A 55550-nucleotide genomic window follows, 5' to 3' on the forward strand; every position below is an offset into this window, starting at 1 on the left:
CCCTTACTGGCTTATTCCCCTACTCCCTTAAAGAGCAGGCAACCGCCCGAGCGGAATAAATCCGGCGCTGACTTTACCTTTGCGAACGGCGATCTCCATAACGGGATTGCCGTTTTCGTCTTTCGGCATAGCGGAAAGAGCAAACAGAACGGTGGCGATATTGCCGCCCTGCTCGGGGAATACGGTCTGTCCTGCCTGTGCCAGCGACTGCGGATTGACGAGCGTCAGTTTCACATCAGCATTGATGAGCCCGTCGGCATCGACCGAAAACGGCCCTGCAACAGAAACCATGGCTCCATTGGGCATGGACAGGAAAGCCTGATTGACCGTACCAGAATGTCCGCGCAGACGTTGATGGAAAGGCGTTTCGCTCCTTGCAAGCAGTGTCGCAGCATCTGCCACATCAATATCCGCCACACCGTCGATTTCAGGGCTAGTGGCACTACCGATCACTGCCTTGGCAAGCTTCAATCCAGCAAAGCGGCCATTGATCTTCAAAGTTCCGTCCACTTGGCTCATGCGGAAATCCATCTGCTCGAGCGTGCTGAGCGGCTCCGTCTTCGTCGTTTCGGTGCGAAGGCCAACCGCGACCTCACGTGCAGCCAGTTCGATTTCGGTCGGGAACGGACGCGCCAGCCGGGTATTGGAGGTAAACTTGCTCCAGTTGACTTCCAGCGGCTCCAGTCCCGGAAACTCGATGAAGGCCGGACCTGTCAGATCGTTCGAGAGCGAACGTGGCGCATAGACCGGCGATCCCGAAGTGAAACGCCCGGCGCGGAACGACATACCCTCGGAAGGACGTTGCCAGGAAATGCTGTCGCAGACAACATTGACGCGCAGCGGATAGCCGCCCATGCGCAGGTCTTCGCATTTCACACCAACACCCTGGGCAGCAAGCTTGGCCATATCAGCCTTGGCTCGCGCCTCCAGCCTGTTTGCAACGTAGAACCAGCCCGCCGTATAGCCAGCGATCAAGACAACAAGAATGACGACGAGCGTTATCGGACGCTTTCTGGCTTTCGGTGCGTTCATTCCAGGGTGCGCCATTTCAAAAGCCTTACATGAATCAGACGGTTGTTTCGAAGAGCCTCACTCCGGGTTCAGACCGAATATCCAACCCCGATATGTTTTGCTCCCCCCGACTGTTGGCCATATTATGGCAGGAATGTGCCTTGTGAAGCGAACGAGAAGAAAAATAGAGGGATATCCGTTGAATACCGGTGGAAATCGACGTTCACTAAATCAATATGGACACTCTCATGACCACACTCCCTGATGATAGGCGAATGAACGATTTCTGGGTTTTCGGTTACGGCTCGCTGATGTGGCGGCCGGGTTTTGCGCATGTGGAGACCATGCGTGCACGCCTTTACGGCTACAGGCGCAGCCTGTGCATCTACTCGCATGTCCACCGAGGGACACCGGACCATCCGGGTCTGGTACTGGGCCTGGATGCTGGTGGCTCGTGTCTCGGTATTGCTTTTCGTGTGCCCGGAGACATGACCGGCGAAGTGATGACCTATCTGCGCGAACGTGAAATGTCGAACCAAGTCTATCATGAAAAGCATCTTCGCCTGCGCCTTGCCGATGGCCGCGATGTCGACGCCGTCACCTACGTGGCCGACCGCCGCCACCTGCAATATGCAGGCTCGCTGAAAGCCGAGGAAGCCGCGGCCATTGTCGGATCCGCCCGCGGCGATTCCGGCACCAATGTGGATTATGTTGCCAACACGCTCCAGCATTTGCGTAATATGCGCGTCCGTGATCACTGGCTGGAGCACGTCAACGATCTCATTCACCACAATTCTCAACGACAGTTCAACGGTTCGGGCGGCTGAAAACACTTGCTGCGCTTCTCAAAAATTCCAGCGCTCAAGCCCTCAGCCCTTGTTCTCGCCCGATGCAACCGCTACATCTCGGCCAATCGCCAAGGAGGCCTCCATGATCGCATTGTTCCGCACCATTGATTTGGCGCTCGATATTTACACCTATATTATTATTGCGAGTGCCATTTTCTCGTGGCTCTATGCGTTCAATGTCGTCAATTCCGGCAACCGCTTCGTGGCATCGATCGGTGAGTTTCTCTACAAGGTAACAGAGCCCGTTCTTCGCCCGATCCGCAATATTTTGCCCAATCTCGGCGGCATCGATATTTCGCCTATCATCCTGTTGCTGATTATCTTCTTCATCCGCCAGTTCATGTGGACGACGCTGCTGCCGCTTTTCCTTTAAGCGCATTTCGATCTGATTGGGTCGGATCGGCGCTCTAAGTTATTATATTTCAAGCATAATTTTATCGATCCTCGTTTCACTCCGGTCGGATTATGCTCTAAGCGCATCACTCGCAAGCCTGAAAACAAAAGCGCCCGGACATTGCCGGGCGCTTTTGTTTTAGACGGATCGAAAAGCTGTCGCTTACTTGCCCTTGGCGCGTTCGATAGCTTCCACGATGAACTTGCGTGCGTAATCCTCGTCGCCCCAGTCACCGATCTTGACCCACTTGCCGGGTTCCAGATCCTTATAGTGCTCGAAGAAGTGCGCGATCTGCTTCAGAGTGATCTCCGGCATATCGGTATAGTCGTGGATCTTCTCGTAGCGGCGCGTCAGGTGCGGCGACGGAACGGCAATGATCTTTTCATCCTTGCCGGAATTGTCTTCCATGACCAGAACGCCGATCGGGCGAACGTTGATCACGCAGCCGGGAACCAGCGGACGGGTGTTGCAGACGAGAACGTCAATCGGGTCGCCATCTTCCGAAAGCGTATGCGGCACGAAGCCGTAATTGCCCGGATAGGTCATTGGCGTGTAGAGGAAGCGGTCGACGATGAGGGCGCCGGCCTTCTTGTCCATCTCGTACTTGATCGGCTGGCCGCCGACAGGCACTTCAATGATGACGTTGACGTCTTCAGGAGGATTGGAGCCGATGGAGATGGCATCAATATTCATGATGTGTCCTTTCGTGTCGGGCTCTGATAACGGGTTTCATGGTTGCACGCAAGAAAAACGAAAGTTCTAGAAAACGCGGCGAATTGTCGTTCTCGCAACGCAATTGAACGTGATCAGGCCGATAACATGCTGTGAGGGTTAGGCGCCGAGCTCGTTCAGTCTTTGAACGGCGGTCGGTGGCATGGGTGGTGGATTAGGATCGCGGCTGGCGGCGACCAGAAATTCGTCACAGGCCGTTTCGGTGGATTCGATAAGTCGCTTCAGGAATTCTTCCTTCGGAAGCCCCGCCGGAATTGGCGGCAGAATACGGGCGCGAATGGTTCCAGGATAGCGGAGGAATTTGCGGCGCGGCCAGTAGAGGCCTGCATTGTGCGCAATCGGCAATACCGGAAGATTGAGCGCCTCATAGAGATGAACGATTCCATATTTATAGTGCGGCGGAGCTCCCGGCGCCCGGCGCGTTCCTTCCGGATAGATCAGAATCTGGCGGCCTTCCGCAATCGCCTTTTCCGCTCCCTTGGTGATCGAATGCAGCGCTTTGACGCGGGAACCGCGGTCCACCGGGATCATCTGCATCTTGGCGATATACCAGCCGAAAAGCGGAATGCGCATCAATTCTCGCTTCAGGATCAGCACGGGATCGTCAAGATAGGGAAGGAAAGCATAGGTATCCCAGGCAGACTGGTGCTTTGGCGCGCAGATATAGGCGCCTTCGGGAATGTTCTCCAATCCTTCGACCACATAGTCTGTCCCGGCGATATGCTTCTGGAGCCAGAGATTGACCCTTGCCCACAGCTTCGGCACGATCCATGCCTTCTTGCGGGGCAACAGGAAATAAAAGGGCGTATAGACGATCATCTGAACAAGTGTGCAGATATAGAACGCCGCATTGAACAAGATTGAGCGCAGATAGAGAAGCATCAGTCGGTGGAGACCCTGGCTAAAGCATTTTCGCTCCCGGCTGGCGGTAAACGATCACGCGCGAATTCTGGACTTTCTGCAGAAAGTGACGGCACCGATATATCAGGAAGATCGGCCATTTCCATCAGGAAATCGCAATCCTGCAGCCAGATCAGCTCTCAGTCATTGCATTTTGCACTGACTGCGTTCCAAACAGTTCGGTCGCACCCACACGGACAGCAGCGCCCAGATATTTCACATATTCGATGAAGAGCACGCGCAATGTGTCGCCTTCGGCAACCCAGCTATGTTCGCGTCGCTCCCCATTCACGACCGGATAGGGAATGAATTCCACATCCTTCATGCGATAGGACATTTCAAGGGTACTGCGCGGAATATGGTAGTTATTGGTGACCAGGATCACGCGGCGATAATTGTTGCTACGAATCCAGCGTTCGCTTTCGGTCGCATTGCCGATGGTGTTGAGCGCAGACCGGTCGAGATCGACACAGCAATCGAAGAGGCTCTGATCCGCATGGGTCGCACGCTGCAGCGCCTTTTCATTGGTCGCCGGATGAACACCGCTGATCAGAAGCCGCTTCCCTCGCTTGTCCTTCAAAAGATCGACGGCCGCCTGGATTCTTGACTGTCCACCAGTCAGAACGATGATTGCATCAGCAGGCTCCTCGATAGCCGGAGGCTGCATGCTGGTGACTTTTTCACCAAACGCGACGAAGCCGACGAGAAACGCCAGAAGAACAACAAACAGAACGATGGAAACAGGTTGGAAACGTCTGAACATGCGCATCATGACAGACCATAAGAAATTACCGGACGCAACTGTAAAGGACTGCAGGGAAACGCCGCTCCGATTGCGGCGCCAGACCACATCCCCCGTAGAAAGCCCGTTTGCTGTCTGCCTCTGTGCCACTGCATCGTCACTCGACCGGTGCCCGCCCGATAGCGCTTGCGGGATTCGCGTACCATCTCTTCTTCCATCATAGCCAGCATTGCGGCGAGAAGTCGGAGAAGTGGACGAAAATCTTGTCCTGAAAGCGCCAGTATCGGAAAAGGCCTTCATTCGGAGCGCACTCCCGGACCATCCATGGTTGCAAGCTGGCGTATCACCGTCAGGCGGCTGGTCAGCATGGTGAGGAAACTGACCAGAATAATGATGACGGCAGCGCCGATGTAGCCGCTACGCCCGATGGCGAAATTACCGAACATGGCAGCAGCCTGGTCACCTTCGGGGGTCGCCATATGGCTCGATGCCCACCACGAGAAGATCAGAAATACGAACATTGCCGCCGCTCCGCCGCATAGCGCTCCCTTCAAGGCGGTGCGGAAGAAATGCCATTCGAACTCACGCGCCACAAATTTCGATTCAGCGCCGATAAAATGCAGCACTTCGATAATATGGCCGTTGCCTGACATTGCGCCGCGTGTGGCGAAGATCACGGTCAAAACGGTGGCAGCAATCACGAGCGAGAGAACGGCGGTTCCAACCAGCACCGTCGTGTGCGCCATGGAGACAAGCCTGTCGACCCAGGTGCGATGATCGTCAAAGCTAGCCGCCGGGATGGCGCGTGTAATTTCAGCACGCATTGTTTCAAAGTCAGGCGGTGCGTTCTCGTCGATCGTGACAACGACAAGACGCGGTACGGGCAGTTCATCAATATTGAGGCCACTGCCCAGCCATGGTTCGAGCAGGCGCGCTGTCGCATCCTTGTCGATGATGCTGGTGCCTTTGACACCGGCAAAGCCGCGCGCGATCTCGCTCGCCTGAGCCAGAGCCTTTTCCATGTCCTGCCCGTCAACCGGTCGGATCTGGATCGTGGCTTCGCGTGCGATCTGGCTCTGCCAGGCAGCAGCCGAGGCGCGAACAAGCGTCACGCCGCCCATCGTCAGACAGGCCAGAAACGTCATGATGGCGATCACGATGACGAGTGCGGTGCCCGTCACGCTGCCATCGGGCACGATAGGACTTGGCCCCTGACGCTTCCGGCGTTTGCCGATACGAACGAGCAGCATGTCCTTGAGATCTTCGAAACGAACCCGGATGTCATCCAATGTACGTCGCCAGGCGTTCTTTGCATCAATCATAAATGTCGAGCCGCCCATGTTCGAGGATCATGCGTCGCGCATCGACCTGCTCCATCAGGGAAAGGTCGTGGGTCGCGATAATCACAGCCGTACCTGAACGGTTCAGCTCGGTGAAAAGGCGCAGGAGACGCTTTGCAAGCGGCGGATCGACATTGCCGGTCGGTTCGTCAGCCAGAAGCAGTTCCGGCTGATCGATGAGTGCGCGGGCAATGGCTGCGCGCTGCTTCTCACCGCCCGAAAGAACCGGCGGCAGCACATTCATTCGGTCGCCGAGCCCAACCCAATGCAGAAGCTCCTCCACTTCGTGACGGTAGGTTGCCTCTTCCTTTCCGCGCACACGCAGCGGCAGCGCCACATTCTCATAGGTGGTCATATGGTCGAGCAGGCGAAAATCCTGAAACACGATGCCGATGCGGCGGCGCAGAAGCGGAATTTCCGCATGATTGAGCCGCGCAACATCCTTGCCAAAAATATTGATAAGGCCGCGTGTCGGCTTCAGCGCCATGAAGAGAAGGCGCATGAGCGAGGTTTTCCCTGCCCCAGACGGGCCGGTCAGAAACTGGAATGAACGCGGCGGAATATGGAAACTGACATCGCGCAGGATCTCAGGACCCATTCCATATCGCAGGCCGACATTCTCGAAACGTATCACCGGGCTGTTTCTCTTCAATTGTCCGCGCACTGAGGGGCGCACGGATGACATCGATATCAGATCGACCTTTATCCTCTATGATTAATGTTGCGTTAATTCAGCCCGTGCGAGCCTTAAAAAATGCGTGACCGTGGCTGCGGCCATGAAGCATTAACCATTATGAGCCAGTGTGTGGCACCAGTCGAAGGGCGAAAAACGCAAAGGAAGATGACGGCATGATGGCGAAACAACCATCGACAGCGCAGATGTCGCGCGTGCCTTTGTGCGAAAACCATCGCGCAACATGGTTTACTTCCGATGCCGGACCGGTCGAGGATGCTGAATTCGAAACCATTATCCCGGCCTCGCCACGCCCGAAATCCTTCTCATACAGCATTCCGCAGAAGCCGTTCGCGTCAAGCAAGCTTATGTCCGAAACAAGTCTCCCCGGCGGATGGCCCGGATTCGGCTATTGGGTTTTCGTCGCTCTTTGTGCGACAACCGCCTTCTGGATAGCGGGCGGATATACACTGCTTGCCGACAAACCTCTTTCCGGCATGCAGCCAACCCTGCCACTCATTTCGGCACTTCAGCTAACCGATCTCAAAACCAGCGTTGGAGTGCACGATAAAGGCGATGTTCTCAGTATTGGCGGTCGCATCCGCAACACCACATCCGAAGAACGCACCACGCCGCCGCTGATCGTCATGATTACCTATAGCGACGGCAGCAAACGCGAACGCCGTCTGGCTCCAGGAGAAGCAATGCTGAAACCAGGTGCCTATATCGACTTTGAGACAATGCTTCCTGCGTTGCGTGGCACCATAGAGAAAGTCGATGTGCGACTGGCCACTCAAGCCTGAAGCGGTCCGGCTACTGCCAGCAACCGAGGTTGCGACCCTTGAGATTGTGCGAATCGATTTGGACCACAAGGCGCGGGTCCTCGCGCAAAAGGACCAATGTCGTGCGCTGCTTGAGATCGATCTTCTCCCAGCCCGCGCATTCCGTCGGCATTGGCGTGCTGTCGATCTTCACCTTTTCGGTCCATGCAGTCGCCGTGCAACCGGACAGGGCTGCAACAATCGGAACGACTTTGACGGCCTCCAAAACGAGCCTTTGCATTTTCGTCCCACGATGAGTGTTCAAGGCTGACAACTCCAATCTGCCCCGCGAAATCCCGGCCAAACAATCTTGTATCGGCCAGCGTCGCCCGTTCGACATCTGCGCTTATAACGTGCCGCCGCCCTGCTCCGCAATATAGCTGAGCGGTATCGACAGCTTTAAAAAAAGCCTAGCCGACCAACTCTTACTGTCCGCCGGAACCCAATTTGGAAGAGATATAAAAGCAAACTCGAATATATGAAGAATAGCTTTTCCATTTACTGAAACGACAGGGAAATCCACAGAGAACAAAAGCCGCCAATAAAGTTAAACGTGATTGTCCAAAGAAAAAGACGATTATATGCTTCTTGCTAAATGATTCGCATATGACATTTTCACTACACCAACCCTGGGGACTTCCATGCTGAACAAATTGTCGGCTGAATTTTTCGGAACATTCTGGCTTGTTTTCGGTGGTTGCGGCAGCGCAATCCTCGCCGCAGCCTTCCCTGAACTGGGCATCGGCTTTCTCGGCGTCGCCCTCGCCTTCGGTTTGACTGTCCTTACCATGGCCTATGCTGTAGGCGGCATTTCCGGCGGTCATTTCAACCCCGCCGTTTCCTTGGGCCTCATGGTGGCTGGTCGTCTTCCAGCCAAGGACCTGATCCCATACTGGGTTGCACAGGTTCTGGGCGCTATTGCAGCTGCAGCCGTACTCTTCCTCATCGCTTCAGGCAAGGAAGGCTTCTCCGCCGGTGGCCTCGCTTCGAACGGCTATGGCGAACTTTCGCCAGGTGGCTACAGCATGATGGCAGGCCTGCTCATCGAAGTAATCCTGACGGCCTTCTTCCTCATCATCATTCTGGGCTCCACCTCGTCGCTGGCTCCGGCTGGTTTTGCCCCGATTGCCATCGGTCTCGGCCTGACCCTGATCCATCTGATTTCGATCCCGGTCACCAATACATCGGTCAACCCGGCCCGTTCGACCGGCGTCGCTCTCTTCGCCGAAACGGCAGCACTCAGCCAACTCTGGTTGTTCTGGGTTGCACCGCTTGTCGGCGCGGCGATCGGCGCGATCATCTGGAAAGGCCTGCTCGGCAAAGACTGATCCAGAACGACAGCAATGAAGGGCCGGTTCAAACCGGCCTTTTTTGTTTGTGAAGCTGCACTGTCACTGTCAGATACAGCACTTCACAAAACCGTTCACAAAAAGTGGTTCCGATCATGGGAAGGATGCTGTAAGTAACATCTATCTTCTTGTTGTTGCGCATTATCCCAAGCAAAGCCGCTTCGCACTTTTGCTGGAAATGCTTTAGATGTTATGAGCAATGTCCCCCTCCACTGATGCTTCTTCTGCGGATCGTTACGCAGCATTCCGGCACTCTGCCTTCAAAAAATACTGGGGCGCCCGTTTCCTGAGCGCATTTGCGGTGCAAATCGTGAGTGTATCGGTGGGCTGGCAGATCTATGATCTCACCCGTGACGCCTTCAATCTGGGCATGGTCGGACTGGTACAATTCCTGCCGGCCCTGTTGCTGGTTCTGGTAACCGGCGCTGCTGCCGACCGTTTCGGCAGACGCTTCATCATGGGCCTGTCGCTCATTCTGGAAAGCGTTGTGACGGCGTTGTTGCTCTGCCTGACCCTTGCAGGTCTGTTCGAGCCCTTGACCGTCTTTGCAGCGCTGACCCTTTTTGGTGTCGCCCGCGCGTTTCTCGGCCCATCTTCCGCATCCCTGGTCGTCAATCTTGTACCGACGGAGGATTTCGCGAACGCCGTTTCATGGAATTCATCGGCATGGCAGGTGGCGACAATCGTGGGACCGGTTGCAGGTGGCCTGCTCTATGGCATTTCTCCGGTCGCAGCCTATTCCATCGCAACGCTGTTCCTGCTGATTGGCTCCTTCCTGATCTTCTCCATTCCAAAGCCCAAACAGCACACGCTTACCGAGCAGCGCTCGCTGACGAGCATGCTGGCTGGCTTCCGCTACATCTGGAAGGAAAAGATTGTCCTTGGCGCGATTTCGCTCGACCTTTTCGCCGTGCTCCTTGGCGGAACGGTGGCTCTGCTGCCAATCTATGCGCGAGATATCCTCGATCTCGGCCCTTGGGGGCTTGGCCTGTTGCGCTCAGCTCCGGGCATCGGGGCTGTCCTGACTGCCGTCTGGCTTGCTGGACATCCGATCCGCGACCATGCGGGCCGCGTGATGTTCATCTTCGTTGGCCTCTTCGGCTTCTTCAATATCATCTTCGGCGTCTCGACACTGACATGGCTGTCCGTTGTTGCCCTGGCATTTGCGGGTGCGGCTGACATGATCAGCGTCTATATCCGCGAAACGCTGATGCAGCTTTGGACGCCCGATCACGTGCGCGGTCGCGTCAATGCCGTCAACATGGTCTTTGTCGGAGCATCAAACGAGCTTGGCGAATTCCGTGCCGGTCTGATGGCCGCAGCCATCGGTGCTGTTCCGGCTGTCGTCATTGGCGGGTTGGGATCAATCGCCGTCGCGGTCGCTTGGTCAGCAATGTTCCCGCAATTGCGCAAGGCCCGTCACCTGCAAGGACGGGTCTGATCGTTCGAGCTATAAAAGGTCTTCAGGAAGCGGACGTGCTGCGGCTCACCTTGTCCATGCGCTCCTGAATGGCATTCCGGTCATCCTGCCGGATGCCGACGAGCTCGGCCACCCGCCACATCACGTCGGCCTCGACTTCGCTCACCTTGCCGTCAGCATAGACCATTTCCCACATCAGGCCGATGAGGTCGAGACGTGCCTGATAATCAAGCTGTCGCTTCAGAACCGATGTGAAATCCGATAAATCTATCGCTTCCTGATCGGCTTTTTCCGCTGCAAGGATCAGCCGTTTCAGGCTATCGCCCTTCAGCCCATATTTCTGCGACAGCATTGAAGAGAGCTTTTTACGCTCGCTTTCACGCGTTTCACCATCGGCATCCATGATGTGATAAAGCAGTGCAGCGGCAGCCAGTCGCGGATCGTCATTGGAGAATTTTTCATTCCGGTCCCGAAAACCGCTGGCCGGGAGTTCTTTTAAAAAATCCAGAAGACGATCGAACATTCACCCTCGCTGCCACATTCACTGCTTGCCGTCCGTAAACGCGATTCCGGCGTATTTAGTTAGCAATATCGAAGGTAACGGGCTGAATGCGCCACGCAAGGCGGTAAACTGTCTTACACAGCCGTTTACCGCCCAAGAGATGCGCTGCGTTGTTTTTCGGCAACGATTCGCGGAAAGCCTGATCAGAAAAGCTTCAATCCACTCTGCGCCTTCTGAGAAGATTTGCTTTCGTCGACACCCGGATCGTCCACCACGAGATGCGCACGACGGGGTTCCTCGTTCGCATCGTCGTCCATCACAACAACATCGGCCGCTGGCGGGTTCACTTCTTCCGCCTTCTTTATCGGAGCTGCTGGCGACGCTTTGATGGGCTCAGCAGCAGGAACAATGACCTCAGCCTCCTCGATATCGCGAATGACCGGCTTGCTCTCGGCTCCCGCGGAAACATCCGCCTTTTCGGCCTTGTCCCGAGGCTCTGCCAGAACAATCTGATTGGCCGGCTTCGTCTCGACCGGGCCTTTGATTTCAGGCTTTTCCGCTTCAATCGCAGGAGCGAGCGCCACGACGGGAACTTTCCACTCGAAACTGTTGAGGCGTCCCGTAACCGGAGATACAGGCGACCATTGTTCGGAAACATAGCCATCGGCAGTCCATGCAGGATCGCGCGGCGCCTTGACCGCACGCGCCAGCCATTCGCGAACCTTGCCCTGATCGCCCGTTTCAGCCTCTTCAATATCGGCAAGCAGCAGATAGGCGCTTTCGCGCGGCGAAGCACGCAGAACCTGCTCGGCGTTGTCGCGAGCAAGGCGATAATCGCCCGTCTCATAGGCAGCGCGCGCCAGTGCAAGACTGCCTTCGGCATTATTGGATCGCAGCGATACGAGATGCTTTGCACGCTTCAATCGATCCTGTGCCGTATCGCCGGATCGTGCATAGACATAGGTTGAGGCAATGTCCGGATGCGGAAACCGCTTCCAGGCCGCTTCCAAAATTTTCGAGCCTTTCCGCACGTCGCCATCGGCGAAAAGAGCACGCGCAGCAACCACGGCGGCGGGCACCAGATCGGGCGCGAGCTTGTTTGCCTCCAGTGCCAGCGCCTTTGCCTGCGCATGATCGACATCGACGACTGCCATCGCCTTGGCAGTCAACAATGCAGCGCGTTCCTTCTTCACCACATCCTTGCTGTGGGCGAGAGCCTGCTTGCGCGCATCGACAAGCTTCAGCGCTCCATCCCAATCGCCCTCGGCACAGAGCTGGCCCATCATGGCCGAAGAGGCCCATTCAAGCTGCGGTGCCTGCTGGGCGGCTTCGGCAGCGTAATGGCGGGCAGCATCGCGAGCGCCAACACGCTGGGCTTCGATGTAAAGCCCACGCAAGCCGAGCAACCGCGTCTCGGGATCCTCCACCATTGCCTCGAAGCCCTTGCGGGCATCTTCCGTGCGGCCTTCCAGCATCGCGGTCTGCGCTTCGAGAAGCTTTATCAGCGGCTCCTGATCGGAACTCAGCAATTTTCCTGCCTGCTTCGTCATGCGGCGCGCCGCTTCCGCATCGCCTGCACCGGCGGCAATCAACCCGGTCGAAAGCGACTGATAGCCACGATCACGCTTGCGCGCACGAAAATGCCTGCGCAGCGTGTAAGGTGACTGGATAATGCTCTTGATGAGCCACCACAGGATGAGAATGGCCGCGACAATGGCAACGATCCCCGCAACAGCGGTTATCAGAGGCACATTGTAGTGGTTGCCCGCGAAGGTGACATCGAGTTCGCCCGGACGGTCCGCAAGCCAGGCAAAGCCGAAACCAAGCGCAGCAACGATGGCGAGATAGAATAGGACACGCAGCATCGGCCTGCCTCCTATTGACCGGAAGAGGCCGGAGCCCCACCGGTTTCATCCGCCGAAACCTTCGGTTTCAGGCTGTCCGCAACGAGGCGCTGCACAAGCGCATCAGCATCCCGTCGCGCCCGCACCTGATCGGCAAATTCCTGTGAGGTGGCCTTGGCATCGGCAGACAACTGCTCCCATTCGCTGAGCGCACGCTCGAGATCGCCGGATTGAAGGGCAGCTTCCATACGCGCCGTGATAGGTCCGGCACCAGTACCGCTGACATTGCCAGCAACCGGGCGCACGCTTACCAATCCCCTGGCGCTGGCGACAAGCTGATCCCAAATTCCGGCATCGGCAGGCAGTTTGTTCTCCGTCGCGACGATCCTGTTCGCAACGGCACCGAACCACGCATTCAGGTCGGCAACAGTCGGAACGCCCTTGTCGGCATGAGCACGCAACTGTTCGATAGACGCCTCGTCCGGTGCAACCGAAGCGTAAGTGTCCAGTTCCGCCTTGAACGAACCGCCGCGATCAATTGCGGTTTTCAGCGCATTTGCCGCTATAAGCGCCGTTGCATCGGGCTGGCGTGAAGTCTGGGTGACCTTTTCCTGCAAGGAGGTCAGTTTCGATTCGAGGGATGAAATCGTGCCGCTGTTTCCCGAAACTCCGGCTGTCGCCTCATCCGCCCGGTTCTGCGCCGCTGAAAGCTTGCTTTCCAGCGCATCCAGCCGCTCTGTCAGAGCGGTGGTATCCGCTGCCGCATCCTGACCCGCCTCTTTCGACAAGGCAGCGAATTGCTGCTGAAGATCGGCGAAGGAACCTGCAACCGCTTCTGCCTTGATCTCGGCAGCCTGAACATTCTTTTCCAGAGCCGCAAGCTGCGCGCGGCTTGCATCGTCAAGCGGTGCCGGTGTCGGGTTGCTGCGCAGATCGGCGATCTGCTGTTCCATATGCGCGAGCTGTTCCGCTGTCACTCTTGCGCCTGGAGAGGGGATGACATTGCCCCATTGCAACGCCAGCAAACCGCCGAGGCCGATAACGCCACCAGCAATACCGGCCAGAAGATGCGACGCCCCCGCCCCGCTCTTTTGCGCAGGCTGCTGGATTTCCGGTTTTACGCCCGAGGTAAAGGGCGGCTTGGCATAGCTCGAACTTTCCGGCCTCTCCGTCTTCACGGTCTTTTCAGCAGTCGTCGCTTCTGGTTTGGGTGATGCGGGCTTCGGGGTTTCCGACTTTGGGTTTTCAGATTTTGAGAAACTTCCCACCGGCTCCGCATCTGGCGTCGCCTTCGCCGGTTCGTCAACCCGCTTCACATCCGATGGATCGAGATTGATCGTCACGGGATTGCGGGCCGATTTGGAATGTCGCGGAGTGCCGGGTTTCGCCATGGATCCTCTCGTAAACGCCGATTGGTTGCCTCAGACTCTAACAGATAAAATCGCCAGATGAAGGAAGGTTGCGCCGAAATGAGTCAAAGTTTGGCAAATAGCCGGAAAAGTCCGCCTTCATCCGGGTGGTCTGCAACAAGGGCATTTGCCCGCCAGAGCGGCGGCAACTGATCGGCCACACGGTCAGAAATGCACAAAAACCGCGTTTTCTCGTCAAAAGGCAGCGTGATTTCACGCATCGCTTCAACGAAGCTCGTCGCAGCAACGCCGGAATAAAGCATGACCGCGACAAAAGGCGCGCCATGAAGCACGTCCAGAAGTGCTGGCGCAGAATAAGGTATCATCTCCGTGTCATAGACATCGGCGACGTGCATATCGAGCCTCGCAGCCCGCATCTCGTCTTCGAACACCGGCTGGCGCACGCGCCCAGCGAGATAAAGAACACGGGATTGTTGGGGAAGATCGCGCCGCATCGTCGCCGCAAGACGAACCGCATCGCCACCGCCATCGATCACCTGACCGAACCCGGCCTTCCGCGCCGCCTGCGCTGTTCCCTGACCCACGGCAAAAAGCGGTAAATCAAGAAACGGCTTCAGCCGTTCCGTGTTTATGTGGTGAAACGCATTGGCGCTCGTCACCGTCAAAGCCGAAAACGGGCCATCGGGCAGAGCAAAGGAAAGCGCAACGGTTCGGCTTAGCGGAAGCAGAACCGGTTCATAGCCCATCGACGCCAGTTTTGCGGCGGTCCTGGAGCCAGCCGGCTGTGGCCGCGTCACCAGAACGCGACCAAGCGATGCAATTTGCGCTGGCCCTGCCAAATCTACTCCCAGCCCTCGAAGAATTGGGGACCGGCCTTCGCGCGCAGATGTTCTGCAGCTTCCGTACCAAGTGCCGCGGCATTCGATGCCGGACCTTTCGTCCTTATCTCGTGCGCTTCAGACCCGTCCGGCTTCAATATCATGCCGTGGAAGGAAACTGTGTCACCGTTCACGGTTGCAAGACCGGCGATCGGCGTGCGGCAGGAGCCGTCTAGCGCGGCCAGAAATGCCCGTTCACAAGCAAGAGCGATACCTGTTTCGCGATGCGCAAGGGGCGCGAGCAGCGCATCGATGCGTGTATCGCCGATACGCGTTTCAATCCCGATGGCGCCCTGCCCCGGCGCAGGCGGAAAGCTTTCCGGATCGGCCAGGTCGGTAATGACATCGCCAAGCCCCAGACGTCGCAATCCCGCACAGGCGAGAAACGTCCCGTCGACTTCTCCGGCTTCCAGCTTGCGCAGGCGGGTATCGACATTGCCGCGAAAAATCACCACTTGAATGTCGGGGCGAAGGCGGCGGATCAAAGCCTGACGGCGCAATGATGACGAACCGACCGTCGCGCCCTGTGGCAGATCGACAAGGCGCGAAGCCGTACGACCGATAAAGGCATCACGCGGATCTTCGCGCTCAAGAAAAATGGAAAGATGAAGACCATCGGGCAAAACCGTCGGCATATCCTTGGTGGAATGGACCGCGAGATCGATTCGTCCCTCCGTCAATGCCTGTTCGATCTCTTCGGTAAAAAGCCCCTTGCCGCCAATCTCGGAAAGTGCGCGATCCTGAATGCGGTCGCCCGCCGTCGACATGGGAATGATTTCGATGGCTTCTTCCGGCAGACCATGCGCCTCCATCAGGCGGCGACGCGTCTCGTAAGCCTGGGCGAGAGCAAGCTTGCTGCCCCGCGTGCCTATCTTCAACGTGCCATTCTTCAAGGATGCTGTTTGCATATTGCGCTGTCCATGGTACCGGATTTTTCAATGAATTATGAGACAGGCAGGGTCTAACCGCAAATGCGCATTCTTGGAATAGAAACAAGTTGCGACGAAACAGCCGCCGCAATCGTCGAACGTGACGGGAAGGGCGAAGGACGGATTCTGTCCAATGTGGTTTTAAGCCAGATCGCCGAGCACGAACCCTATGGCGGTGTGGTGCCGGAGATCGCCGCACGCGCCCATGTCGAAGCGCTGGACCGGCTGGTTGCCCGCGCACTGGACGATGCTGACATGAAGCTTGCCGATGTCGATGCAGTGGCAGCCACGGCAGGACCAGGACTGATCGGCGGACTGATCGTCGGGCTGATGACTGCCAAAGCGCTGGCGATGGCTGCACAGAAGCCATTTTATGCTGTCAATCATCTGGAAGGCCACGCATTGACAGCACGTCTCACAGACGGCCTGCCATTTCCCTATCTGTTGCTGCTCGTTTCCGGTGGTCATACGCAGATGGTGCTGGTACGCGGTATTGGCGATTACGAACGCCTTGGCACCACAATTGATGATGCGCTCGGCGAAGCCTTCGACAAGACGGCAAAGCTTCTCGGTCTGCCTTATCCGGGTGGTCCGGCGGTTGAACGCATGGCGCTTCAGGGCGATCCCAAGCGATTCGCACTGCCAAGGCCGTTGAAAGGCGAAGCACGGCTCGATTTTTCCTTTTCCGGCCTCAAGACGGCAGTGCGCCAGACCGCAACAGAACTGGTTCCATTGTCGGATCAGGACGTGGCCGATATCTGCGCCTCTTTCCAGGCCGCAGTCGCCGACACGCTGTCCGATCGGGTGGGCCGGTCACTTGAGCGTTTCAGAAACGAATTTCCCGATTGCGAAACACCGGCGCTTGTTGTTGCTGGCGGGGTCGCGGCCAACAAGACCTTGCGCGCAGCACTCGAAACCCTTTGCGCCCGACACGGTTTCAGCTTCATCGCTCCGCCGCTCGATCTGTGCACCGACAATGCCGCGATGATTGCCTGGGCCGGTGCCGAACGTGCGGCGACCGAAGCTCCCGATAGGCTTGATCTTGCACCACGCTCGCGCTGGCCGCTCGACGAAAAGTCGGCTCCGCTGATCGGCACCGGACGACGTGGAGCCAAGGCATGAACGGTCGGGGCATGAGCGGAAAAGCTAGCAAGATCGCCATTCTGGGTGGCGGCGCCTGGGGCACGGCCCTTGCAGCCATGGCATGCAGCAGCGGCCACGATACGTGGCTATATGCCCGCGACGAGGCGATGGTCGAAGCCATCAATCGGACACACCGCAATCCGCGCTATCTGGGAGAAATCGAGCTTCCCCCCGCCATTAATGCAAGCACAGACGCGGTCGCCGTAGTCGAGCGTGCGGATGCCGTTCTGGCCGTCATTCCCGCACAGGCAATGCGCGCCGGGCTTTCGCAACTGAGCAGCCTTATTCCGCAAACCGCACCTGTCGTACTCTGCGCGAAAGGGATCGAACGCAGCACCGGACGATTGATGTCGGAAGTCGTAGCCGAGGTTCTGCCGAACCACCGGATCGCTGCACTATCCGGTCCAAGCTTTGCAACGGATGTTGCCCGAGGGCTTCCAACCGCCGTGACTATTGCCTGCGAGGACGCTGTAACCGCCGATCAGCTCGCAGCACTTCTGTCCGGCCCAGCCTTCCGCTGCTATTCGACAACCGACCTTAAAGGCGTCGAAATCGGCGGTGCCTTGAAAAATGTTCTCGCCATTGCCGCCGGTGCTGCCGTCGGGCGTGGTTTCGGCGCAAGCGCGCAGGCTGCTCTCGTCACGCGCGGGTTTGCGGAACTGCGCCGCATCGGACAGGCCATGGGGGCGAGACCCGAAACCATCATGGGTCTTTCCGGCCTCGGCGATCTGATGCTGACCTGCTCTTCGTCGCAGTCGCGCAATTACTCCTACGGGCTGGCACTCGGACGCGGTGAGGATCTGACCAATCGCCCGCTGGCCGAAGGTGTGGCGACCGCGCCGATTGCCGCCGAATTATGCCGCCAACACGCCATCTCCGCACCCATCATCGATGCGACGGGTGCGCTGCTTGACGGCACCATCACCATTGACGAAGCCGTGACGGCTCTGCTCAACCGACCACTCAAGACCGAGGACTAGAGCGTGATCCCGAAAAGTGGGAACCGGTTTTCGGACAAGATCATGCTCGAACGGAAAGGATAATTGACAATGCTTTTTGCTCTTCTGTGCAACGACAAGCAGGACCATCTGCAAGTGCGCCTCGATACGCGCCCTGCACATCTCGACTATCTCGAGGGTCTTGGTGAAGGGCTGAAGTTTGCGGGCCCTTTCCTCGGTGAAGATGGCAAGCCGAACGGCAGTCTGGTCGTTGTGGAAGCTGCCGACAAGGCCGCAGCGGAAAAGATCGCGGCCAATGATCCCTATGCATTGGCAGGCCTGTTCGAGAGCGTGACCGTGCGTCCGTGGAACTGGGCGATCAACAATCCCGCCAACGCTTGAGGCTCATGACTGATGGCTTACTGGCTGTTCAAATCCGAACCGTTCAAATGGTCATGGGAAATGCAGAAAGCCCGTGGCGAAAAAGGCGAGCAGTGGGACGGTGTGCGCAATTATCTGGCGCGCAACAACATGCGCGCCATGAAACTGGGCGACAAAGGCTTCTTCTACCATTCCAATGAAGGGCTGGAAGTCGTCGGCATCGTTGAGGTCTGTGGGCTGGCGCACCATGATAGCACGACGGACGATCCGCGCTGGGAATGCGTGGATATCAGAGCTGTCCGTGACATGCCGAAGCCGGTCACGCTGAAAGATGTGAAAGCCAATCCGAAGCTTGAGAAGATGGCGCTCGTCACCTCAATGCGCCTTTCGGTTCAGCCGGTGACGGAAGACGAATGGATCGAAGTTTGCCGCATGGGCGGAATGGACGCAAAGAGCGCTTTGGCATGAGCATGTCTGTATCCCCAAAACGGCTCCCGCTTTGGGAAAACATACTCTGATGCTCAATCCGGCACATAAAAGCGCGCGCGATTTCATTCTGGCCAATACCAGTCTGCAAGCGCCGCCGCACGTGCCGGAAATTCGTCTGCATCTGGCCGATGAAGCGCACGACCTCTGGCACAAGACCGAGGAAGAGCTTGCCACAATCGGCCTGCCACCGCCCTTCTGGGCTTTCGCATGGGCGGGTGGTCAAGGTGTTGCCCGCTATATACTGGATCATCCCGAAACAGTGAAAGACAAGACGGTGCTCGATTTCGCATCGGGTTCCGGCCTTGTCGCCATTGCCGCCATGCAGGCGGGAGCATCAAGCGTGCTGGCGTCGGACATCGACCCCTTTGCGCTTCCGGCCATCGAGATCAATGCATCCGCCAATGGTGTGTCGGTTGTTCCCTCACTGGATGACCTTATCGGGAAGGATGATGGCTGGGACGTAGTTCTGGCTGGCGACGTCTTTTATGAAAAGCCGCTCGCCGAGCGGCTCATTCCCTGGTTTGCAAAACTTGCCGAACGCGGCGCCCGTATCGTCGTCGGCGATCCGGGACGCGCCTATCTACCGAAAGACCGGCTGCAGCAACTTGCCATCTATACCGTGCCTGTCACCCGCGCCCTTGAAGACGCGGAAGTGAAGCGCACGACCGTCTGGGCGTTTATTTAAGCAAATTTCTTCGCACCCGCCACACACACGACGACCACCGCTGCCGTCGCGACCATACCCATGCTGACGGGTTCTCCCGCAATACCGGCAGCCAGCATAAGGCCAAAGAAGGGCTGGAGAAGCTGTAACTGGCCGACAGTGGCGGCACCGCCCTGCGCAAGGCCGCGATACCAGAAGAAGAAGCCGATCAGCATTGAAAACAGTGAGACGTAACCAAGGCTTATCCAGGCTGGCGTGCCGATGCCTGCCCATGTCTCCGGGCGTGTTATGACACTCAGCGGCAGCATGACCGGCAGCGAGAACACCAGCGCCCAGCAGATAACCTGCCAGCCGCCGAGCCTGCGCGAAAGTTGCGCGCCTTCCGCATAGCCCAGACCGCAGACGATAACGGCAGCGAGCATCAGCACGTCACCCAGAAGCGTGGATTGGCTTCCCTGTCCATAGGCATAGGAAGCGACGATGAGGCTTCCAACCACTGAAAACAGCCAGAACATTGGGCGCGGATGCTCTCCACCGCGCAGGACAGCGAAGATTGCCGTGGCAAGCGGAAGCAGTCCTATAAAGACAATCGCATGGGCAGATGTCATGTGCTGGAGGGCAAGCCCCGTAAGAAGCGGAAAGCCGACGACCACGCCGAGCGCCACCACAATCAACGAGATCGCATCGTTACGGCGGGGAAAAGGTTCCCGAAACGCCAGCAACAGCGCCAGTCCCAGCAAACCTGCAATCGATGCGCGCGCCATCGTCAGGAAGGTCGGATCGATATCGATCACCGCCAGCCGCGTTGCCGGCAGCGAGCCGGAAAAAATCAATACGCCCAAAAACCCGTTGATCCATCCGGCGGTCTTATTCCCAACATTCTCACGCATTGTGTCTTTTCGGCTTTCTCTAAAATCGTATAAGGATTCGTGAGACAATGCCGCGAAACTGCCCGAATAATCAGAGACAGTTTCCGGACAATCCTGACAAACTGTACTGATACAAGGAATAGTACAGATGATTTCGACGGGCCTGCTGCGCAGCCTTGAAGCTGTAGAAGCCGCTTACGCAAGCGGCGAGATCGAGCACGGCGATGAAAACGAAGCCGTCGATAAGATGCCGCTCGTTGAAAAGGTGATGGGCATTATTCGCGGACGCATCACCGCGATGAGCCTCGCGCCGGGTGCACGACTGCCCTCTATCCGCCGCCTTGCCGAAACGATGAACGTCTCGAAATCCACCATCGTCGAAGCCTATGACAGGCTGGTGGCGGAAGGCATCATCCAGTCGCGGCGCGGAGCAGGCTTCTATGTTTCGGAACGTGCCCGCCAGCCATTTTCACTCGCCACCAACACGCCACACAAGGAACGCCAGATCGATCCCTTCTGGGTCATGCGGCAATCGCTCGAGGCCGATGACACCACTCTCAAACCGGGATGCGGGTGGCTGCCTGACGAATGGCTACCGCAGGAAGCAATCCGTCGGGCAATGCGCTTGGTTGCCCGCGACGAGACAAGCAATCTTGCCACCTATGGCGAACCGCTCGGTTTCCGTCCTCTGCGCCAACATCTCGCTCACCGGCTCGGCGAACAGGGCATCGACGTTTCGAGCGGAGAAATACTTCTGGCCGATTCAGGCACGCAGGCAATCGACCTGGTCTGCCGTTATCTGTTGCAGCCGGGCGATACGGTTCTGGTCGACGATCCCTGCTACTTCAACTTTCAGGCCGTGCTTCTGACGCACCGTGTAAAACTGATCGGCGTGCCCTATACCCATACCGGCCCGGACCTCGAGGCTTTTGCGAGAGTAGCCAGCGAACACGCGCCGAAACTCTATATATCCAATGCCGGACTGCATAACCCGACCGGCGGCTCAATGACGCCAGCCACCGCTCACCGCCTGCTGAAGCTTGCTGAAGCGCATGGCATCACGCTCGTTGAGGACAATATCTTCGGCGATTTCCACCCCTCGCCCGCGCCACTGCTTGCCGAGCTCGATGGGTTCGAGCGCGTCTTACATATCGGCAGCTTCTCCAAGACGTTATCCGCTGCTGCCCGCGTCGGCTATATTGCCGGGCGTCGCGACTGGATCGACGGGCTCACCGACCTGAAACTCGCCACCAGCTTCGGCGGCAATGCATTGTCGCCGCAGATCGTGCACGCACTTCTGACCGACGGTACCTATCGCCGTCATATCGACAGCTTGCGCGCTAAACTGGCCGATGCCATGACGCTGACCGCCAATCGCCTGAAAGCGGAAGGCCTCACGCTGTGGACCGAGCCGCAAGGTGGCATGTTCCTTTGGGCGGAATTGCCGGATGGGCTGGACTCCGGCCAGATTGCCCGGCATGCTCTGGAGAAGGGTGTGCTTCTGGCACCGGGCGATGTCTTCAGCCCATCACGAACAGCAAGCAGCTTTCTCCGCTTCAACGTTGCGCAATCGCTGGAACCCTACATTTTTGCGGTGTTGCGCGATGCAGTGAGAGAAGCCCGCGCCAAATAGACAGCTGAAAAACTCCCTCAACATTAGCATCCCCGCATCGAAAACAATTTCAAGCAAAAGGGACACAGTCATCCGGACGGCTGCGGTTATACTCCTGCGACATGTCTTTGGAGGAGACATCGCGCATTTCATCGTCGGCTCGGTGTCGAAAGACATCGCACCATGACGATCCAGCGCAGGGAGAACGGAGAGAGCAGGCTGGCGATGCGTTCGCGCCTGCTGGGAGGGAGTATCATTGAATACGCACCAGTCCGGGGCGGATACGCTTTCGCGTCCCGAAGATGAAAAACTATCTGTAGCCGCCAATCTGGCATATGGCTTTCAGCATGTGCTGACTATGTATGGCGGCATCGTAGCTGTTCCACTGATTATTGGCCAGGCGGCAGGTCTCAGCCCGACCGAAATCGGCCTGCTGATCACCGCATCGCTTTTTGCCGGCGGCGTCGCGACGGTCCTGCAAACCATCGGCATACCCTTTTTCGGCTGTCAGCTTCCTCTGGTTCAGGGCGTCTCTTTTTCGGGCGTCGCCACCATGGTGGCCATTGTCACGTCGAGCCAGACCGGTGAAGCGGGCTTGCAGGTTGTGCTGGGCGCCGTCATCGCAGCAGCCATGATCGGCCTTGTCATCACACCCATATTCTCGCGCATCACGCGCTTCTTTCCACCACTCGTCACCGGCATCGTCATCACAACCATCGGCCTGACGCTGATGCCCGTCGCGGCGCGGTGGGCGATGGGCGGAGACAGCAACAGCCCAGAATTCGGCAGCATGGCCAATATCGGTCTTGCGGGCCTCACACTGGTTATTGTCCTCGTTCTCAGCAAGATGGGCAATGCCACGATTTCCCGGCTTTCGATCCTGCTCGCCATGGTCATCGGAACCTTTATTGCCTGGGCGCTCGGCATGACCGATTTTTCGCGCGTGGGCGAAGGTTCGATGGTGGCACTGCCGGAGGTTTTCCATTTCGGCATGCCGGTGTTCAGCCTTGCAGCCACGCTCTCGATGTTCATCGTGATCATGGTTACGCTCGTCGAGACTTCTGCCGATATTCTGGCGGTCGGTGAAATCCTCGGTACGAAAGTGGATTCACGACGCCTTGCCAATGGCCTGCGCGCGGATATGCTTTCAAGCATCCTGTCGCCAATTGTCGGATCTTTCACGCAGAGCGCTTTCGCGCAGAATGTCGGACTTGTCGCGGTGACAGGGGTGAAAAGCCGCTACGTGGTGGCAACCGGCGGACTGATCCTCATCACGCTCGGCCTCCTGCCGGTGATGGGCCGGGTGATTGCCTGTGTTCCTCCGGCTATTCTGGGCGGAGCGGGTATCGTCCTGTTCGGTACAGTGGCTGCAAGCGGCATCCGCACGCTCGCCAAAGTGGACTATGAGAACAATATCAATCTCATCATCGTGGCAACTTCGATCGGCTTCGGCATGATCCCGATCGCCGCGCCCCAGTTCTATCACCACTTTCCGACCTGGTTCGAGACCATCTTCCATTCCGGTATCAGTTCGGCAGCGCTGATGGCCATTGCACTCAACCTGATGTTCAATGAAATCAAACTCGGCAACAGCAACCAGATGTCAGTCTTCGCGGAAGGTACAGAACGCATCATCCGCCATCACAACATCTCGGAGCTGCATGACGGAGACTATTTCCTGAACGGCAAGCTCTATGACGCCGACGGCAATGAAGTCAGAATCGTCGCCGCTGCTGCACACTGAGAAAATTATCTTAAGACACGGATTATGGTCCGGTCCGTCAGATGAGGCAGGAGGCGCGCCATGTCGGCGCGCCTCAACGCTATGCAGCCTTCGGTCGGCGTATAGCCAGGTCGCGCCAGATGAAAGAATATCGCGCTGCCACATCCGCGCCGGCGCGGCGCAATGTTCCAGTCCATGACAATGCAGACATCATAAATATCGTCGCGCCGCCACATATCCTCGTGGCTCGCCGCATAAGGCAGCCGGACGGGACGGTTGTAATTGGCGTCGGAAGCTGCATCGCACCAGCCGTCCAGACGGCGGACACGACCGAGCGGTAGCCGCGATGACGGCAGCAGGCCCTTGTCTCCGCGCCGGTATCCATAGAGCAGCCGCATGGTCGCCAGAGGCGTCGCTCCGTCACCTTCACGCTTGAAAGCGGTGATTCCCCCCTTGCCAAGAGCGCATTCCAGCACCAGATTGCCGGCAACAAGCAAACCGCGAGTCTTGTGGCCCGGTTTGGCCCGCACATCAATGACGCCAATTCCCCGGCTAATTTCGTATCTGGCCAAGCCCCCGCCTCCGTGTCATGCATGTTTAAAACCGTTGTCGGCGAGAGCAAAAACCTGTTTCGCGTTTCGCCGCTTCAACTTGCCTCCATTAAATGTCATAAAACACCAAGAGCCATTTAAATCAAAGAGTAACGAGGACAGGCATGACAGGCCGTACGATACTGATTGTGGACGATGACGAAGATCTCCGTTCTATCCTCGTCGAACAGCTGGAGCTGTGCGAAGAATTCCAGATTCTGCAGGAAGACAATGCCACCAAGGGTATTCAGACTGCGCGAAACGGCATTGTAGATCTCCTGATCATGGATGTCGGTCTGCCGGATATGGATGGCCGTGAAGCTGTAAAGCTGCTGCGCAAGGGTGGTTTCAAGGCACCGATCATCATGCTCACCGGTCACGATACGGAATCAGATACGATTCTCGGCCTCGAATCGGGCGCCAATGATTACGTCACCAAGCCGTTCAAATTCGCCGTGCTTCTGGCGCGCGTGCGTGCGCAGTTGCGCCAGCATGAGCAGAGCGAGGACGCGACCTTCATCGTTGGTCCCTATACGTTCAAGCCCGGCCAGAAGCTGCTCATCGATGAGAAGGGCAGCAAGATCCGTCTCACTGAGAAGGAAGCAGCGATCATCAAGTATCTCTATCGTGCTGGCGACAAGGTTATCGGTCGCGATGTTCTGCTCGAAGAAGTATGGGGCTACAATTCGGGCGTGACCACGCATACGCTGGAAACCCACGTCTATCGTTTGCGCCAGAAAATCGAAAAAGATCCGTCGAATGCGACGCTTCTGGTTACAGAAAGCGGGGGATACAAGCTTGTCCCATGATGGACAGCGCCCGATGCAGGTGTATTGACGATCCATGGCGCTTGATGACGATATTCGTATTCTCGGCACGGTAGGCCTGTTCGAGTCTTTCACGCCCGAACAGCTGCGGTTGCTTGCCTTCGGCGCGGAACGCCTCGTGCTCCGAGCCGGGCGCGAGCTTTTCCGCGAAGGGCAAAGCGCCGACTGTGCCTATATCGTCGTATCGGGCAACATCACCCTGTTTCACGAACAAGACGAAGGGCGGATTGCGATCCGCCCTGTCGGTCCCGGTGCCATGATTGGCGAAATGGCGTTGATCGCACAGACCTCGCGTCTCACCGGTGCGGTCGCCGAAGCGGAAACCGAGGTTATCCGCATCAGCCGCGCAATCTTCCGGCGCATTCTCGAAGAATATCCGGAAGTGGCGGCAGCACTCCATGCACATGTCAGCCGCAATCTGCTGGAACTGATCGGCGAAATCGAAAAAGTCGCACCGCGCCTGAATGGCGATTGACCTTTTTCAGAGCTCAATCACCCTTTCCATTCCTATAGCACTGAGGAAAGCCTGATCGTGGCTCACAACGATCAATGCACCCTCATAGGCATTGAGAGCGGTTTCCAGCGCCTCGATGGAATCGAGGTCGAGATGATTGGTCGGTTCATCAAGGATCAGAAGTTCGGGAAGCTCGGTTCCACCCAGGACACAGGCAAGAGCCGCCCGCAACAATTCACCTCCGCTCAGACTACCGGCAAGCCGTGAAGCTCCCTCGCCGCGAAACGAAAAACGCGCCAGCGCAGCACGCGCATCATTGTCGTTCGACCCCGGATTGAGACGTCGATAGTTTTCATAAAGCGTCTGGCCGCGATCCATCAGGCTCATCTGCTGGTCGAACATCGCCACACGCGCCTGACGCATAACGGTTCCTGCCACAGGTTGAAGCTCCCCTGTCATCAGCCGCAACAGGCTGGTCTTGCCAGCCCCGTTCGGCCCCGTGACAACGACCCGCTCGGCCCCCACGATCTTCAATGACAGGTCGCGGATTACCGGATAATCGGCTTGCGGCCCACCCGAGACATCTCGCATATCGAGCATGACGCGACCGGAAGGCGGAACCGCACCAGTCACATCGAAATGCATCGGCTTTACCCGCTCGACCTTTGCCTCAGCCTCCCGCAATTGCTCGCTGGCTCGACTGGACTGGCGCTCCGCCAGTGCATCGCCCCGGCCTTTCGACTGTTGCGCACGGTCTTCCCGGGCATCGAGCAATAACTTGCTCATCCCAGCATCGGCGCGCGACTTGCGACCACGGGCATCGCTGCGCGCCTGCCTTTCAACGGCAGCCTGGGCCTTGTGTTCGACCTGTTTGACTTCGCGCCGCGCCGTTGCGAGATCGCGCGCTGCCGTCTCACGCTCCTCGGTCTTTTTCCCGTGATAGAAATCCCAATTGCCACCGTAGAGCCGCAGCCCGTCGGGGGATAATTCAGCTATCGCATCCATGAACTGCAACAGTTCACGGTCATGGCTGACCACCACGGTTGCACCGCGCCAGGCGGTCAGCAAATCGACGACTGCCAAACGACCGGCACGGTCGAGATTATTGGTCGGTTCGTCCAATAAAATGAGATCAGGCCTGCAGAAGATCAGAGCTGCAAGCGCCGCGCGCGTCTGCTGGCCACCGCTCAAGGTTGAAAGGGCGGTGTCGGGAGCCATATCAGGCAAACCAAGCTGTTGCAGCGCGTCGGTAAAGCGCTGCGGCAAAAGCCAGTCTGCCTCATCCAGATCACTGTCACTGGCCAAGCCCTGTTCGACACGTACCAGTCTGTCGAAATCTGTGCGCGCATCAAAAAGATCTGCCAGCGTCTCGGAACTATCGCCGCCGACGTTCTGCCGCAACACACCGATGGTCCCGTTTACGGTCACATTTCCGCTTGTTGGAAGCAGCGCACCACTCATCATACGCAACAGCGTTGATTTACCCACGCCATTGCGTCCGACCAGACCGATGCGGCCTTCGGCTATGCTGAAATTGATGGATTCGAAGAGAGTACGGCCATCAGCCGTAACGCAGGAAAGATCCTGAAGTGTAAGAAGAGCAGACATCGCGAACCATGGAAACGTTGAAAACACTGGTCATTTGAAACAGTGCAATCCGATCCATCGTTCTTCTCTCCTTGTTAAACTGCTCTCTATATAAGCCTTACGACGCGATCAATCCAGATCGAATGTCGCAATAACAGGCACGTGATCGGACGGGCGATCCCAACCACGTGCGTCGCGAAGGATTTGCAGATCCTGCATATGCCCTTCAAGATCGGCAGAACCCCAGACGTGGTCCAGCCTGCGGCCACGATCCGATTCGGCCCAATCCTTGGCGCGATAACTCCACCAGGTGAAAATTTTCTGGTCAGACGGAATGATCTGTCGCATCAAGTCGCTCCAGCCACCCTTCACACGCAGGTCTTCCAGCGTTTCAGTTTCGATCGGCGTATGGCTGACGATCTTGAGAAGCTGCTTGTGCGACCAGACATCGTTTTCAAGCGGCGCGATATTGAGATCGCCAACGAGAACGGATGAATGCCCATCCTGCCGGTCAGCGACAATGGCACGCATTTCTTCGAGAAAAGCCAGCTTATGAGCAAACTTCGGATTGATCTCTGGGTCCGGCTCATCACCGCCCGCCGGAACGTAGAAATTATGAATGCGAAGCTTTTTGCCGCCAGCTTCGGCCACCGCGCTCAGATGGCGGCAATCACCCATGTCGCAGAAACCGATCTTCTCCACGCCTGTCAGAGGACGCCGCGATATTGTTGCAACGCCGTGATAGCCTTTCTGGCCGCTGATCGCGATGTGCTCATAACCGAGCGCGCGAAACCCCTTGGACGGGAACTGATCGTCCGGGCATTTGGTTTCCTGAAGACACAGAACATCAGGCTGATAATCGCGCAGAAACTGTTCGACCAGCGGCATACGCAGACGAACGGAATTGATGTTCCAGGTAGCAACGGAAAAGGCCATAAAGATAGGACTCGCAGCAACGAAAAAGATGCCGCGAACCTAATCATTTATCCGGCAAATGCAAACGGCTTGCCTATCACAAACTGACGATTACTGACCTTTGCGCTTCATTGCGATGCGCTGATAGTCGATCTTGAACATATCATCGGTAAAACGCACGCCGCTGCGCACGTTGAAGATCATGACAGTAGTATCGAGCTTCTGGGCATCGGTGATGGTCCACTGCTTCAGCTCGTAGGATTTGGGGTCGAACATCATGGTGATTTTCGAATCGCCGAAGATCGACTTGTCGCCCAGCACCAGCGTTGTCATGTCCGGCTCCTGCTTCACATTCTGAAGACGGCCGCCGCCCAGATCAATCCTGTCTGCCAGCAACAGCTTCAAAGGCGTCTTCGAAAGCGGATAAAGGTCCCATGTATCGAGCTTGCGATTGTTGATAACGACCGATTCGCCATCCGAAATAACTCGGATCGGTGAATTGTTGTAGTTGAAGCGGATCTTGCCCGGACGCTCGATATAGAAAGTGCCGCCCGTCTGTTCGCCCTTCGGGCCGAACTGCACGAACTCGCCGGTCATTGTACGCACCGATGAAAAATGGTCGGCAATCTGTTGTGCCGCCGCACCGGCGCCAGCACCCTGTGCCATCGCGGCGACGGGAGCGAGAACCATCGACATCATACCAAGTCCAAGCGCTCCCATTCCCAGCACGGCTGCAAGGCGACCAGCTTTCGCAAAGGCGGAGAAACGGGAGAACATCATCGACAAACTTTCTCTTTTCATCATTCTGTTTAACTACGCCGCCAGTTGGGCGCGAGTATGGCCATCAGAAATCATCGTCGCCAGTCGGAACCAAAATTTCACGCTTGCCCGCATGGTTGGCCGGGCCGACAATGCCCTCCTCTTCCATGCGTTCGATGATTGAGGCAGCCCGGTTATAACCGATGCCGAGACGACGCTGGATGTAGGAAGTCGAAGCCTTCTTGTCACGCAGCACCACGGCAACGGCCTGATCGTAAGGATCGTCGGAATCTTCCAGATTGCCAGTACCAGCCGGACCGCTGCCGCCTTCGTCGTCTTCTTCATCCTCGGTGATGGCATCGAGATATTCCGGCACGCCCTGAAGCTTCAGATGCTGCACAATGCGTTCCACCTCGTCGTCGCCGACGAATGGTCCGTGCACGCGCTGGATACGACCGCCGCCAGCCATGAAGAGCATATCGCCCTGACCGAGAAGCTGTTCGGCACCCTGCTCGCCCAGAATGGTGCGGCTGTCGATTTTCGACGTCACCTGGAAGGAAATACGGGTCGGGAAATTGGCCTTGATCGTGCCGGTGATGACATCGACCGACGGGCGCTGCGTCGCCATGATGACGTGGATTCCCGCCGCACGGGCCATCTGCGCAAGACGCTGCACGGCACCTTCGATATCCTTGCCAGCGACCATCATCAGATCAGCCATTTCGTCGATAATCACGACGATATACGGCATCGGCTCCAGATCGAGTTCTTCCGTCTCGTAGATCGCCTCGCCGGTATTGCGGTCAAAGCCGGTCTGCACGGTGCGGGCAATCGGCTCGCCCTTCTTCTGCGCAAGGCCGACGCGCTGATTGAAACCGTCAATATTGCGAACGCCGACCTTCGACATCTTGCGATAGCGGTCTTCCATTTCGCGCACGGTCCATTTGAGCGCAACGACAGCTTTCTTCGGATCGGTCACAACGGGCGTCAGCAGATGCGGAATACCGTCATAGACGGAGAGTTCCAGCATCTTTGGATCGATCATGATCAGGCGGCATTCCTGCGGTGTCATGCGATAGAGCAGCGACAGGATCATCGTATTGATCGCCACTGACTTGCCCGAACCGGTCGTACCGGCAACGAGCACGTGCGGCATCTTCGCAATATCGGCGATGACCGGCTCACCATTGATGGTCTTGCCAAGCGCAAGCGCCAGTTTCGCCTTGGACTGTTCGAAGTCGCGGCTTGCCAGCATTTCGCGCAGATAAACCATTTCACGCTTCGGGTTCGGCAGTTCGATGCCGATGGCATTGCGGCCCGGAATGACGGCCACGCGTGCCGCAATCGCGCTCATCGAGCGGGCGATATCGTCGGCAAGGCCGATGACGCGTGATGACTTGATACCCGGCGCAGGTTCCAGTTCGTAAAGCGTGACGACCGGGCCAGGCTTCACATTGATGATTTCACCACGCACACCGAAATCTTCCAGAACACCTTCCAGCAAACGGGCGTTCTGTTCCAGCGCATCCTTGGAAAGCGCAGGGTCGCGCTGGACAAGCTTTGGCTCGGCAAGGAAATGCAGTGATGGCATTTCGAAAACGCCGTTGTCCTTGAGGAAGGATGGCTGTGCCTCGCGCTGGGCGCGTGGACCAGGTTTCGGGGACGGGGCGGCCTGCTCCACGCGGGCCTTGCGGCTCCGCGGCGGCGGCGCATCGTGCCATTCCTGACCGACGAGCGGCGCGCCGTCATCCATATCGTCCATATCGAAAGGCGGTTCGTCATCGGCAGCGGCAGGCGCACCGAAACCGGGTTCACGGCGCGGCGCATTGCGTGTTTCGGCATTGCGGCGCACGACGCGCATATCGTCGAAATCTTCCGCACGCGGGCGACGTCGGCCAAGCCCGGTCAGGCGCTTGAAGTTAGCGGTCGTGGTCAGTGCCAGATGGGTGAGTGCGCCCATAAGCTGGAAACCGCCACCGGCTGATGCTTCATCATCCTCGTCATTTGCCGCGAAATCATCGTCCTCCGCACCACGCCGAGCTGAAGGCTGCGCAGGATTGACGATCCCCGCACCGCGCCCAATGATACCGCTGGCGAAAAGGCAGAGCCAGAAAGCCGGGACTGCAAGGATAAGCGCAATGCCCGAGGCGATGGCTCCTTGCGGGAAACTGCCGAGGAAAAGGCCCGGAAACTTCAGAATCATGTCACCGAAGACGCCACCGAGACCGATCGGCATCGGCCAGCTTTCGGGTACGGCGAAGCAACTGGCGATGGCTGCGAACAGGAGTGCTGCGGCAAGCCATGCGAAACTGCGTTTGGCTATGCGTCCGATGCCGCCGCGCGTCATCATCAGAAGCGACCACACGGCAAGCGGAAGCAGAGCGGGAACACTCGCCAGACCGAAAAACTGCATGGCAATGTCGGAGAAAACTGCGCCGGGATAGCCAAGCGCATTCGTTACCGGATTGTCGGTCGCATGACTGAAGCTCGGATCGGCAACATTCCATGTCGCCAATGCGCCAACAGCCATGCCCGTGAGCGCCAGAAGGCCCAATCCGAACAGGATATAGAACTGCCTGCGGAAGAGATTGGCCAGTTTCAGCCTGTCTTCCGTAATCCGCTCGTCACGCAGCGGGTATGAGGGCGAATATCCTTGCCGCATATAGCCTGTCCCGAACCGAAAATATTTGCTGGGCCCTGAGCGGAAATGCTCCGGGCACATTGAATCGGTCCGATCCTAATCGCTGGATGGTTAATTCCTCATTAACCATGCAAGGGGTCGCAAACAAATCCGTTGATGAAATGAAAAAGGCGCGGTTTCCGCGCCTTTTTCCTCTTGAGACAATCCCGCTCTATTGAACGGATTCGCCGTGCAAAGCGATGTCGAGGCCTTCGATCTCGGCCTGCTTGCTGGGGCGCAGGCCCATGACAGCCTTGACCACGTAGAGAATGATCGCGGTAGCAATCGCCGTATAGACAATCGTGATGACAGCGCCGAAGAACTGCTTGCCGATGGTTGCACCTTCGCTGGCCGGGTTGATCGCCGCATCGGCGAAGAGACCGGTCAGCACCGCACCGACGAAGCCGCCGACACCATGGACGCCAAACGCATCGAGCGAATCGTCATAACCGAGTGCATGCTTGATCTTCACGGCCGCCACATAGCAGACCACACCGGCGACGATGCCGATGATGAGCGCACCCATAGGGTTGACGAAACCGGCGGCAGGCGTAACGGCGACAAGGCCCGCAACGGCGCCAGAAATGATGCCGAGTACGCTTGGCTTGCCTGCAATCGCCCATTCCACGAACATCCAGGCCAGAGCCGCACCGGCGGTCGCAACCTGCGTGTTGAGCATGGCGACGCCAGCGAGCGCATTGGCACCGGCGGCAGAACCGGCGTTGAAGCCGAACCAGCCAACCCACAGAAGGGCAGCGCCGATGACCGACAGCACGAGATTGTGCGGCGCCATGTTGGTGTGGCCGTATCCGTCACGCTTGCCGATGATAAGGGCCGCAACCAGACCGGCGACACCAGCATTGATATGAACCACTGTACCGCCAGCAAAATCGAGCACGCCATCCGACGCCATGAAGCCGCCACCCCAGACCCAATGCGCGACCGGGATGTAGACGATAAACAGCCACAGGGTCAGGAAGACCAGCATGGAGGAAAACTTCATGCGCTCGGCAAACGAACCGGCGATGAGTGCGGGCGTGATGACGGCGAAAGTCATCTGGAAGGTGATGAACACATATTCGGGGATGGTTCCCGTTAGTGATTCCATCGTGACGCCGGAGAAGAAGGCCTTGGAAAGCCCGCCTATATAAGAATTGAGCGATCCGCCATCGGTGAAGGCGAGCGAATAGCCTGCAACCATCCACAGAATGGACATGAGACAGGTGATTGCAAAGCTCTGCATTACCGTGGACAGCACGTTCTTCTTGCGCACCATGCCACCATAGAACAATGCGAGACCGGGTATGGTCATCATCAACACAAGCGCGGTTGAAGTCAGCATCCATGCCGTATCGCCCGTATCGAGGGTTGGTGTCGGTGCGGCGTCCTGTGCCATTGCCGTCCCGGCCATGGCGACGAGCGCAGGCAGGGTAGCCAGAAGGGCCGTTTGCTTGTTTCTTCCTGTTATGAGCATCGAATATCTCCGTCGAAGGGCGGCTTCAAACGCGGCTGCGCTGGAAAGACCGGTTCAAACAGAGAGAAACAAAAATCGTGCCAGTTGGCCCCGACTGGCAAATTAACTGCAAATTTTCTGATATTCGGTGCGCCGGTTGCGGAAATTCCGGGCCATCGACGAGATGATGCCGCTACAATTTCGAACCGAATAACCCCTTAAGTGATTCATTCGGTTCAGGTTTTGCACCATGGGCATTCCGCCAACCAGCAGAGAAGTGCCTAATTTTTAATCGACATACTAACCTGCGATTAAAAAATAATCATTTCTTTTCATCGTGGACGCGGATCAATCCTTCCTGCGCGACCGATGCAATCAGCACGCCGTCGCGCGTATAAAGCGCGCCTCGGTTAAAACCGCGCGCGCCGGAGGCACTTGGCGTATCCTGCGTGTAGAGCAGCCAGTCATCAAGCCTGCACGGACGATGAAACCACATGGCGTGGTCGAGGCTCGCAACCTGCATGTCGCGGTCGAAAATGAAACGGCCATGCGGATGAAGCGAAGTATCGAGCAGCGTCATGTCGGAAAGATAGGCGAGAATGGCGGCCTGCAATGCGCGATCATCCGGGACGAGCCCCCTTGCGCGCACCCAGACATGCTGCACCGGCTCCAGCTTTTCCCGCGAGAAATAATGGGTGAGTGAGACCGGCTTGATCTCGATTGGGCGTTCCCTTTCCCAATATTTGCGGACGCCGGGCGGCGCCATATCCAGATATTTTTCCTTGATGTCATGGTCGCCGACCAGTTGCTCCGGCTGCGGCAGCCCTTCGGGCATCCGCATCTGATGGTCGAGCCCGCCCTCATCCACCTGAAACGAGGCCGAAAGGGAGAAAATAGCCTTGCCATGCTGCTTTGCCAGAACGCGCCGTGTGCTGAAGCTAGACCCGTCGCGAATGCGATCCACCTCATAGACAATCGGGATCGCCGGGTCGCCGGGCCGCACGAAATAGGCATGCAGGGAATGGACGTACCGTTCTGGCTCAATCGTGCGCTGCGCAGCGATCAGCGCCTGCCCGATCACCTGCCCGCCGAAAACCCGTTGCCAGCCAACCTGCGGGCTGTTGCCGCGGAACAGGTCCACCTCAAGCGTTTCCAGATCGAGGATGGAAAGAAGCTCACGCATTGCCGCCGTCTGCTCGATCCCGGACTTTTCTTCATCAGACATGGACAGCCTGCCTCTCGCAACCATATATGCTTTACAAAGTTCGAGAGGCATGTTTGAGCCTGCGCGTCCATACCTGTCAAGAACCGGGCAGGCCAAAGGAAACACATTCCCGCGCCATTGATTGGGCTGCGGTTTGGGCCAGAACAGGCGGCGCGGCAAAATATCGGGTTTCATACGCGACGATATATGCCAAAACACTGCGCGAAAGACGGATTCTGGAAAGGAACGACAATGGCTGGCCAGAAAAATGCGGAAGTTCCACGCAATAACGATGTGGTGATTGCAGGCGGTGGCTATGTCGGGCTCGTTACGGCGGTTGCGATCAAATCGGCGGCGCCGCACCTTTCCGTCACCGTGATCGACGGTGCACCGGCTGGTGCCTGGAAGAACGACCCGCGTGCCTCCTCGATTGCCGCTGCTGCATCGCGTATGCTGGACCAGCTCGGCTGCTGGCAGGAAATACTCCCCGAAGCCCAGCCCATCACGGAAATGGTCATCACCGATTCGCGTACTTCCGATCCCGTGCGCCCGGTGTTTCTCACTTTCGAAGGTGAAGTCGAACCCGGCGAACCCTTTGCCCATATGGTTGAAAACCGTGTCCTCAACACCGCCCTCCACAGTAAGGCTGAAGCGCTCGGAATCGTCTTCCTTGAAGCCACCAGCGTAGAGAATTTCAACAATCTCCCAGAAGGTGTGACGGTCACTCTTTCCAATGGAGACGCGCTTGAAACACGCCTGCTGATCGCTGCCGATGGCGCGCGCTCCCGCCTGCGCGATCTGGCTGGCATCAAGACGGTCAACTGGGACTACGGCCAGTCCGGCATCGTGTGCAATGTCGCCCATGAACTGCCGCATGGCGGCCGGGCGGACGAACACTTTTTGCCAGCAGGTCCATTTGCGATCCTTCCGTTGAAGGGCAATCGCAGCTCCCTCGTCTGGACCGAGCGCACATCGGATGCCGAACGCCTCATCCGCGAAGACGACTTCGTATTCGAAGCGGAACTAGAACAGCGCTTCGGTCATCGTCTCGGTGCCCTGCATGTCGAAGGACCGCGCCGCGCCTTCCCGCTCGGCCTGACGCTGGCGCGCGAATTCGTGAAACCACGTTTCGTGCTGGTGGGCGATGCGGCGCACCGTATCCACCCGATTGCCGGTCAGGGCCTCAATCTCGGCTTCCGAGATGCCGCCGCAATTGCCGAAGTCGTGGTCGAAACAGACCGCCTCGGCCTCGACATCGGTTCGTTTGCCGCCCTGGAGCGCTACCAGTCCTGGCGTCGCTTCGACACCGTGCAGATGGGCGTGACGACAGATATCCTGACCAAGCTTTTTTCCAATGACAATCCGGCGATCCGCTCGATCCGCGATATTGGTCTGGGGCTCGTCGACCGGGTGCCGACACTGAAATCCTTCTTCATCAAGCAGGCCGCCGGTCTTTCGGGCGATACGCCGCGTCTGTTGAAAGGACAGTCCATCTAGTTCAGCGTGATTGCTGGAAGCCGTGGTCAGGCGCCCTATATCGGTAGCGGAAATCCCAACCGAGAGGAGAGCTTCCCATGGACAGAAAAGCAACCGCCATCTGGCAAGGCACGCTGAAGGAGGGCAAAGGCACCCTCAACACGCAAAGCGGTGCGCTGAAGAACCTGCCTTATGATTTCAAAGCTCGTTTTCAGGACGAAAGCGGTCGCTCCGGCACCAATCCGGAAGAACTTCTGGGCGCTGCCCATGCTGGCTGCTTTGCCATGCAGCTTTCCGCACTCCTGACGGAACACGGAACACCTCCGGAAAAACTGGAAGCAACGGCAGCAGTTACTGTCGGCCCCGCCGCTGGCGGCGGCTTTGAGATCAGCCGCAGTGCGCTGACACTCAACGCGACTATTCCAGGCATCTCGGTCGAAGATTTTGAGGCTCTCGCCAACAAGGCCAAGCAGTCCTGTCCTCTCTCGAAAGCACTGGGTGCCATCGAGGTTACGCTGGATGCAAAGCTGGTCTGAGCGAGTTCAAGACACGGAAATGATGAGCGGGCGCAAGCCCGCTTTTTATTCGGGCAGGTGGCAGACTGCTTCGATATTGTGCCCATCCGGGTCGGTCACAAAGGCAGCGTAATAATCGGGGTGATAGTCGGGCCGAAGGCCTGGCTTGCCGTTGTCGGCGCCACCGGCGGCAATGGCCGCTTCATAAAAGCGGTCGACCTCGGAGCGGGTTCCAGCCGAGAAAGCGACGTGAAGCACGCCCTCCAGTTTCGCGCCTTTCTGCTTGCCGATCCAGAATTCCGGCTTGCCGTTGCGCCCGTATCCCACCCAGTCGCCGAACTCCATGGCACGGGAAATGCCCAGCGGTGCCAATGCCGCATCATAGAAACCCCGCGATTTGGGCATGCTGGAAATGTTGAAACCGATATGATCGAGCATGATTGCCCTGTCTCCGATGGATATATTCTCCAATGAGATATCGGCGCAGCTACAAAGATCAAGCCTTCTGCGATGGCAACCAGAGCTCACATCAAGAAAAAGGGGAAGGTTTGCACCTTCCCCGCATTCAAACCGATAAGGATGACGCAATTACACGCGGCGCTCGACCATCATCTTCTTGATTTCGGCAATCGCCTTGGCAGGGTTCAAGCCCTTCGGGCAGGTCTGCGCGCAATTCATGATCGTGTGGCAGCGATAGAGCCGGAACGGGTCCTCGAGATTATCGAGGCGTTCGCCCTTGGCTTCGTCGCGGCTATCGATCAGCCAGCGATAGGCCTGAAGCAGCACGGCAGGGCCGAGATAACGGTCGCCGTTCCACCAGTAGCTCGGGCACGACGTCGAGCAGCAGGCGCACAGAATGCACTCGTAGAGACCATCGAGTTTCTGACGGTCCTCATGGCTCTGCAGCCACTCCTTCTGCGGCTCCGGCGAAACCGTCTTGAGCCAAGGCTCAATGGAACGATGCTGAGCGTAGAAATTGGTGAGGTCCGGCACAAGGTCCTTCACCACCGGCATATGCGGCAGCGGATAAACCTTGATGGCGCCCTTGATGTCGTCCATGCCCTTGGTGCAGGCAAGCGTGTTTGCGCCGTCGATATTCATGGCGCAGGAACCGCAAATACCTTCACGGCATGAACGGCGCAGCGTCAGCGTCGGGTCGATCTTGTTCTTGATATAGAGCAGACCATCCAGAACCATCGGACCGCAATCGTCGCGGTCGACATAATAAGTGTCGATGCTTGGATTGGCGTCGTCATCCGGCGACCAGCGATAGATGCGGAATTCGGTGACCCGCTTCGCACCGTCGGGGCGCGGCCAGGTCTTGCCCTCTTGCGGGCGCGAATTCTTGGGAAGTGCGAGTTCAACCATTGCTCTTTCCCTTGATTAGTAAACGCGCTTCTTCGGCGCAATCTTGGCGAGGCTGATGCCGCCTTCCTCTTCCGTCGTCAACGGATCGAGGTGGACAGGGCGGTAGTCAAGCTTGACCTTGCCATCCGGCGATAGCCAGGACAGGGTGTGCTTGCGCCACACGGCATCGTTGCGATCCGGAAAATCCTCATGCGCATGAGCGCCGCGGCTTTCCTGCCGCGCTTCGGCGGAAACAACCGTCGTCAGCGCATTGGCCATCAGGTTTTCCAGCTCAAGCGTTTCAACGAGATCGGAATTCCAGATCATTGAACGGTCAGTGACCTTGATGTCCGGCAGTTCGTGCCAGAGCTTTTCCATGCGCTCGACGCCCTGCTTGAGCGATTCCGATGTGCGGAACACAGCGGCATCTTCCTGCATGGTGCGCTGCATCTTCTCGCGCAGTTCTGCGGTTGGCTGGGAGCCGTTGGCAAAACGCAGACGATCGAAGCGTTCCATGATTTTGTCACAGGCAGCGAGGTCCAGGTCCGGGATCTTCGACTTGCGGTCGATGACCTGACCGGCGCGGATTGCAGCCGCGCGGCCGAACACGACCAGATCGATCAGCGAGTTGGAGCCGAGACGGTTTGCACCATGCACCGAAGCGCAACCCGCTTCGCCGACAGCCATCAGGCCGGGCTGTACGCGGTCCGGATCGGCTTCAGTCGGGTTCAGCACTTCGCCCCAATAGTTGGTCGGAATACCGCCCATATTGTAGTGAACGGTCGGCAGAACCGGGATCGGCTCCTTGGTCACGTCAACGCCCGCAAAAATCTTGGCCGATTCCGAAATGCCCGGCAGGCGTTCATGCAGAACAGCCGGATCGAGATGGTCGAGATGCAGGAAGATGTGATCCTTGGCCTTGCCGACGCCACGGCCAGCACGGATTTCCATGGTCATGCAGCGCGAGACAACGTCACGCGAGGCGAGGTCCTTGGCCGAAGGCGCATAGCGCTCCATGAAGCGCTCGCCTTCAGAATTGACCAGATAGCCGCCTTCACCGCGTGCGCCTTCAGTAATCAGGCAGCCAGCGCCGTAAATACCGGTCGGATGGAACTGCACGAATTCCATGTCCTGCAGCGGCAGGCCGGCACGTGCAACCATGCCACCACCGTCGCCGGTGCAGGTATGGGCAGAGGTTGCCGAGAAATAGGCACGGCCATAACCGCCCGTCGCCAGAACCACCATCTTGGCGGAGAAGCGATGGATGGTGCCATCATCGAGGTTCCACGCCACGACGCCGGTGCAGACACCGTCAGTCATGATGAGATCAAGCGCGAAATATTCGATGAAGAACTGCGCATTGTTCTTGAGCGACTGGCCATAGAGCGTATGCAGGATCGCGTGGCCGGTACGGTCGGCAGCAGCGCAGGTGCGCTGAACCGGAGGACCGTCGCCGAAATTCTGCATGTGACCGCCGAACGGGCGCTGATAGATCTTTCCTTCTTCCGTACGCGAGAAAGGCACACCGTAGTGTTCCAGTTCGTAGACAGCGGCAGGCGCTTCACGCGCCAGATATTCCATCGCATCGGTGTCGCCGAGCCAGTCCGATCCCTTGACAGTATCGTACATATGCCACTGCCAGCTATCCGGGCCCATATTCTTGAGCGAAGCTGCAATGCCGCCCTGTGCGGCAACCGTGTGCGAACGGGTTGGGAAAACCTTGGTGATACAGGCCGTCTTCAGGCCCTGCTCGGCCATACCGAGCGTTGCGCGCAAGCCTGCGCCACCGGCTCCAACCACCACCACGTCGAACTTGTGATCGACATAGGTATATTTGCTTGCCACAGCGGCGTCAGCCGCGTTGTTTACTGCACTAGCCATCGGGCTATCAACCTCCGAAGCTCAGCTTGATGATCGCAAAGATGCAGGCAAAGCCGACCACCGCCGTAAAGAAGGTGTTCAGCATCACCAGCACGACCTTCATGCCTTCGCTATGCGCATAATCTTCAATAATGACCTGCATACCCAGACGCATGTGATAGACGCCGGTCAGAACGAACAGCGCCATCACGATGGCCGTGAAGGGATGCGACAGGGCAGCCCGGACTTCCGCATAGCTTGCGCCATTGAGCGAAATAACCAGACCGATGAAAAACATGACCAGCGGCACAAGAGCGACGGCGCTCAGGCGCTGATACCAGAAATGACCGGTGCCTTCCTTGGCCGACCCCAGACCCCGGACCTTGCCGAGCGGGGTACGCATGTCATTATTCATACCGTTCATGAAACCAGCTCCCCTTAGCGCACCGAATAGGCAACGACCCAGACGAGGATCGTGGCGATGACGGAGAAAACGACGGTCGCCCAGGCGATCTTCGAAGCTGTGTGCTTTTCAAGACCAGCGCCCGTATCCCAGATCAGATGACGAACGCCACCAGCCAGATGGTGCAGAAGTGCCCAGGTATAGCCGAACAGGATCAGGCGACCGATCCAGGACGAGAACAATGCATTGACGAAATTGAAGCACTCTTCGCTGACTGCAGCCGAAATCAGCCAGGCCGCCAGCAAAATTGTGCCGAAGTAAAGTGCGCCGCCTGTGATGCGATGAACGATGGACATCGTCATCGTAATGACCGGCTTGTAGATTGACAGGTGCGGCGACAAAGGACGCTGGCGCGTTACAGTCGGTTGTGTCATGGCTCTGTAGGCTTCCCTGACGTTTCTCTCCGGCCACACCCCGCAGACGAAGATCAGCGAAGCAGCCAGATGGCGGGTTCTCCCGAACCCTCGTTCGACGTCGTCCAAAGCGCAGGGAACCGGACTTTACGATCCCGCGCCGGTACGACCCAATAAAATATGGCAGGGCCGTGGCGTACGGCCCTATGTGGCGCTTTCTACTGCGCTTTTACCATCACGTCAAAGAAGCTTTTTCACGAAAAGACTAACAATTGGTCGCACCTGGGCGACACATTCGCGTGATTGCGGCATTCAAACGATTGAACGCCGCAACCGGCAAAAACATGTGTAATTTCATCAACTTTTGAGAAATCGATTAATTGCCGAATCGAATCACATAGCTCGACCAGTCGGCAGCCGTGGCGATCTGTTCATAGAGCTTGCGACCATCTTCCGGCACGCGCGGCGCGTTGAGCACCAGCTTGGACCAGCTGCGCTCCTCGGCCTTGTCGGCCAGCACGTCGATCAGCGCTTTGGCGATGCCCTTTCCACGATGATCGTGATGCACATAGATATGGTCCACCTGTCCCGCACGCAGGCCCGTCACGGGTTCGGGCAGATCATAGAAGATCACGAAGCCGACCAGATTTCCGTCAACCCTGGCCCCCAGCGTTTCAGCAGCGCGATCCTGAAGCAGGTGCTCGGCATAAAAATCGTCGGGACGGCGTGGAGCGCCGCGCTTCAGCGCCTGCGCATAGCTTGCCAGCAACGGCGCGAATTCGTGAGCATCACGCAGATGGAGGAGCGCAATATCGACGGCATGATCTTTGGTCATTGGACGTTCCTTGGCGTTTCCAGTTCTTCCGCCTGCGACCTGCGAAGCAGTAGCGCACGGGAAGACCGGTTCGATTTTAGCCAGCACGGATGACAAAGGTAAAGAAAGAGTTAAGATAGTCCTCATTCTCTTTGGGATCATGCGTGATAAGGCTCGATCAACGATGACAAACCGCAAACGGATGATGCTTGGTTTCGTAGTCGTCGGCGTTCTTGCGCTGGCCGGTCCCGCGCTTGCCCAGGAAGCTGCGCGCACCGTCGACGCATCGGGCAATCTTGTCATCCAGATGCCGGATAATGGCGCCAGAATCATCCGGGTCGGCGCAGCACAGAAGTCATTTTTGCCTTCGCCGCAACGCATGAAGGTGATTACCGCGCCACGGGATCACGCAGTTGCCTATATCGTCGCCAAGCCCAACAGCAATTGCGAAAGCGCAGTCGTGCTGCGCGGGCGCTCTTTCATGTATGGAATTGACCGCGGGGAAACACCGGTTCTCGACCATGCGGGCTGCGGCTATCATTAGAATTCGTTCAACGCCCGGCCTTTGAGCGGAATTCCACGATGTTTTCGTCCACCAATATCGGCAGGGCACTGCGGACGCAGTTGCGCCCGCCCTTCTTCGCTTCATAAAGCGCTCCGTCGGCCCGCTTGTAGAGGTCAGAGAACACATCGTCGAATTCCATTTCCGCGATGCCAAAGCTCGCGGTAAATTCAATCCCGCCATTCCTGCCGGAAATATGGACATCGCGGCAGACAAGCCGAGTCTTGTCCGCAAATCGCCATGCGGACTGGATCGTGTTGCCCGGCAGAATGATGGCGAATTCCTCGCCGCCTATACGCGCGGCAATCCCGCCCTTGGCATTCGCTGCCTTGCGCAACTCGGCAGAGAAAGCCGCGATGACGCGATCTCCCAGCGCATGACCATGCGTATCATTGATTACCTTGAAGTGGTCGATGTCGCACAGAACAAGTGACAGGGCCTGCCGCATGCGTTTCGATTTTTCGATTGCGGCTTCGGCGCGAAACTCGAAGCCGCGCCGGTTGAGCAGCGCCGATAGCTGGTCGGTTTCGGAGCGGATCAGCATATTGGCAATCAGCTCCCGCATCAGGCTCAGGAGCAGAAGCAGTCCACCCGCAACAGAAAGAGCGGCACCGATCGACTGCGAGAACATCGCATAGGTCGTATCGATATAGTCTCTGGGTTCAGCTCCCGTCCCTCCCGACAGCATCGCAATGACCGGCTTGAACAGAAAATGGACTGCACTAAAGCCGAACAGCACCGCCATCAGCGTATCGATACCGTTGCGATCCACCCGCAGGATCAGCCAAACCGCAAGCAGCAGGACGAGGAAATAAGGTGCCTGATAAAGCACCATGCCGATCATCTGGCTGCGGGCAATGTCATATATGCCGTAGACCACGGCAAGCGACACAATTGTCAGCAGACCGAGCGCAATCCATGGCACCGGTCGGGCATACATTCGCGCCAGACCGACGACCAGACAGGACAATGTCAGGTAATAGGTCGAAAAGGCGAGCATATAGCCGAGGCGGGGATTGGGAATGGAAGGCATGGCAAGCTCTGTCAGGAAATAGAGCATTGCGAAAATAAAACCGAAGGCGAAGATAGGCGCGGCCGCATTATCCCGCGCATAGACGGCAATGCCGAGAAATGCGAAAGCAAACAGACCGGAAACGGTCATGTTGATCAGGAGGATAAAGTCGGCTCCATTCATCGATGCTCTTCCCCGTGCTGGCTGTCAAAGGCTTTCAGACGCCAGCCACCCCATTCCTCCTTACAATCAAAGCGTGAAAAAGCTGCTAATATACAGCCAAAGAAAAACCGCCGGGATGAGCCGGCGGTTTGATCTTTCCAGAAGCGCTTTAAAAACACCTCATGTGGTGGGAAACTTTAGTTCCACTCGCGAATGTCGACGAAATGTCCGGCAATGGCAGCCGCGGCAGCCATGGCTGGCGATACAAGATGCGTGCGGCCCTTGAAACCCTGACGGCCTTCGAAGTTACGGTTCGAGGTCGAAGCGCAACGTTCACCCGGCTTCAGGCGGTCGTCATTCATGGCAAGGCACATGGAGCAGCCAGGCTCACGCCAGTCAAAACCGGCTTCGATGAAGATCTTGTCGAGGCCTTCGGCTTCCGCCTGCTCCTTCACCAGACCTGAGCCCGGCACGATCATGGCGTTTACGCCAGCAGCAACCTTCTTGCCTTCGGCCATACGCGCAGCGTCGCGCAGATCTTCGATACGGCCATTGGTACAGGAGCCGATGAAGACGCGGTCGATCTTGATGTCGGTCATCTTGGTGCCCGGCTTCAGGCCCATGTAATCGAGAGCACGCCACTTCGATGCACGCTTGGTCTCGTCCTTGATCTCGTCCGGATTCGGAACGATGTCGGTGACGAAGACCACGTCTTCCGGCGAGGAGCCCCAGGAAACAACCGGCGAAATCTTGGCGGCGTCGAGTTCGACGATCTTATCGAAATGCGCACCTTCATCCGAATGCAGCGTCTTCCAGTAGGAAATCGCCTGCTCCAGTGCTTCACCCTTCGGTGCACGAGGCTTGCCCTGCACATAAGCGAAAGTCGTTTCGTCCGGTGCGATCAGGCCTGCGCGAGCGCCGCCTTCAATCGACATGTTGCAGACCGTCATGCGGCCTTCCATGGACAGCGAACGAATGGCGTTGCCTGCATATTCGATCACATAGCCGGTGCCGCCGGCGGTGCCGATTTCACCGATGATGGCGAGCGTGATGTCCTTGGCGGTGACGCCGGGAGCCAGTTCGCCCTCAACACGCACCAGCATGTTCTTGGCCTTCTTCTGGATCAGGGTCTGGGTTGCCAGAACATGTTCCACCTCGGAGGTGCCGATACCATGCGCCAGTGAACCGAATGCGCCATGCGTGGAGGTGTGGCTGTCACCGCAAACAATGGTCATGCCCGGCAGGGTGAAGCCCTGCTCCGGTCCGACGATATGCACGACACCCTGACGGCGATCACGCTCGGAATAATATTCAACGTTGAAATCCGCGGCATTCTTGGCCAGAGCCTCAACCTGAATGCGGCTTTCCTCGTTCTTGATGCCGTTGATGCGGTCCGGTGAAGTCGGCACATTGTGATCGACCACGGCCAGCGTCTTTTCAGGATGACGCACCTTGCGGCCAGCCATGCGCAGGCCTTCAAAAGCCTGCGGACTCGTCACTTCGTGCACAAGATGGCGATCAATATAAAGGAGGCAGGTTCCGTCTTCCTGCTGATCCACTACATGGTCGTCCCAGATCTTGTCGTAAAGTGTACGCGGCGCGCTCATTGCGAGAGGTCCTTTGAATAGTTCTTAACTTTGGCTGTCATATGCACCCGCCATCACGGTTCGTCAAGAAACTGAAACCGCAACAGGGTGTCGCAGTAACAATCTTGCGAGATATGGGCAGAATTATGCGATATGTTACGCAGCCCGTCGCGTTTGGCAAATAAAAAAGGCGACCCGAGGCCGCCTTTTTCAAACAGATTGCTGTGAAGCTTATTCAGCAGCAGCCTTGGCGGCTTCGGCCTTGGCAGCGGCAGCCTTGTCGGCTTCGCGCTCGGCCTTGGTACGGTTGTCTTTCTTTTCAGCAATACGGGCAGCCTTACCGGTAAGGCCACGCAGGTAGTAAAGCTTCGCGCGACGAACCTTGCCGCGGCGAACGAGTTCAACGCCTTCGACGATCGGCGAGTAAACCGGGAATACGCGCTCTACACCTTCGCCGTACGAAATCTTGCGAACGGTGAAGTTTTCGTTGAGACCAGCGCCGGAACGGGCAATGCAGACGCCTTCATAGGCCTGCACGCGGGTACGCGTACCTTCGGTAACGCGAACCTGAACGCGAACCGTGTCGCCCGGCTGGAAATCTGGAAGCTTGCGCTTTTCTTCAATCTTTGCTGCCTGTTCGGCTTCAAGCTGACGAATGATATCGGTCATCGTCTGACTCCTTCTGAATTCTTCTCAAACAGTCAGAGCGCTCTACGCTTGCCGCCAAGCAATCCTTGGCCCTGCGGCTATGCCTTCAATTTCAGGCAGGAGCGGTACACTATTTATTGGTTTACGGACGTCTCGGGCTTTGCCCGAACGAGATATTACATGTCGAGTTTCCCCGAACTGGCAGGCACATACAGCATCAAGGAGGATTTGTCACGCCCTGTCAGAAATTTTCGTAGCCAGCGGCACAGGACTGTGCCAGAGTTATCGTCAACAATAAAATCTTAAATCGTAAACAACTTTGAAAGTTGTTACTAAAATGGGGACAGCATGACAATCAAAAATCCATCACCCTCTTTATATAATGAGGATCTGGCACCAGCCGAAGAACGCAAATGGGGCGCCTTCAGCATTTTCAATGTCTGGACGTCGGATGTTCACAGCCTCTGGGGTTATTATCTTGCCGCAAGCCTGTTTCTTCTGTGCGGCAGCTTCCTGAACTTTATTATAGCGATCGGCGCAGGATCACTGGTCATCTTCTTCCTGATGAGTCTGGTGGGCAATGCCGGCGTGCGAACAGGCGTGCCTTTCCCGGTGCTGGCGCGGGCATCATTCGGGACGTTCGGAGCCAATTTTCCAGCACTTGTCCGTGGTGTGGTCGCCTGTTTCTGGTATGGCGCACAGACAGCTGCCGCCTCCGGTGCTCTCGTCGCGCTGCTTATCCGCAACGAGAGCATGTTGTCCTTTCACCAGAACAGCCATCTTCTCGGCCACTCCACCCTCGAAGTCATCTGCTATGTTCTGGTTTGGGCAGCGCAACTTCTCATCATCCAGCGCGGCATGGAAACCGTCCGCCGGTTTCAGGACTGGGCCGGTCCGGCAGTCTGGATCATGATGCTTTTCCTGGCGGTTTATCTGGTCATCAAGGCCGGTACATTCTCCTTCGGCAGTGAAATCCCGCGCGATGTTCTCCTTGAGAAAACGCGTGATGCAGGCGTTATGGGAGAGCCTGGCTCCTTTGCGGCCCTTGCTGCGGTTGCAGCCACCTGGATTACCTATTTTGCAGCGCTTTACCTGAACTTCTGCGACTTCTCGCGCTATGCCAAGGATGAAGCGGCCCTGCGGCGCGGCAATCTGTGGGGCCTGCCCGTCAATCTTCTGGCTTTCTGCCTGGTCGCTGGCGTCACAACCACTGCGGCCTTCACCGTCTATGGCGAAGTTCTGCTTCATCCGGACCAGATTTCAGCAAAGTTCGATAGTTGGTTCCTTGCACTCCTTGCCGCACTGACTTTCACCGTCGCAACGCTCGGCATCAACGTGGTTGCAAACTTCGTTTCCGCGGCCTTCGACTTCTCCAACACATTCCCGCAGAAAGTCTCGTTCAAGCGGGGCGGCGTTATTGCAGCGCTGATCGCATTGGTCCTCTATCCGTTCGCGCCGTGGGAAACCGGTGCAGCGCATTTCGTCAATTTCCTCGGCTCCACCATGGGCCCGATCTTCGGAATCATGATGGTCGATTATTATCTGCTGCGTCGCGGACAGTTGAACGTTGCTGATCTTTATCAGGAGAACGGTGAATTCCGGTTCCAGAACGGTTGGCACGTCAAGGCTTTCATCGCTTTTGCTATCGGTGCCCTGTTCTCATCCGTCCTGCCGATGGCCACCAATATCCTGCCAGCATGGTGGGCAACCTATGGCTGGTTCTTCGGCGTAGGTATCGGCGGCGGCGTCTATTTTGTACTGCGCAGATCGCAGACAGAACTTCGCAAGCCCGCACATCAGCATTCTGCCTGATTATACGAAACGAAAATGCCCGGCATAAGCCGGGCATTTTTCATTTATACCAAGGCGTTGAGAAACTAGAGCATGTCTCCCGAAAGTGGGAACCGGTTTCGGGATAAAGACATGCGTAAAAACAAACAGATAGAGCATTTGCAATGATTCAATCAAAACAGCAAATGCTCTAACGCATCACGCCTTGAAAAAAATTCGATCGCCGCTCGGGCTTAACCAAAGTCCATCGAGTAAAACTCGATGGACTTTGGTATTACCGGCCAATCCGGCCAAGATGCGTATCCTGAAAACCTGATCCATACTTGAGACCGAAACCCAAAGCGCGGTCCACACCAATGTGCACCGCCCAGATCAGTGCCATTGCGATACAGACCTGCCAGTTCATCGCCCAGCCCAGCACTGCAAGAAGCACAACGCCGATCCAGCTATGGGCGATATTATAGACGACCGCACCAGTGCGCGGCCCCTTCACATAACCGAAGAACGAAAGATCGGGCGCCAGAATGAGTATTGCGAAAAGCCACCAGCTGGCACCGCTGACCCAATAGGCACCCAATGCCAGCAGGGCGAGAGACAGACTTTCGAGCCGCTGGATCAGATTCATTTGCGTTTACCCTCGCAATAGGCTTCCCAAAGATCGGGACGCCTTTCCCTCGTGATCCGCTCGGCCTGCTCATGCCGCCACTTATCGATGGCGCCGTGATTACCGGAGGTCAGGATTTCGGGAATAGGCCGATCTTCCCAAACCTGCGGACGGGTATAATGCGGATGTTCAAGCAGCCCAGTCTCAAAACTTTCCGTCTCGCCGGATTCGCGATTCCCCATTACGCCTGGCAAAAGCCGCACGATTGCATCGAGCAGTACGATTGCAGCCGTTTCACCGCCTGACAGGATGTAATCGCCGATCGAAACTTCTTCGAGATTGCGCGCCTCGATGACACGTTCGTCCACGCCTTCGAAACGACCGCAAAGAATGATCGCGCCCGGTCCGTCAGCCAGTTCGCGCACGCGCTTCTGCGTCAGCGGCTTTCCGCGCGGGCTCATCAGCAGCATCGGGCGATGGCCGTCGGTAACCGAATCCAGTGCGCAGGCGATAACGTCCGGCTTCATCACCATGCCAGCGCCGCCGCCAGAAGGCGTATCGTCCACCATACGGTGCCGCCCTTCCGCAAAGTCGCGAATCTGCACCGCATCGAGCTGCCATTTGGCTTCGCCAAGCGCCTTGCCTGCAAGCGAAGTGCCAAGAGGGCCGGGAAACATTTCAGGATAAAGCGTCAGCACCGATGCATGAAAGAAGCTGGCCTCATCATCGGGCTTCGAAACTTCGGTCATGACTTCTTCGGCTTTTTCTTTTCGTTCTGCGGACGTTCGTCCTCATCGTCGGCGATCAATCCGGCGGCATAGGGCTCGACCAGCAAAGTGCCCTTGTCCAGATCGATTTCCGGTACTGCTGCTTCCGTGAAAGGAATAAGCATCGGGCGCTTGCCCTTTTCGCTGAGTTCGATGAGGTCACCGCCGCCGAAATCGAACAGGGCGCTCACCACGCCATAGGTCTTGCCTTCGGCATCCACCGCCAGCAGGCCGATCAGGTCAGTCTGGAAGAACTCGTCTTCATCCAGTTCATCGTCCGGCAGTTGCGAACGATCGATGAAAAGTTCGACTCCGTTCAGTGCCTCGGCGGCGTTGCGGTCATTGATGCCCTTGAACCGCACGACCACGACAGTCTTTGCAGGGCGGGCTTCCAGAACCTCGTAGCTCTTTCCCTGTTCGTCATAGAGCAGGCCATATTCCGTGATCGCCAGCGGATCGCCGGTAAAAGTCTTCACGCGCACTTCGCCGCGCGTGCCATGGGCGGCACCGATGACGGCGAGCTGGATCGGGTTTTCTGGACGCGGCATTGCCAACCTTGTTTCTGCTGCTTGGATTAAGACTATTTTTCGTTCCATAGCCCTTTCGTCACCTCAATTCACCTCAATTCGTAAGAATAGTGCTTTTCGCCTCGCGGACAACCAGCCGGTAACCTATCGCTGGCAAACTGCCCTTCCATCCAGAGTGAACGACCGGCTTGATTATGACGACGAACAGCGAATTTCTGATCCCTGCCCGCGCCGATCTTGCAGCGGCACGTGAAGAATGGCTGAAGACGCTGAAAGATGCGCGCCGCCTGTCGGAAAATACGCTTGAAGCCTATGAGCGCGACACGCGCCAGTTTCTCAATTTTCTGACCGGACATCTGGGAGAGCCGCCATCACTGAAAGATGTCGGCAATCTGCGGATTGCCGATCTGCGCTCCTTTCTGGCCAGCCGCCGCAATGAAGGTGTCGGCGCACGCACGCTGGGGCGCGGACTTGCCGGTGTGCGCTCGCTTCTGCGCCATCTGGAAAAACGCGGTCTTGCCAATGCGGCAGGCGCAAGCGCCATGCGCGCGCCGCGCCAGCCGAAATCATTGCCGAAACCGCTGACCGCCGAAGATGCCCGGCGCGTGGTTGCAGCCGATGGTCAAATGGCAGAGGAACCATGGATCGCGGCGCGCAATGCCGCGGTCCTGACCTTGCTCTATGGTTGCGGCCTGCGCATATCGGAAGCGCTCGGCCTGATGGGCGATGCACTATCCGACGGCACGGCCCTTTCCATCACCATCACCGGCAAGGGCAACAAAGCGCGCCTTGTGCCGTTGCTACCCATCGTGCATCGCGCCGTTGCGCAATATCGGGCTCTTTGTCCGTTCGATCTTTCCGCCGACAAGCCGCTTTTTCGTGGTGCCAAGGGCGGCGTGCTACATGCTGCGATCATCCAGCGCGAAATGCAGAAACTGCGTGCTGGTCTCGGCCTGCCCGACAGCGCGACGCCGCATGCGCTGCGCCATTCCTTCGCTACCCACCTTCTGGGACGAGGCGGTGATCTCAGGACGATCCAGGAACTGCTTGGCCATGCAAGCCTCTCGACCACACAGGTCTATACTGGCGTGGATACCGAGCGGTTGCTGGAAGTCTATGACAAGGCACATCCCCGGGCTTAACCGGCTTGAAAAGTCGCTGGCATCGGCAAAAACCGCCCCTATATTACCCTCATGAAAAAGCTGTTTCTCGTTCTTCTCTATGCCTGTCTGGCAGGCACCGCCTCCGCCCGCGCCGACGATGCGCCTGCTGTTTGCGCTGTGCACGGCGTCAATCTCATCGACGGGCTGGAGGCAAAAGACCCGGCAAGCTGGAAGGAATTGCAGCGCGAAGCTGATGCTGTACCAAATCGCAGAGGACTTCTCTGGAAGATCGACAAAGACGGCGTCGCCCCTTCCTATCTCTTCGGCACGATCCATCTTTCCGATCCGCGCGTCCTGACATTGCCGAAAGCTGCGGACGAGGCCTATCGGTCGGCAAGCACTGTCGTCATCGAAACAACGGATATTCTAGACCCGAAGGCTTTCCTGCGTCTCAAGCTCGAACAGCCCGACCTGCTGCTCTTCACTGACGGCAGCACCCTGAAGTCGCATATTCCACCCGAGCGACGCGCGGAGATCGAGGAGAAGCTTGCGGAACGCGGTATCGTTCTCGACGCAGTTGCGAAAATGAAGCCATGGGTGCTGACCAGCCTGCTCGCACTTCCAAAATGCGAGAGGGAGCGCAAAAGCGAAGGCGGGAAATCGCTTGATGAACGGCTGGCTCTCGATGCACAGGCCGAGGGCCGCAATGTCCTGGGGCTGGAAAGCGCTGCAGAACAATTGGTGGCGATGAACCGGATGCCGCTTGACTTCCATCTCCGCAATCTGGTGGCTACCGTCGACTATGGCGACAAGGTCGAGGATGCCATGGAGACCACGACGGCGCTCTACCTCAAGGGCGAGATTGGCTTAATCATGCCGTCGCTCCGGAAGATCGTTCCAGACAGCCTTTCCGAAGAGGACTACGAGCTATTTCTGAAATATCTCATTTCCGACCGCAATCAGGTCATGGCGGATCGTGCCGTTCCGATCATCGACAAGGGAAATACCTTTATTGCTGTCGGTGCGCTGCATCTGCCGGGCAAGGACGGTATAATCGAATTGCTACGTGCAAAAGGCTATCGGGTGACCCCGCTATAGAAGTATATGCCTGAATATTTCTAGCCGGCTTTCAGATCGGTGATACTGTTTTCAATAGCGGTGATATTGAGTTCGAGTTCGGCAATCTGTCTCAGTATGGATTTTCCCGGCAGCGCTTCTTCCCTGGCCGCTTCATCCAGAAGCTTGAACTGTTCATCGCGCAAAAGCGATGAGAGCTTTTCGAAGCGCTCGATGGTTTTCAGGTTTTCTTTCGACGGCATTAAGTCGTTCCTCAAATTTCGGCGTCGTTTCTGATCGCTTGCAACGATCCGCTTTAACAGTGCTTTACAGTGATAAAGCCCGAATAGCCAGTTGATCGAACATAATTCCGATCACCAGACCGCTTCAATGATTGAATATACATAACGATGCGCAGTTTCGCTCGGGTTAACAGCACCCTCGCCTGTCGCCCTGACACAGCGATTATCCCATTTTCCTTCTTATATTAGCCATTTCGGAACTATTCGCTCTTTTTTGCATTGATATACACCGGGTTTGTTATCGCAATGCAGGGCAACACGCAGAGGAGTGGTCGGAGCGCATATTGGCTCATGAATGACCGCTGATACCCGGCAACTATTGCTTCCCAACCGTCACCTTGATGATGGAAGGGACCACTGGAGGAACCCGTTATGGTTGATCCCCTTGATCCGCGAAACAGTGATCCCCGCACGACGACTGATCCGCGCCTGTCGGACCCGTCTGGCCAACCCGGAATGCCGCCACCTCCGCCCTCACGCGGCGGAAGCGGCTATCTGCTCGGCGCGGTGCTTCTGGCAGCGATCATTATCCTCGCTTACTTCTTCTATCGGAACGGCAATGGAACGGATACCACGGCTCCGGCTCCCCCGCCACCCGCGACGCAGAGCGAGCCTGTAACACCGGCTCCAGCTCCGGCTAACCCGCCAGCGCAGAATTAAGCATCAAAAAAGGCCCGCATCTGCGGGCCTTTTACAATCATATGATTGCAGCCGATTACATATGGATCGGCTTGGCGAAGGTCGCCAGAGCGGATTCGCGTACGGCTTCCGACATGGTCGGGTGGGCGTGGCAGGTGCGGGCCAGATCTTCCGACGAGCCGCCGAACTCCATCAGAACCGCCAGTTCGTGGATCATTTCACCGGCATTATAGCCGAGGATATGCGCACCCAGAACGCGGTCCGTCGCCTTGTCGGCGAGGATCTTCACGAAACCGTCGGTGTGGAGCATGGCACGTGCACGACCATTGGCCGTGAACGGGAATTTTCCGACCTTGTATTCGATACCCGCGGCCTTCAGTTCTTCTTCGGTCTTGCCGACCGAAGCCACTTCCGGCTGCGTGTAGACGACGCTCGGAATGACATCGAAATTCACGTGACCGGCCTGACCGGCGATGATTTCGGCAACGGCAATACCTTCGTCTTCGGCCTTGTGCGCCAGCATCGGACCCTGCACCACATCGCCGATGGCATAGATGCCTTCGACATTGGTGCGCCAATGGTCGTCAATCGCAACACGGCCGCGATCATCAACATTCACGCCAGCTTCCTGAAGGCCAAGACCGTCCGTATAAGGACGACGACCGGTTGCGATCAGAACTGCATCGGCTTCAAGCGTTTCAGCCGCGCCACCCTTCACCGGTTCGAACGTCACCTTCGCGCCCCCGGAATTGGCCTTGCCGACTTTCTCGACGCCTGTAACCTTGGCGCCGAGCTTGAAGGCAATGCCCTGCTTTTCGAGCAGGCGCTGGAACTGCTTCGACACTTCGCCATCCATGGGGCCGAGCACCTTGTCGAGATATTCGACGACCGTGACCTTCGCACCAAGACGTGCCCAGACGGAACCAAGTTCCAGACCGATCACGCCGCCGCCAACTACGATCAGGCTGCCCGGAACCTTGTCAAAGGAAAGCGCGCCGGTCGAGGAAACGATGACCTTTTCGTCAATATCGACCTTGACGCCCGGAATGCCCGCGACATCGGAACCGGTGGCAATGATGATGTTCTTTGCTTCGATTTCCTCGACCTTGCCGTCTTCGGAGGTCACGGAAACCTTGCCCTTGCCGACGATCTTGCCAGTGCCGATGAAAGCCGTGATCTTGTTCTTCTTGAACAGGAATTCAACGCCCGTGACATTGGCCTTAACGGTCGTGTCCTTGTGCGCCAGCATCTTTCCCAGATTGAGCTTCGGCGTCACTTCCACGCCGAGCGTGTCGAAGGAATGACCGGCTTCGGCGAAAACTTCCGACGCATGCAGAAGCGCCTTGGAAGGAATGCAGCCGATATTCAGGCAGGTGCCACCGAAGGTCTTGCGCTTCTCCACAACAGCAACGGAAAGACCAAGCTGTGCAGCCTTGATCGCGGCGACATAACCGCCGGGGCCTGTACCGATGACAACCACATCGTATGACATTGAACTATCCTTCTTCAGTCTGTCCTGAACGTTTTTCGAACGCCCCGTCCATCCGGGCCCGTTCCTTCATTCGAAATTATTCACATACAATCGGTGCCTTCGGGCTACCGATCATTCCTCGTCTGGTGAGCATCCCTGAAAACGGAATGCTTCCCACTGAAGCGGCTTTTCGGGTTTTGCCGCTCCAAAATCATAACCATCGAGCGCCGTCACCAGATCGGGCAGCAGGATCGCCTGCGCTGCCGGCTCGTCCGCCTTGGGCAGGACGTCAGCTTCCGCGCCTTCCTTCAGCGAATAGATGACGCTTTGCCAGATACTGCAATCATCGAGATCTTCCGGGTTGGAACCGTCACCCTTGCAATTGAAGGTCAGCAACGCATAGGGACGCGCCACACCTTCTTCCGGCCAGATCACCATGCCGCTCAGCTTGAACTCGGGCTTGTCATTGGCCGTGATGGTGAATTCATTCGTCGGTGCCGGTGACATTTTCAGGTCGTTCGGCTGCTCCGGACGGAAGGTCAGCGTATAGGCATCGTCGCGATCACGATAAATCGCCCGGTTCTGGGTGCAGGCCGCCTGAACCGCGGTCGAGAACACGGTGAGCGCAAGCACCGAAACGGCGGCAGTTCTGAAAAGCTTGTTTGCAACGTGCATCTGTCGGTTCTCCCTGAATGTTCCGGTTGAGTGTTTCCGGCAGCGAATCGAGATTCAGCGAAACTGAACCTGTTGCTTCTTACATAGCCTTTTCGGTGGCAAGTTTAAGTCCCAGCGCGATGAAGACAACGCCGCTGGTCCGATCGATCCATTTCGAGGCGCGCGCGAAGGCCGCACGCATCTTCGGCGCCGTCATGAAAAGGCTGACACCGACGAACCAGGAGATCAAGGCGGTTGCCATCACAACACCGTAACCAAGCTTCACTTCGGTCGGTGTATGGGCGTGAACGACCGTCGAGAAAATCGACAGAAAGAAGAACACTGCTTTCGGATTGAGCGCATTGGCCGCAAAGCCGAGGCCGAACGCCTTGGCGAAGCTCTGCTGCCTATGCGGTTCCTTCGGCGCCGCTTCCACATCGATTTTTGTCGTTCCAGCGCGCAACGCCTTGATGCCGATATAGACCAGATAGGCCACACCGCACCATTTTACGATATTGAACAGATAGATCGACTTGGAAATGATGAGCCCGAGACCCAAAACCGTATAGGTGACATGCATCATCAGGGCGGCGCCAATGCCGAAGCTCGTGATGATCGCCTCGCGACGGCCATGCAGCAGTGACTGCCGGATAACCATGGCGAGATCGGCGCCAGGGGAAACGATGGCAAAGACGAAAATCGCCATCAGGGATGCAAGTTCGAACAGATAGGGATGCATCGCGTTTCCTTCATTGCGCGTTTTTCACGCGCAGGCTGTCATCACAGAACCAGAGCCAGAAGCATGATACCGAGCCCCACCAGACTAATGAGCCAGACGAAGGAACGGAAATAGGGAATGCCCGCCAGATAAAGCGGGATATAGACGATGCGACCGAAAAACCAGAGCCACGCCCCGAGAATACCCCATCCGGACGGGTCGCCTTTCAGCACGAGCGCCAGCGCCAGAGCGATGAAAGCCGGATAGGTCTCGCGGAAATTGGCGGAGGCTCGCTCCGCGCGACCGGCAAATTTGCCGGAGGGTTTCAAACCCTCGTCGCGCGGACCGGCATTCCATTGAGAGCCGAGTTCCTTCGTTGCCGCAAAGCCCTGCAGGAGGATATGAACCACCAGCAGGACAACGCTCAAGCCGACCAGCGGCAGAAACGGGGATGCGGAGAAGATGCCCGGCTCCATCGTTCGTCCTTAGAGATCGAGAACCAGACGTTCCGGATCTTCCAGGCTTTCCTTGACGCGCACGAGGAAGGTCACGGCTTCCTTGCCATCCACGATGCGGTGATCGTAGGACAGGGCAAGATACATCATCGGGCGGATCACGATCTGACCGCCGACGACAACCGGACGTTCCTGGATCTTGTGCATGCCGAGGATACCCGACTGCGGAGCGTTCAGGATTGGCGAGGACATCAGCGAACCGTACACGCCGCCATTGGTGATGGTGAACGTGCCGCCCTGCATGTCGGCAACCGAAAGCGTGCCGTCGCGTGCTGCCTTGGCAAGACGTCCCAGTTCCTTTTCAACGCCGGCAATCGAAAGCTGGTCGGCATCACGGATAACCGGAACCACAAGGCCCTTGTCCGTACCGACGGCCATGCCGACATGGGCAAAGTTCTTGTAGATGATGTCAGTGCCGTCGATCTCGGCGTTAACAGCCGGGATTTCCTTCAGCGCATGAGTCACGGCCTTGGTGAAGAAGCCCATGAAGCCGAGCTTCACGCCATGCTTCTTCTCGAAGACGTCCTTGTACTTGGTGCGCAGTTCCATGACCGCAGACATGTC

General features: G+C 57.3%; 59 protein-coding genes (1 of these 59 only partly in view). 21 read left to right on the forward strand and 38 right to left on the reverse strand.

The features are described from left to right. Positions 1–27: 27 nt before the first annotated feature. On the reverse strand, positions 28–1047 hold the full coding sequence (locus tag F9K94_RS10115) for a DUF2125 domain-containing protein (protein ID WP_151645442.1): 1020 nt from the start codon (positions 1045–1047) through the stop codon (positions 28–30). Between the two features lie 212 nt (positions 1048–1259). Here F9K94_RS10115 and F9K94_RS10120 point away from each other — a divergent pair, with 212 nt between their 5' ends. Then, the gene (locus F9K94_RS10120; RefSeq protein ID WP_151645444.1) at positions 1260–1838 is read left to right on the forward strand and encodes a gamma-glutamylcyclotransferase; all 579 of its coding nucleotides are present in this window, start codon (positions 1260–1262) and stop codon (positions 1836–1838) included. A gap of 103 nt (positions 1839–1941) precedes the next feature. Beyond that, positions 1942–2232, forward strand: a complete 291-nt coding sequence (locus tag F9K94_RS10125; protein WP_061344492.1) for a YggT family protein — start codon at positions 1942–1944, stop codon at positions 2230–2232. 183 nt (positions 2233–2415) lie between these two features. Here the strand turns inward: F9K94_RS10125 and ppa are convergent, their stop codons facing one another. The 5 genes from ppa to ftsE all read right to left on the reverse strand — a co-directional run bounded on the left by ppa (position 2416) and on the right by ftsE (position 6565). Beyond that, positions 2416–2946, reverse strand: a complete 531-nt coding sequence (gene ppa, locus F9K94_RS10130; RefSeq protein WP_010657539.1) for an inorganic diphosphatase — start codon at positions 2944–2946, stop codon at positions 2416–2418. Between the two features lie 138 nt (positions 2947–3084). After that, positions 3085–3867 carry a lysophospholipid acyltransferase family protein gene (locus F9K94_RS10135; protein ID WP_061344493.1) on the reverse strand — a complete coding sequence of 261 codons (783 nt, stop codon included), beginning with the start codon at positions 3865–3867 and terminating at the stop codon, positions 3085–3087. Between the two features lie 151 nt (positions 3868–4018). After that, on the reverse strand, positions 4019–4927 hold the full coding sequence (locus F9K94_RS10140) for a YdcF family protein (protein WP_151645446.1): 909 nt from the start codon (positions 4925–4927) through the stop codon (positions 4019–4021). Then, a complete protein-coding gene (locus F9K94_RS10145) occupies positions 4924–5949 on the reverse strand; it encodes a cell division protein FtsX (RefSeq protein WP_061345196.1) in 1026 nt (341 codons plus the stop codon). The genes F9K94_RS10140 and F9K94_RS10145 overlap by 4 nt, the downstream gene beginning before the upstream one ends. Continuing rightward, positions 5942–6565, reverse strand: a complete 624-nt coding sequence (gene ftsE, locus F9K94_RS10150; RefSeq protein ID WP_029375806.1) for a cell division ATP-binding protein FtsE — start codon at positions 6563–6565, stop codon at positions 5942–5944. The genes F9K94_RS10145 and ftsE overlap by 8 nt, the downstream gene beginning before the upstream one ends. A 251-nt stretch (positions 6566–6816) precedes the next feature. Here ftsE and F9K94_RS10155 point away from each other — a divergent pair, with 251 nt between their 5' ends. Further along, positions 6817–7443: a hypothetical protein gene (locus tag F9K94_RS10155; protein WP_192799493.1), complete on the forward strand. Its 627-nt coding sequence runs from the start codon at positions 6817–6819 to the stop codon at positions 7441–7443. Positions 7444–7453: 10 nt separating this feature from the next. Here the strand turns inward: F9K94_RS10155 and F9K94_RS10160 are convergent, their stop codons facing one another. Next, positions 7454–7702 (reverse strand): hypothetical protein, encoded by a 249-nt coding sequence (locus tag F9K94_RS10160; RefSeq protein WP_061344496.1) that lies wholly within the window; start codon positions 7700–7702, stop codon positions 7454–7456. A 400-nt stretch (positions 7703–8102) separates the two neighbouring features. Between F9K94_RS10160 and aqpZ the strand changes: the two genes are divergently transcribed. Both aqpZ and F9K94_RS10170 read left to right on the forward strand, forming a co-directional pair. Beyond that, complete coding sequence (aqpZ, locus tag F9K94_RS10165) at positions 8103–8789, forward strand: aquaporin Z (RefSeq protein WP_061344497.1); 687 nt, start codon at positions 8103–8105, stop codon at positions 8787–8789. A 220-nt stretch (positions 8790–9009) separates the two neighbouring features. Continuing rightward, on the forward strand, positions 9010–10251 hold the full coding sequence (locus tag F9K94_RS10170) for an MFS transporter (RefSeq protein ID WP_061344498.1): 1242 nt from the start codon (positions 9010–9012) through the stop codon (positions 10249–10251). 22 nt (positions 10252–10273) lie between these two features. Here F9K94_RS10170 and F9K94_RS10175 read toward each other — a convergent pair whose 3' ends face one another. The 5 genes from F9K94_RS10175 to hemC all read right to left on the reverse strand — a co-directional run bounded on the left by F9K94_RS10175 (position 10274) and on the right by hemC (position 15732). Then, entirely contained in the window at positions 10274–10753 is a 480-nt protein-coding gene (locus F9K94_RS10175) for a tellurite resistance TerB family protein (RefSeq protein WP_061344499.1), read from the reverse strand. A 182-nt stretch (positions 10754–10935) separates the two neighbouring features. Further along, entirely contained in the window at positions 10936–12597 is a 1662-nt protein-coding gene (locus F9K94_RS10180; RefSeq protein WP_151645450.1) for a heme biosynthesis protein HemY, read from the reverse strand. An 11-nt stretch (positions 12598–12608) separates the two neighbouring features. Further along, complete coding sequence (locus F9K94_RS10185) at positions 12609–13967, reverse strand: COG4223 family protein (protein ID WP_151645452.1); 1359 nt, start codon at positions 13965–13967, stop codon at positions 12609–12611. A gap of 83 nt (positions 13968–14050) precedes the next feature. After that, positions 14051–14785 (reverse strand): uroporphyrinogen-III synthase, encoded by a 735-nt coding sequence (locus tag F9K94_RS10190; protein WP_151645454.1) that lies wholly within the window; start codon positions 14783–14785, stop codon positions 14051–14053. A 2-nt stretch (positions 14786–14787) separates the two neighbouring features. Beyond that, complete coding sequence (gene hemC, locus F9K94_RS10195) at positions 14788–15732, reverse strand: hydroxymethylbilane synthase (RefSeq protein WP_151645456.1); 945 nt, start codon at positions 15730–15732, stop codon at positions 14788–14790. Positions 15733–15795: 63 nt separating this feature from the next. Between hemC and tsaD the strand changes: the two genes are divergently transcribed. From tsaD to F9K94_RS10220, 5 genes are all read left to right on the forward strand, one after another. Then, the gene (gene tsaD, locus F9K94_RS10200; RefSeq protein ID WP_151645458.1) at positions 15796–16875 is read left to right on the forward strand and encodes a tRNA (adenosine(37)-N6)-threonylcarbamoyltransferase complex transferase subunit TsaD; all 1080 of its coding nucleotides are present in this window, start codon (positions 15796–15798) and stop codon (positions 16873–16875) included. Between the two features lie 11 nt (positions 16876–16886). Then, positions 16887–17876, forward strand: a complete 990-nt coding sequence (locus F9K94_RS10205) for an NAD(P)H-dependent glycerol-3-phosphate dehydrogenase (RefSeq protein ID WP_061345197.1) — start codon at positions 16887–16889, stop codon at positions 17874–17876. A 69-nt stretch (positions 17877–17945) separates the two neighbouring features. Then, positions 17946–18236 (forward strand): YciI-like protein, encoded by a 291-nt coding sequence (locus tag F9K94_RS10210; RefSeq protein WP_151645460.1) that lies wholly within the window; start codon positions 17946–17948, stop codon positions 18234–18236. Positions 18237–18248: 12 nt separating this feature from the next. Continuing rightward, positions 18249–18683, forward strand: coding sequence for an EVE domain-containing protein (locus F9K94_RS10215; protein ID WP_151645462.1), 435 nt, complete (start codon positions 18249–18251; stop codon positions 18681–18683). A 49-nt stretch (positions 18684–18732) separates the two neighbouring features. Continuing rightward, positions 18733–19389, forward strand: coding sequence for a class I SAM-dependent methyltransferase (locus F9K94_RS10220; protein ID WP_151645464.1), 657 nt, complete (start codon positions 18733–18735; stop codon positions 19387–19389). Here F9K94_RS10220 and F9K94_RS10225 read toward each other — a convergent pair. Beyond that, positions 19386–20258: a DMT family transporter gene (locus tag F9K94_RS10225; RefSeq protein ID WP_151645466.1), complete on the reverse strand. Its 873-nt coding sequence runs from the start codon at positions 20256–20258 to the stop codon at positions 19386–19388. The two genes, F9K94_RS10220 and F9K94_RS10225, sit on opposite strands and share 4 nt — an antisense overlap. A 127-nt stretch (positions 20259–20385) precedes the next feature. Here F9K94_RS10225 and F9K94_RS10230 point away from each other — a divergent pair, with 127 nt between their 5' ends. Both F9K94_RS10230 and F9K94_RS10235 read left to right on the forward strand, forming a co-directional pair. Then, positions 20386–21870 carry an aminotransferase-like domain-containing protein gene (locus tag F9K94_RS10230; RefSeq protein WP_151645468.1) on the forward strand — a complete coding sequence of 495 codons (1485 nt, stop codon included), beginning with the start codon at positions 20386–20388 and terminating at the stop codon, positions 21868–21870. Between the two features lie 235 nt (positions 21871–22105). Continuing rightward, positions 22106–23593: a nucleobase:cation symporter-2 family protein gene (locus tag F9K94_RS10235; RefSeq protein WP_151645470.1), complete on the forward strand. Its 1488-nt coding sequence runs from the start codon at positions 22106–22108 to the stop codon at positions 23591–23593. Positions 23594–23598: 5 nt separating this feature from the next. On the opposite strand, the gene F9K94_RS10240 is transcribed toward F9K94_RS10235, so the two are convergent. Further along, entirely contained in the window at positions 23599–24144 is a 546-nt protein-coding gene (locus F9K94_RS10240; protein ID WP_151645472.1) for a L,D-transpeptidase family protein, read from the reverse strand. A 143-nt stretch (positions 24145–24287) separates the two neighbouring features. Here F9K94_RS10240 and F9K94_RS10245 point away from each other — a divergent pair, with 143 nt between their 5' ends. Beyond that, the gene (locus F9K94_RS10245; RefSeq protein ID WP_109988596.1) at positions 24288–24971 is read left to right on the forward strand and encodes a response regulator transcription factor; all 684 of its coding nucleotides are present in this window, start codon (positions 24288–24290) and stop codon (positions 24969–24971) included. Positions 24972–25005: 34 nt separating this feature from the next. Continuing rightward, complete coding sequence (locus F9K94_RS10250; RefSeq protein ID WP_010657562.1) at positions 25006–25464, forward strand: cyclic nucleotide-binding domain-containing protein; 459 nt, start codon at positions 25006–25008, stop codon at positions 25462–25464. A 6-nt stretch (positions 25465–25470) separates the two neighbouring features. Here F9K94_RS10250 and F9K94_RS10255 read toward each other — a convergent pair whose 3' ends face one another. The 6 genes from F9K94_RS10255 to tesB all read right to left on the reverse strand — a co-directional run bounded on the left by F9K94_RS10255 (position 25471) and on the right by tesB (position 34062). After that, the gene (locus tag F9K94_RS10255) at positions 25471–27051 is read right to left on the reverse strand and encodes an ABC-F family ATP-binding cassette domain-containing protein (protein WP_151645474.1); all 1581 of its coding nucleotides are present in this window, start codon (positions 27049–27051) and stop codon (positions 25471–25473) included. Positions 27052–27159: 108 nt separating this feature from the next. Then, positions 27160–27966: an exodeoxyribonuclease III gene (gene xth / locus F9K94_RS10260; protein ID WP_151645476.1), complete on the reverse strand. Its 807-nt coding sequence runs from the start codon at positions 27964–27966 to the stop codon at positions 27160–27162. 90 nt (positions 27967–28056) lie between these two features. Further along, a complete protein-coding gene (locus tag F9K94_RS10265) occupies positions 28057–28725 on the reverse strand; it encodes an outer membrane lipoprotein carrier protein LolA (protein ID WP_192799494.1) in 669 nt (222 codons plus the stop codon). A gap of 64 nt (positions 28726–28789) precedes the next feature. Beyond that, entirely contained in the window at positions 28790–31366 is a 2577-nt protein-coding gene (locus F9K94_RS10270) for an FtsK/SpoIIIE family DNA translocase (RefSeq protein WP_151645480.1), read from the reverse strand. 190 nt (positions 31367–31556) lie between these two features. Beyond that, positions 31557–32858, reverse strand: a complete 1302-nt coding sequence (locus F9K94_RS10275; RefSeq protein ID WP_151645482.1) for an ammonium transporter — start codon at positions 32856–32858, stop codon at positions 31557–31559. A 301-nt stretch (positions 32859–33159) separates the two neighbouring features. Then, positions 33160–34062, reverse strand: coding sequence for an acyl-CoA thioesterase II (tesB, locus tag F9K94_RS10285; RefSeq protein WP_061345198.1), 903 nt, complete (start codon positions 34060–34062; stop codon positions 33160–33162). Positions 34063–34293: 231 nt separating this feature from the next. Here tesB and F9K94_RS10290 point away from each other — a divergent pair, with 231 nt between their 5' ends. Both F9K94_RS10290 and F9K94_RS10295 read left to right on the forward strand, forming a co-directional pair. Then, on the forward strand, positions 34294–35538 hold the full coding sequence (locus tag F9K94_RS10290; protein ID WP_151645484.1) for a ubiquinone biosynthesis hydroxylase: 1245 nt from the start codon (positions 34294–34296) through the stop codon (positions 35536–35538). A gap of 77 nt (positions 35539–35615) precedes the next feature. Next, positions 35616–36053 carry an OsmC family protein gene (locus tag F9K94_RS10295; RefSeq protein ID WP_151645486.1) on the forward strand — a complete coding sequence of 146 codons (438 nt, stop codon included), beginning with the start codon at positions 35616–35618 and terminating at the stop codon, positions 36051–36053. Positions 36054–36098: 45 nt separating this feature from the next. On the opposite strand, the gene F9K94_RS10300 is transcribed toward F9K94_RS10295, so the two are convergent. The 6 genes from F9K94_RS10300 to F9K94_RS10330 form a co-directional block, all read right to left on the reverse strand. Then, the gene (locus tag F9K94_RS10300; protein WP_151555383.1) at positions 36099–36470 is read right to left on the reverse strand and encodes a VOC family protein; all 372 of its coding nucleotides are present in this window, start codon (positions 36468–36470) and stop codon (positions 36099–36101) included. A gap of 150 nt (positions 36471–36620) precedes the next feature. After that, entirely contained in the window at positions 36621–37400 is a 780-nt protein-coding gene (locus tag F9K94_RS10305) for a succinate dehydrogenase iron-sulfur subunit (protein WP_010657572.1), read from the reverse strand. 15 nt (positions 37401–37415) lie between these two features. Continuing rightward, positions 37416–39260 (reverse strand): succinate dehydrogenase flavoprotein subunit, encoded by a 1845-nt coding sequence (gene sdhA / locus F9K94_RS10310; RefSeq protein ID WP_061344522.1) that lies wholly within the window; start codon positions 39258–39260, stop codon positions 37416–37418. Positions 39261–39267: 7 nt separating this feature from the next. Beyond that, on the reverse strand, positions 39268–39663 hold the full coding sequence (gene sdhD, locus F9K94_RS10315; protein WP_061344523.1) for a succinate dehydrogenase, hydrophobic membrane anchor protein: 396 nt from the start codon (positions 39661–39663) through the stop codon (positions 39268–39270). 14 nt (positions 39664–39677) lie between these two features. Then, positions 39678–40076 (reverse strand): succinate dehydrogenase, cytochrome b556 subunit, encoded by a 399-nt coding sequence (gene sdhC / locus F9K94_RS10320; protein ID WP_151645488.1) that lies wholly within the window; start codon positions 40074–40076, stop codon positions 39678–39680. Between the two features lie 355 nt (positions 40077–40431). Then, positions 40432–40890 (reverse strand): GNAT family N-acetyltransferase, encoded by a 459-nt coding sequence (locus F9K94_RS10330; protein ID WP_006470954.1) that lies wholly within the window; start codon positions 40888–40890, stop codon positions 40432–40434. A 163-nt stretch (positions 40891–41053) separates the two neighbouring features. Between F9K94_RS10330 and F9K94_RS10335 the strand changes: the two genes are divergently transcribed. Continuing rightward, complete coding sequence (locus F9K94_RS10335) at positions 41054–41413, forward strand: hypothetical protein (RefSeq protein ID WP_061344525.1); 360 nt, start codon at positions 41054–41056, stop codon at positions 41411–41413. A 7-nt stretch (positions 41414–41420) separates the two neighbouring features. On the opposite strand, the gene F9K94_RS10340 is transcribed toward F9K94_RS10335, so the two are convergent. From F9K94_RS10340 to rplS, 3 genes are all read right to left on the reverse strand, one after another. Beyond that, entirely contained in the window at positions 41421–42626 is a 1206-nt protein-coding gene (locus tag F9K94_RS10340; protein WP_061344526.1) for a GGDEF domain-containing protein, read from the reverse strand. Positions 42627–42802: 176 nt separating this feature from the next. After that, positions 42803–44212 (reverse strand): 3-isopropylmalate dehydratase large subunit, encoded by a 1410-nt coding sequence (gene leuC / locus F9K94_RS10345; protein ID WP_151645490.1) that lies wholly within the window; start codon positions 44210–44212, stop codon positions 42803–42805. Positions 44213–44422: 210 nt separating this feature from the next. Further along, a complete protein-coding gene (gene rplS / locus F9K94_RS10355; protein ID WP_006467977.1) occupies positions 44423–44860 on the reverse strand; it encodes a 50S ribosomal protein L19 in 438 nt (145 codons plus the stop codon). A gap of 327 nt (positions 44861–45187) precedes the next feature. Between rplS and F9K94_RS10360 the strand changes: the two genes are divergently transcribed. Next, complete coding sequence (locus F9K94_RS10360; protein ID WP_061344528.1) at positions 45188–46651, forward strand: NCS1 family nucleobase:cation symporter-1; 1464 nt, start codon at positions 45188–45190, stop codon at positions 46649–46651. Positions 46652–46904: 253 nt separating this feature from the next. Here F9K94_RS10360 and F9K94_RS10365 read toward each other — a convergent pair whose 3' ends face one another. The 3 genes from F9K94_RS10365 to rimM are packed head-to-tail and all read right to left on the reverse strand — an operon-like array spanning position 46905 to position 48549. Then, positions 46905–47255 (reverse strand): DUF4260 domain-containing protein, encoded by a 351-nt coding sequence (locus F9K94_RS10365; RefSeq protein WP_061344529.1) that lies wholly within the window; start codon positions 47253–47255, stop codon positions 46905–46907. After that, complete coding sequence (gene trmD, locus F9K94_RS10370; RefSeq protein WP_151645492.1) at positions 47252–47983, reverse strand: tRNA (guanosine(37)-N1)-methyltransferase TrmD; 732 nt, start codon at positions 47981–47983, stop codon at positions 47252–47254. The genes F9K94_RS10365 and trmD overlap by 4 nt, the downstream gene beginning before the upstream one ends. Continuing rightward, the gene (gene rimM, locus F9K94_RS10375) at positions 47980–48549 is read right to left on the reverse strand and encodes a ribosome maturation factor RimM (protein WP_061344531.1); all 570 of its coding nucleotides are present in this window, start codon (positions 48547–48549) and stop codon (positions 47980–47982) included. Before rimM ends, trmD begins: the two co-directional genes overlap by 4 nt. Positions 48550–48722: 173 nt before the next feature. Between rimM and F9K94_RS10380 the strand changes: the two genes are divergently transcribed. Then, the gene (locus F9K94_RS10380) at positions 48723–49670 is read left to right on the forward strand and encodes a tyrosine recombinase XerC (protein ID WP_061344532.1); all 948 of its coding nucleotides are present in this window, start codon (positions 48723–48725) and stop codon (positions 49668–49670) included. A 51-nt stretch (positions 49671–49721) separates the two neighbouring features. Further along, positions 49722–50729 (forward strand): TraB/GumN family protein, encoded by a 1008-nt coding sequence (locus F9K94_RS10385; protein ID WP_151645494.1) that lies wholly within the window; start codon positions 49722–49724, stop codon positions 50727–50729. A gap of 20 nt (positions 50730–50749) precedes the next feature. Here the strand turns inward: F9K94_RS10385 and F9K94_RS10390 are convergent, their stop codons facing one another. Further along, complete coding sequence (locus tag F9K94_RS10390) at positions 50750–50950, reverse strand: hypothetical protein (protein ID WP_006470960.1); 201 nt, start codon at positions 50948–50950, stop codon at positions 50750–50752. Between the two features lie 411 nt (positions 50951–51361). On the opposite strand from F9K94_RS10390, the gene F9K94_RS10395 reads away from it, so the two are divergent. Next, positions 51362–51649, forward strand: a complete 288-nt coding sequence (locus F9K94_RS10395; protein ID WP_151645497.1) for a hypothetical protein — start codon at positions 51362–51364, stop codon at positions 51647–51649. 55 nt (positions 51650–51704) lie between these two features. On the opposite strand, the gene lpdA is transcribed toward F9K94_RS10395, so the two are convergent. The 5 genes from lpdA to odhB form a co-directional block, all read right to left on the reverse strand. Continuing rightward, positions 51705–53120, reverse strand: coding sequence for a dihydrolipoyl dehydrogenase (gene lpdA, locus F9K94_RS10400; RefSeq protein ID WP_151645499.1), 1416 nt, complete (start codon positions 53118–53120; stop codon positions 51705–51707). 111 nt (positions 53121–53231) lie between these two features. Further along, positions 53232–53774, reverse strand: coding sequence for a hypothetical protein (locus tag F9K94_RS10405; RefSeq protein WP_151645501.1), 543 nt, complete (start codon positions 53772–53774; stop codon positions 53232–53234). A gap of 79 nt (positions 53775–53853) precedes the next feature. Further along, positions 53854–54492 (reverse strand): LysE family translocator, encoded by a 639-nt coding sequence (locus tag F9K94_RS10410; protein ID WP_151645503.1) that lies wholly within the window; start codon positions 54490–54492, stop codon positions 53854–53856. 41 nt (positions 54493–54533) lie between these two features. Then, positions 54534–54947, reverse strand: a complete 414-nt coding sequence (locus F9K94_RS10415; RefSeq protein ID WP_151555399.1) for an MAPEG family protein — start codon at positions 54945–54947, stop codon at positions 54534–54536. A 9-nt stretch (positions 54948–54956) separates the two neighbouring features. Next, positions 54957–55550: the end of a 2-oxoglutarate dehydrogenase complex dihydrolipoyllysine-residue succinyltransferase gene (gene odhB, locus F9K94_RS10420; RefSeq protein ID WP_151645505.1), read on the reverse strand. The gene runs 639 nt beyond the window's last position; the window shows 594 of its 1233 coding nt (coding positions 640–1233); its start codon lies beyond the right edge, outside the window; it ends in the stop codon at positions 54957–54959.

Origin of the sequence: Brucella tritici, from assembly GCF_008932285.1 — a bacterium.
GTDB lineage: Bacteria > Pseudomonadota > Alphaproteobacteria > Rhizobiales > Rhizobiaceae > Brucella > Brucella tritici.

Excerpts from the sequence above, each read along its gene's own strand:
- hemC (WP_151645456.1), bottom strand. The coding sequence starts at position 15,732 with ATGCAAACAGCATCCTTGAAGAATGGCACGTTGAAGATAGGCACGCGG.
- F9K94_RS10205 (WP_061345197.1), top strand. The coding sequence starts at position 16,887 with ATGAGCGGAAAAGCTAGCAAGATCGCCATTCTGGGTGGCGGCGCCTGG.
- F9K94_RS10115 (WP_151645442.1), bottom strand. The coding sequence starts at position 1,047 with ATGGCGCACCCTGGAATGAACGCACCGAAAGCCAGAAAGCGTCCGATA.
- F9K94_RS10300 (WP_151555383.1), bottom strand. The coding sequence starts at position 36,470 with ATGCTCGATCATATCGGTTTCAACATTTCCAGCATGCCCAAATCGCGG.
- F9K94_RS10360 (WP_061344528.1), top strand. The coding sequence starts at position 45,188 with ATGACAATCAAAAATCCATCACCCTCTTTATATAATGAGGATCTGGCA.
- F9K94_RS10185 (WP_151645452.1), bottom strand. The coding sequence starts at position 13,967 with ATGGCGAAACCCGGCACTCCGCGACATTCCAAATCGGCCCGCAATCCC.
- F9K94_RS10120 (WP_151645444.1), top strand. The coding sequence starts at position 1,260 with ATGACCACACTCCCTGATGATAGGCGAATGAACGATTTCTGGGTTTTC.
- tsaD (WP_151645458.1), top strand. The coding sequence starts at position 15,796 with ATGCGCATTCTTGGAATAGAAACAAGTTGCGACGAAACAGCCGCCGCA.
- F9K94_RS10140 (WP_151645446.1), bottom strand. The coding sequence starts at position 4,927 with ATGAAGGCCTTTTCCGATACTGGCGCTTTCAGGACAAGATTTTCGTCC.
- xth (WP_151645476.1), bottom strand. The coding sequence starts at position 27,966 with ATGGCCTTTTCCGTTGCTACCTGGAACATCAATTCCGTTCGTCTGCGT.
- F9K94_RS10220 (WP_151645464.1), top strand. The coding sequence starts at position 18,733 with ATGCTCAATCCGGCACATAAAAGCGCGCGCGATTTCATTCTGGCCAAT.
- F9K94_RS10340 (WP_061344526.1), bottom strand. The coding sequence starts at position 42,626 with ATGAATGGAGCCGACTTTATCCTCCTGATCAACATGACCGTTTCCGGT.
- tesB (WP_061345198.1), bottom strand. The coding sequence starts at position 34,062 with ATGTCTGATGAAGAAAAGTCCGGGATCGAGCAGACGGCGGCAATGCGT.
- F9K94_RS10250 (WP_010657562.1), top strand. The coding sequence starts at position 25,006 with ATGGCGCTTGATGACGATATTCGTATTCTCGGCACGGTAGGCCTGTTC.
- trmD (WP_151645492.1), bottom strand. The coding sequence starts at position 47,983 with ATGACCGAAGTTTCGAAGCCCGATGATGAGGCCAGCTTCTTTCATGCA.
- sdhD (WP_061344523.1), bottom strand. The coding sequence starts at position 39,663 with ATGAACGGTATGAATAATGACATGCGTACCCCGCTCGGCAAGGTCCGG.
- F9K94_RS10410 (WP_151645503.1), bottom strand. The coding sequence starts at position 54,492 with ATGCATCCCTATCTGTTCGAACTTGCATCCCTGATGGCGATTTTCGTC.
- F9K94_RS10170 (WP_061344498.1), top strand. The coding sequence starts at position 9,010 with ATGTCCCCCTCCACTGATGCTTCTTCTGCGGATCGTTACGCAGCATTC.
- F9K94_RS10135 (WP_061344493.1), bottom strand. The coding sequence starts at position 3,867 with ATGCTTCTCTATCTGCGCTCAATCTTGTTCAATGCGGCGTTCTATATC.
- F9K94_RS10125 (WP_061344492.1), top strand. The coding sequence starts at position 1,942 with ATGATCGCATTGTTCCGCACCATTGATTTGGCGCTCGATATTTACACC.
- F9K94_RS10390 (WP_006470960.1), bottom strand. The coding sequence starts at position 50,950 with ATGCCGTCGAAAGAAAACCTGAAAACCATCGAGCGCTTCGAAAAGCTC.
- F9K94_RS10160 (WP_061344496.1), bottom strand. The coding sequence starts at position 7,702 with ATGCAAAGGCTCGTTTTGGAGGCCGTCAAAGTCGTTCCGATTGTTGCA.
- leuC (WP_151645490.1), bottom strand. The coding sequence starts at position 44,212 with ATGAGCGCGCCGCGTACACTTTACGACAAGATCTGGGACGACCATGTA.
- F9K94_RS10210 (WP_151645460.1), top strand. The coding sequence starts at position 17,946 with ATGCTTTTTGCTCTTCTGTGCAACGACAAGCAGGACCATCTGCAAGTG.
- aqpZ (WP_061344497.1), top strand. The coding sequence starts at position 8,103 with ATGCTGAACAAATTGTCGGCTGAATTTTTCGGAACATTCTGGCTTGTT.
- F9K94_RS10330 (WP_006470954.1), bottom strand. The coding sequence starts at position 40,890 with ATGACCAAAGATCATGCCGTCGATATTGCGCTCCTCCATCTGCGTGAT.
- F9K94_RS10295 (WP_151645486.1), top strand. The coding sequence starts at position 35,616 with ATGGACAGAAAAGCAACCGCCATCTGGCAAGGCACGCTGAAGGAGGGC.
- F9K94_RS10385 (WP_151645494.1), top strand. The coding sequence starts at position 49,722 with ATGAAAAAGCTGTTTCTCGTTCTTCTCTATGCCTGTCTGGCAGGCACC.
- F9K94_RS10290 (WP_151645484.1), top strand. The coding sequence starts at position 34,294 with ATGGCTGGCCAGAAAAATGCGGAAGTTCCACGCAATAACGATGTGGTG.
- lpdA (WP_151645499.1), bottom strand. The coding sequence starts at position 53,120 with ATGTCATACGATGTGGTTGTCATCGGTACAGGCCCCGGCGGTTATGTC.
- F9K94_RS10275 (WP_151645482.1), bottom strand. The coding sequence starts at position 32,858 with ATGCTCATAACAGGAAGAAACAAGCAAACGGCCCTTCTGGCTACCCTG.
- ftsE (WP_029375806.1), bottom strand. The coding sequence starts at position 6,565 with ATGGGTCCTGAGATCCTGCGCGATGTCAGTTTCCATATTCCGCCGCGT.
- rplS (WP_006467977.1), bottom strand. The coding sequence starts at position 44,860 with ATGACCGATATCATTCGTCAGCTTGAAGCCGAACAGGCAGCAAAGATT.
- sdhC (WP_151645488.1), bottom strand. The coding sequence starts at position 40,076 with ATGACACAACCGACTGTAACGCGCCAGCGTCCTTTGTCGCCGCACCTG.
- F9K94_RS10145 (WP_061345196.1), bottom strand. The coding sequence starts at position 5,949 with ATGATTGATGCAAAGAACGCCTGGCGACGTACATTGGATGACATCCGG.
- F9K94_RS10230 (WP_151645468.1), top strand. The coding sequence starts at position 20,386 with ATGATTTCGACGGGCCTGCTGCGCAGCCTTGAAGCTGTAGAAGCCGCT.
- F9K94_RS10245 (WP_109988596.1), top strand. The coding sequence starts at position 24,288 with ATGACAGGCCGTACGATACTGATTGTGGACGATGACGAAGATCTCCGT.
- F9K94_RS10405 (WP_151645501.1), bottom strand. The coding sequence starts at position 53,774 with ATGCACGTTGCAAACAAGCTTTTCAGAACTGCCGCCGTTTCGGTGCTT.
- F9K94_RS10335 (WP_061344525.1), top strand. The coding sequence starts at position 41,054 with ATGACAAACCGCAAACGGATGATGCTTGGTTTCGTAGTCGTCGGCGTT.
- F9K94_RS10365 (WP_061344529.1), bottom strand. The coding sequence starts at position 47,255 with ATGAATCTGATCCAGCGGCTCGAAAGTCTGTCTCTCGCCCTGCTGGCA.
- rimM (WP_061344531.1), bottom strand. The coding sequence starts at position 48,549 with ATGCCGCGTCCAGAAAACCCGATCCAGCTCGCCGTCATCGGTGCCGCC.
- F9K94_RS10215 (WP_151645462.1), top strand. The coding sequence starts at position 18,249 with ATGGCTTACTGGCTGTTCAAATCCGAACCGTTCAAATGGTCATGGGAA.
- F9K94_RS10225 (WP_151645466.1), bottom strand. The coding sequence starts at position 20,258 with ATGCGTGAGAATGTTGGGAATAAGACCGCCGGATGGATCAACGGGTTT.
- F9K94_RS10265 (WP_192799494.1), bottom strand. The coding sequence starts at position 28,725 with ATGATGTTCTCCCGTTTCTCCGCCTTTGCGAAAGCTGGTCGCCTTGCA.
- F9K94_RS10180 (WP_151645450.1), bottom strand. The coding sequence starts at position 12,597 with ATGCTGCGTGTCCTATTCTATCTCGCCATCGTTGCTGCGCTTGGTTTC.
- F9K94_RS10415 (WP_151555399.1), bottom strand. The coding sequence starts at position 54,947 with ATGGAGCCGGGCATCTTCTCCGCATCCCCGTTTCTGCCGCTGGTCGGC.
- F9K94_RS10255 (WP_151645474.1), bottom strand. The coding sequence starts at position 27,051 with ATGTCTGCTCTTCTTACACTTCAGGATCTTTCCTGCGTTACGGCTGAT.
- F9K94_RS10270 (WP_151645480.1), bottom strand. The coding sequence starts at position 31,366 with ATGCGGCAAGGATATTCGCCCTCATACCCGCTGCGTGACGAGCGGATT.
- F9K94_RS10380 (WP_061344532.1), top strand. The coding sequence starts at position 48,723 with ATGACGACGAACAGCGAATTTCTGATCCCTGCCCGCGCCGATCTTGCA.
- ppa (WP_010657539.1), bottom strand. The coding sequence starts at position 2,946 with ATGAATATTGATGCCATCTCCATCGGCTCCAATCCTCCTGAAGACGTC.
- F9K94_RS10395 (WP_151645497.1), top strand. The coding sequence starts at position 51,362 with ATGGTTGATCCCCTTGATCCGCGAAACAGTGATCCCCGCACGACGACT.
- F9K94_RS10155 (WP_192799493.1), top strand. The coding sequence starts at position 6,817 with ATGATGGCGAAACAACCATCGACAGCGCAGATGTCGCGCGTGCCTTTG.
- sdhA (WP_061344522.1), bottom strand. The coding sequence starts at position 39,260 with ATGGCTAGTGCAGTAAACAACGCGGCTGACGCCGCTGTGGCAAGCAAA.
- F9K94_RS10305 (WP_010657572.1), bottom strand. The coding sequence starts at position 37,400 with ATGGTTGAACTCGCACTTCCCAAGAATTCGCGCCCGCAAGAGGGCAAG.
- F9K94_RS10175 (WP_061344499.1), bottom strand. The coding sequence starts at position 10,753 with ATGTTCGATCGTCTTCTGGATTTTTTAAAAGAACTCCCGGCCAGCGGT.